We start from the raw sequence: 56,687 nt of genomic DNA, 5'->3' as shown, positions 1-56,687 counted from the left end.
GCACGATCGCGCCTTCGACGCCGATCCGGTTGAACAGGAACAGCCCGAGCGTGACGATCCCCATGTGCGCGACCGTCGAATACGCGAGCAGCTTGCCGAGATCGGTCTGCGCGAGCGCGATCAGGCTCGCATAGACGATCGCGAACAGCGACAGCGCGATCACGGCCGGCGCGAAGAAGTGGCTCGCATCGGGCGTGATCGGTAGCGCAAAGCGCAGGAACCCGTAACCGCCGAGCTTGAGCATCGCGAGCATCAGCGCGGCGCCGGTCGGGCCGTCCGTGTACACGTCGCTCAGCCACGTGTGGACCGGCCACATCGGCACCTTGACCGCGAATGCGGCGAAGAAGCCGAGGAACACCAGCAACTGCGGCGCGAAGCCGAGCTGCAGCGTGCGCCACACGGCCATGTCGAACGTATGCGACTGCGCGTACAGGTACAGCATCGCCATCAGCAGCAACAGCGAGCCGGTGAACGAGATGAAGAAGAACTTCACGGCCGCATAGACGCGGCGCTCGCGCCCCCACGTGCCGATCAGCAGGTACAGCGGAATCAGCGTCGCCTCGAAGAAGATGAAGAACAGCAGCCCGTCCTGCGCGGCGAACACGCCGACCATCAGCCCCGACAGGATCAGGAACGACGCGTAGTACTGCGCGACGCGCACCGTGACCGATTCCCACGACGCCACCACCACGACGAGCGTCGTGAATGCGGTCAGCACGACCAGCCACAGCGACGCGCCGTCGATGCCGACCCGCCATCCGGCGTTGAATGCCGCCAGCCAGTCGCGTCTTTCGACGAACTGCATCATCGCGGAATGCGCATCGAAGCCGGCAATCAGCGGGACGACGGCCGCCAGCCCGGCAATCGCGCCGACCAGCGCGATCAGTCGTATCCGGCGCGAATGCTGGTCGGAACCGGCGCGCAGCAGCACCGCGCCGAACAGGATCGGAACCCAGATGGCCAGGCTCAGGAAGGGAAAGTCGTGCATGTCAACAAGGCCTTGAGGAGGTCGCGCCTTGCATCGGGGAAAGGCGCAACGAAAGGAACGAAATCAAATCGACAGGTAGATTTCGTGAATCGCCAATGTTGGCAAAATGTAAAGCGGCGTCATCGGAAAACTTGACGCCGCTCAAACGCGATCGGGTTTACCAGCATAAGGCGATTGATTGTTTTCTGCAGCGCAGCAGAACGTTATTTTTCGGTGTCGGCGTAGTTCGCTGATTTTTATGAGTAATTTTTTGTAGTGCTCGATGCGCTGCGTTGCGCAAATCGACGCGGCGCCGCATTTTGATGGCAATCGGTCAGGTCGAAGGGTCGGAACAAGAGAGCTGACAGGCGGCGGTGCAGCGATTGTCTGGTCCTCGTTTCCTTACACAGATACTTTCATTTTTATTTCCGTTGATGTCGCGTGCCTTCGCACCGCCTCTTTCACTCGGCTAGCCGCAAACGCCGATAACCCAAGCGGTTCCCTACGGGTCTCGTCATCGCACGATAGTGATCGTGCCGTACGGGAGCCGTGGACCGTCGCATGCCGATACACGAGCAGGTGTGCGTAACGTGCGTGGCTGTCGACCAACCGGCCGATAGGTCGATGAGGCAGAATGACGGGAACGGAATGCGGGTTTGCCGAGCGCATTGCCTTGAGTCGCATCCGACGATCCGCGATATGTAGCGCATGACGCCGCTCAGGTCGAACTCATCGCTCGATTGAGCGTACCGACGATGCGCGCCCGAGGACGAGATCCGTCGAGCATCGATGCCCGACGCACGACGGGCCGAAAAAGAAAAAGCCCCGCAAGTCCGAGAACTTGCAGGGCTTTGTCACCGCTTTTGGCGGAGACGGAGGGATTCGAACCCTCGATCCAGGTTTTGGCCCAGATGCTCCCTTAGCAGGGGAGTGCCTTCGACCTCTCGGCCACGTCTCCCAAACCTTCGCTCGCACCAGGGAGGCAGTGCGACGAGAACAAGATCATATAGGGTTTGGAGCCGTTGGTCAATTTCCATGATGCATTTTCTTCAATGCATCACGAAAAAATTCACGATGCCTGGTCGAGTTCGAATACCTTGTGCAGCGCGCGGACAGCCAGCTCCATGTATTTCTCGTCGATCAGCACCGAAATCTTGATCTCGGACGTCGAGATCATCTGGATGTTGATGCCCTCTTCCGACAGCGTGCGGAACATCTTGCTCGCGACGCCCACGTGCGAACGCATGCCGACGCCGACGACCGACACCTTCGACACCTTCGGGTCGCCCTGCACGCGCTCCGCGCTCACATGGCCCTGCACCTGGTTGGTGAGGATGTCCATCGCCTTCTGGTAGTCGCCGCGGCCGACCGTGAACGTGAAGTCGGTCTTGCCTTCGACGCTCTGGTTCTGGATGATCATGTCGACGTCGACGTTCGCATCGGCTACCGGGCCGAGGATCTGATATGCGATGCCGGGCTTGTCGGGCACGCCCATCACCGCAATGCGTGCTTCGTCGCGCTGAAACGCGATGCCGGAAATGACTGCCTTTTCCATGGTCTCGTCTTCTTCAAAAGTAATCAGGGTGCCCGAGCGCATTTCTTCGTCGAGCGCAATCAGCGGATCGGTCAGGCTCGACAGCACACGCGTCTTCACCTGGTATTTGCCGGCGAATTCGACCGAGCGGATCTGCAGGACCTTCGAGCCGAGGCTGGCCATTTCCAGCATCTCCTCGAACGTCACGCGATCGAGGCGGCGCGCCTCTTCGACGACACGCGGATCGGTCGTGTAGACACCGTCGACGTCGGTATAGATCAGGCACTCTTCGGCACCCAGCGCAGCCGCCACCGCCACCGCCGACGTGTCCGAGCCGCCCCGGCCCAGCGTCGTGATGTGGCCGTCCGGATCGACGCCCTGGAAACCCGTGATGATCACGACCTTGCCTGCGTTCAGATCGGCCTTCACGCGCTCGTCGTCGATCGAGTGAATGCGCGCTTTCGTGTACGCGTTGTCGGTCTTGATCGGTACCTGCCAGCCTGCATAGCTCACGGCCTCGACGCCGATTTCCTGCAGCGCGATCGACAGCAGGCCGACGCTGACCTGCTCGCCGGTCGACGCGATCATGTCGAGCTCGCGCGGGCTCGGCTGGCTCGAAATCTCTTTCGCAAGACCGAGCAGACGGTTGGTTTCGCCGGACATCGCCGAGGGCACGACCACCATCTGGTGCCCGGCCTGATGCCATTTTGCGACGCGTTTCGCGACGTTCTTGATGCGCTCGACCGAGCCCATCGAAGTGCCGCCGTATTTATGTACGATGAGTGCCATTGTCGTTCTGAACTGGAGGAGAAACCGCACGGGCGCGCTGGGCAGGCCGCATGGCCGTTCGGTCACGCGGCTTGTGGCTGTGGACGGACGACGAGGGGGGCGGCTGGGATGCAACACGCAAGCGTGACGGATTTTGCCCGGAAGGCCGATCAGGCCGCGCAAACCGGGTACGTCACGCGGAAAACCTGCACAAAACGCTCAAAAATCGAGCCGAGCAAACGACCGAGCGTACCCGATAGAAGCCCACTTGACAAGCCGGGCGCCCTGTCGGCGGCCGTTCCGGCGCTGTTTACCAAATGGTGAAAAAGGGCACGCCATCGCGCCGTGGGCAACGCGCCGCCGCTAGGCGATCAGCAGGTCGGGACGCCATTCGATCTGGCGCCATGCGGCGGCGCCGGGCGCCGCGTCGTCAGGCACGTCGATGTCGCGATTGACGCCCAGCCGCGGCACGTAGATCAGCCGCTCGCCCGCGAACAGCAGCGGCACGTCGCGCTGCCAGGCGGGCACGCCGCGCTCCTGGAACAGGTTCTTCAGCGTCCGGCCCGGCCCGCCCGGCGACGTACGCATCCGTTCGCCGCCGGCCCGGGCGCGCGCCGCCAGTCGCGCGCCGCGCAGCAGCCCTTCCGGCACCGCATCGGCGCTGCCCGCGTCGGCCGGCGCGAACACGAACGTGCCGCGCCATCCCGGCAGGCGCCACACTTCCTGTCCGTCCCATGCGAGCGCCGCCTCCGGTCGCGGCGTCCCCGTGCCGTCGTCGGCCGGTTCGCTGCTGTCGCCCGCTTCCCAATAGACGACATCGCGATAGAGCCGCAGACACTGCCCCGCGTGATCGAGGCGCAGCGCATGCGCGTCGTGCGCCGCGCGCAGTTGCCGCATCATGTTGGCAAGCCGGGCAGCCGAGGCGCCCGGCAAACCGAGCCGACGCATCCAGAAGCGCAGCAGGTTCGCGCCTCGCGTGTCGTCGAACGCGACCAGCGCGTCGCGCGACAGCGCCTGACCGTCGTCGCGCACGGCGACGGCGAAATCCAGCTCCGCCAGATCGTCGAGCAGCCGCTGAGCGGCCGCCGCATGCTGGGCCGCGCGACCGAGCGCATCGCGAAAACCCGGGAAATGCACGGCCAGCGCCGGCAGCACGTCGATGCGCAGCGCATTGCGCGCATAGCGCGTATCGCCGTTGGATTCGTCGTCGATCCACGCGAGCGCGCGCTGCTTCGCATAGCGCTCAAGTTGTGCGCGCAACAATCGCAGCAATGGACGCACACGTTCGGTGCTCGTGCCGTCGGGGCGATAACGCGGCGCCATCGCGGCAAGCCCCGCGATCCCGGCACCGCGCAACAGTTGCAGCAGCACGGTCTCGGCCTGGTCGTCCGCATGCTGCGCGACCCACAGCGCCGCCACACCGTGGCGCTCGCCCATCTCGTCGAGCGCCGCGTAGCGACGCTCGCGCGCCGTCGCCTCGATTCCGAGCCCGCTGTCGCGCGGCACGTCGACGTGCATCGATTCGAATACGACACCGAGCCGTGCCGCTTCCGCTTCGGCATGCGCGACCCATGCGTCGGCGTTCGCGCTCAGGCCGTGATGCACGTGCAGCGCGACGCAGCGCGATGCACCCGCGACGCGCACGGCCGCATCGAGCAGCACCGTCGAATCGAGGCCGCCGCTGTAGGCGATTGCGATGCGCGCATCCGGCGGCAGGCCGGAAAGCGCAACGCCGACCGCGTCGAGTACGACGCGGTCGGCGGAGAATTCGGTGGGCGGGATCACGAGCGGGATGCGCGCACGGCGGCGCGCGAATTGAATACGCAGCCGGTCATGCGCCGGGCGTGGTTTCCTTGTACTTGCCGTAGGCCATCAGGCGCTCGAAGCGGCGCTCGCGCAGCGCATCGATGCTCATGCCCTGGAACTGGCGCAGCGAATCGGCCAGCGCACGGCGCAGCAGCGCGGCCATGCCCTTCGGATCGCGATGCGCGCCGCCGAGCGGCTCGTTGATGATCTTGTCGATCAGGCCGAGCGCCTTCAGGCGGTGCGCGGTCAGGCCCAGCGCTTCCGCGGCTTCCGGCGCCTTCGCGGCGCTCTTCCACAGGATCGACGCGCAGCCTTCCGGCGAGATCACCGAGTAAGTCGAGAACTGCAGCATCATCACGGTGTCGGCCACGGCGATCGCGAGCGCGCCGCCCGAACCGCCCTCGCCGATCACCGTCGTGATGATCGGCGTCTTCAGCTCGGCCATCACGTACAGGTTGCGGCCGATCGCCTCCGACTGGCCGCGCTCTTCCGCGCCGATGCCCGGGTACGCGCCCGGCGTGTCGACGAACGTGAAGATCGGCAGCCCGAACTTCTCGGCCAGACGCATCAGGCGTTCGGCCTTGCGATACCCTTCCGGACGCGGCATCCCGAAGTTGCGCGCGGCGCGTTCCTTCGTGTCGCGGCCCTTCTGGTGACCGATCACCATGCAAGGATGGCCGCCGAAGCGTGCGAGACCGCCGACGATCGACAGGTCGTCCGCGAACGCGCGGTCGCCATGCAGTTCGTGAAAATCGGTAAACAGTTCCGCAACGTAGTCGAGCGTGTACGGCCGCTGCGGGTGCCGCGCGATCTGCGAAACCTGCCACGGCGACAGGTTCGCGTAGAGGTCTTTCGTCAGTTGCTGGCTTTTCTTCGACAGCCGCTCGATTTCTTCCGAAATATCGACAGCCGAGTCGTCCTGCACGAATCGCAGCTCTTCGATCTTGGCCTCGAGTTCGGCGATCGGCTGTTCGAAATCCAGAAACGTGGTCTTCATGTGTTCGAATCCTTGGGTCTTACGGCAGCGCGTATTCTACCCGCGCGGGCGACACTCAAAACCGGCTCTCAACTATTGATGTTCAAAACCCGATAGCCGACACTCAGGCGTCGGTGTCGGGCGCATCGAGGCTGCGCCACATGTACCAGGTCGCGACGGTGCGCCACGGCTCCCAGTTGGCCGCGACCTCGCGCGCCTCGCTGCGCGTGACGGGTTCCCCGCTGAAGTAATTGACGCTGATCGCGCGGATGAGGCCCGGGTCGTCGAGCGGCAGCACGTCCGGCCGCGACAGGTTGAAGATCAGGAACATCTCGGCCGTCCAGCGGCTGATGCCGCGGATCTGCGTGAGTTCCGCGATCACGTCCTCGTCGTCCATCGACGTCCATTTGTCGACGTGCAGCGCCCCCGACACGAAATGCTGCGCGAGATCGAGAATGTATTCCGTCTTGCGCTTCGACAATCCGCACGCGATCAGCTTGTCCGCGCCGAGGCGGATCACCGGTTGCGGCGCGAGTTTCGGACAGGCGTCCTCGATGCGCGCCCACAGCGACTGGGCGGACGGCACCGAAATCTGCTGACCGACGACCGAGCGCGCGAGCGTGACGAACGGGTCGCCGCGCTTCACGAGATGCGCGGGGCCGAACTTCGGAATCAGTTTCTTCAGGATCCGGTCGCGCTTGACGAGGTCCGCGCACGCCTTGTCCCAATAGGCAGGACGCACGACGACCTCCTCGCCGTCCGCTTCGGACACACGTGTCTTGCGGGCCGCGTCGGCGGCCGGCAACGCGGCCGCGGGCGGCGCATGACCGTTGAGCGCGCCGTTCGGCGCGGCGCGCGTCGCGTCCGCCTTCGTCGCCGGTACGCGCTTGGCTGCCGGACGCGCGGCGACCGAGGTCGCGCGCCTGACCGGCGCTTTTCTGGCCGTTGCCATCTTGCCTCCTACCTGACGGATCGGTCAGTGGAATGCGCCGCGCTCATACGCGACGCCATTCGGTCGATCCGCCCGGTTTGTCTTCAAGTGCGATGCCGGCTTCGAGCAATTCCGCCCGGATCCGGTCCGCTTCGGCATAGTCCTTCGCTTGCTTCGCCGCGACGCGCGCGGCGATCTTCGCGTCGATCTCGTCGGCAGCGAGCCCGCCCGCCTGCGCGGCGCCCGACGCCTGCTGCAGGAACGCGCGCGGTTCGCGGCCCAGCAGGCCGAGCAGGCCCGCCAGTTGTTTCAGTTGCCGCGCGAGCGACGCATCGCGCGAGCGGTTGACTTCGCCCGCCAGTTCGAACAGCGTCGCCACCGCGACCGGCGTGTTGAAATCGTCGTTCATCGCGGCCGCGAAACGCTGCGCGTGCGGCTCGTTCCAGTCGAGCGCGAGCGTATCGGCGTCGACGTCCTTCAGCGCGGTGTACAGACGCGTGAGCGACGCGCGCGCATCGTCGAGATGCACGTCGCTGTAATTGAGCGGCGAACGGTAGTGCGTGCGCACGATGAAGAAGCGCATGACTTCCGCGTCGTAACGCTCGAGCACTTCGCGGATCGTGAAGAAGTTGCCGAGCGATTTCGACATCTTCTCGTTGTCGACCTGCACGAAGCCGTTGTGCATCCAGTAGTTGACGAACGTCTGGCCGGTCGCGCCTTCGCTCTGCGCGATCTCGTTCTCGTGGTGCGGGAATTGCAGATCCTGCCCGCCGCCGTGGATGTCGAAGTGATTACCGAGCAGCGTGCAGCCCATCGCCGAGCACTCGATGTGCCAGCCCGGGCGACCCATCCCGTACTTCGACGCCCACGACGCGCCTTCCGGATCTTCCGGCTTCGCGCGCTTCCACAGCACGAAGTCGAGCGGATCTTCCTTCGCGTCGTTCGCGGCGACGCGCTCGCCCGCGCGCAGATCGTCGAGCGACTTGCCCGACAGCTTCCCGTAGTTCGCGAACTTGCGCACCGAGTAATTGACGTCGCCGTCGCGCGCCTGGTACGCGTAGCCGTTCGTCTCGAGCGACTCGATCATGCCGAGCATCTGCGGGATGAACTGCGTCGCGCGCGGCTCGATGTCGGGCCGCTGGATGCCGAGCGCGGCTTCATCCTCGTGCATCGCGCCGATGAAGCGGTCGGTCAGCGACTTGATCGTCTCGCCGTTCTCGACCGCACGGCGGATGATCTTGTCCTCGATGTCGGTGATGTTGCGCACATACGTGACCCGATAGCCGATCGCACGCAGCCAGCGCTGGACGAGGTCGAACACGACCAGCATGCGCGCGTGGCCCACGTGACAATAGTCGTAGACGGTGATCCCGCATACGTACATCCGCACTTCGCCGGACTGGCGCGGCACGAAAACTTGCTTGTCACGCGCGAGCGTGTTGTAGATGCGCAGTGATTCCATAGAGATGAACCGTGAGCCGAAGGAAACCGCCCTGGCGAAGCTCGCCCAGCATGTGAAACGGACGGACCGTCTGCCGCGGCGCCAGGCCGCGCGTCCTCGATATCACATGGGGCGGTCAGGCTGCAAGCACAGCGGTGACGGCCACGAGAGGCTAAGAAAGACTGTCTGACGCTCGCCGGAACGCGCAGACGTTTTGTTAGAATGGGTCGGAGTATAACATTCCGATTTACGCCTATGAAACCTCATCACGGCCGCGCGCGAAGCGCTGCGACCCTCGTTGCGACTACCGTGATGGGCGTCGCGCTGACGCTCTTCGCGGCCCCCGCGGCGCATGCGCAGAAAGCCCCGGCCACCGCCGACGGCACCCCCGAAATCGACTCGTCCATCGCCGGCAAGCAGTGGAAGCAGGCGCTCGCGCAGCTCGACGCGCGCATCGCGTCGAATCCGCACGACGTGCAGGCGCAGTTCAAGCGCGGCACCGTGCTGGCCCGCCTGAACCGCGACGACGACGCGATCCAGCAGTTCGTCGCGATCACGCAGGCGTACCCCGAACTGCCCGAGCCGTACAACAATCTCGCGGCGCTCTACGCGAAGCACGGCCGCTATGACGAAGCGCGCACCGCGCTCGTCACCGCGACGCAATCGAATCCGGGCTACTCGCTCGCGTACGAGAACCTCGGCGATCTCTACCTGCGGCTCGCGGCCGAATCGTACAAGCGCGCGCAATCGCTCGGCCGCACGAGCGGCGCGACCGCGCAACGCCTCGCCGATCTCCAGAAGATCGTGTCGCCGTCGAAGGCCGCGCCGAATGCCCGCGCGGTCGCGCCGGCCACGCGCGACTACACCGACCGCGCAGCCGCGAACGTGAGCACCACCACGCTGCCGATGTCGCCGACGTTCCAGTTCAGCGGACCGTCGGGCGCACTGGCGGCGCCGTACGTCGCGCCGCCGTCGCAATAAGCGGCGCGGCCCCTTTTCCCTCCCAACCTGAGGATCGCAATGAAACGTCTGTTGCTGGCGCTTGGCGGCGCCGCCCTTCTCGCGACCGCGCCCGCGTTCGCGCAAACGGCCACCGCGCACCCCGTCGTGCAGCTGAAGACCTCGCAGGGCGACATCCGCGTCGAGCTCTATCCGGAGAAGGCGCCGAAGTCGGTTGCCAACTTCCTCGATTACGTGAAGTCCGGCCAGTACAACGGCACGATCTTCCATCGCGTGATCAAGGGCTTCATGATCCAGGGCGGCGGCTACAAGACCAACTTCGAGGAGAAGCCGACCCGCGCGCCGATCCCGCTGGAGAGCCGCAATGGTCTGAAGAACCTGACGGGCACGATCGCGATGGCGCGCACCAGCGACCCGAATTCGGCCACCGCTCAGTTCTTCATCAACACGGTCGACAACAGCGGCCTCGACTACCCGAACCCGGACGGCAACGGCTATGCGGTGTTCGGCAAGGTCGTGTCGGGTCTCGACGTCGTGAAGAAGATCGAAGGCGTGGCGACGACCTCGCGCGGTCCGATGCAGGACGTGCCGGCCCAGCCGGTCCTGATCGAATCGGCCAGCATCGTCTCGAAGTAAGAACCTGCCGGCACGTCCGGCGCCTCACGCGGCCGCGTCGCACGACCGGCCGCGTGCCATTTAAACCGCCTCATCGAAGGAATTCATCATGGTTGAACTGCATACGAACCACGGCGTGATCAAGCTCGAACTCGACGCCGAGAAGGCACCGAAGACGGTCGAGAACTTCCTGAACTACGTGAAGAAGGGCCATTACGACGGTACCGTGTTCCATCGCGTGATCAACGGCTTCATGATCCAGGGCGGCGGCTTCGAGCCGGGCCTGAAGCAGAAGCCGACCGACGCGCCGATCGACAACGAAGCGAACAACGGCCTGAAGAACGACAACTACACGGTCGCGATGGCGCGCACCAACGATCCGCACTCGGCGACCGCCCAGTTCTTCATCAACGTGAACGACAACGACTTCCTGAACCACTCGTCGCCGACGCCGCAGGGCTGGGGCTACGCGGTGTTCGGCAAGGTCGTCGAAGGCCAGGACGTGGTCGACAAGATCAAGGGCGTCAAGACGGGCAACGCCGGCTTCCATCAGGACGTGCCGGCCGACGACGTCGTGATCGAAAAGGCCGTGGTGGTCTGACCCACCCGCCGTTACGGAGGCACTTCGATGTTGCAGGAGAGTCCGCCGCGAAGCGTCTCCGCGGGCGTGCCGGGCGAGCGCGAGTACGCGCAAGCCGCACGCCCGTTCCTGTTTCTCTCCGATCTGCATCTGAGCGAAGCGATTCCCAAGACGGTCGCCGCGTTCGAGCATTTCGTGAAATACACCGCCGACAGCGCCGATTCGGTGTTCATCCTCGGCGACCTGTTCGAATACTGGATCGGCGACGACATCCTCGACGACGATCCGTTCGCCGCGCGCATGGCCGCGCTGATGCACACGTTCTCGGAACGCGGCATCGCGCTCTACGTGATGCACGGCAATCGCGATTTCCTGCTCGGCCGGCGCTTCATGAAGGCCGCCGGCGCGATGCTGCTGCCCGATCCTTCGCTGATCACGGCGTTCGGCCAACGCATCGTGCTCGCGCACGGCGACGCGCAATGCACAGCCGACCGCGGCTACCAGGTGTTCCGTCGCTTCGCGCGCAACCGCGTCGCGCAATGGCTGTTTCTCGCGTGGCCGCTCCGCTGGCGCCGCGCACTCGCGCAGCGCATGCGCTCGACCAGCGAAGCGGGCCGCATGCGCCCTGCTTCGGCCATCTACGACGTCACGCGCGAAGGCGTGGCCGCGCTGTTCCGGAAAAGCCGCGCGAGCGTGATCATTCACGGCCACACGCACCGCCCCGCGTGTCACGCGGAAGCGGGTGGGATCCGCTGGGTGCTGCCCGATTGGGATCTCGATCACGGCACGCCGCGCGGCGGCTACCTGCGCGTCGATGCGGAAGGCATCCATGCGATGCCGCTCGACTGACGCCGCCGCGCCGACCAGCAGCCGTCGGCGCCCTGCTCGTTCGTTACATCTGGCGTTCGACCGTCTTGCCTTCCAGCACCGCGGACAGCCTGCGCAGGTCGAGGCGCGCCGCGTCGGCGCCCTGCAGCGTTTCCAGATGCGTGCCGAGCCGCTCGAGCGCGGCGACAATTTCATCGACGCGGCGGCTTTCCTTCGCCGCGTGATCGATCAACCCGTGAATCGCGAGCGACATCGGATCGTCGGCATTCGGCGTGATCCCGTACGCGCAGAACGCCGCCCGCTCGGGCTGCGGCTTCGGCTGCGCCGGCATCACGATGCGCGCCGGATTGCCGACCGCCGTGCCGCCCGCCGGCACCGGCTTGACGACCACCGCGTTCGAGCCGATCTTCGCGCCCGCGCCGACCGTGAAACCGCCGAGCACCTTCGCGCCGGCGCCGACGATCACGCCGGCCTCGAGCGTCGGGTGGCGCTTCGCGCCGCGCGTGAGCGACGTGCCGCCCAGCGTCACGCCCTGGTAGATCGTGCAGTCGTCGCCGATGATCGCCGTCTCGCCGATCACGACACCCATGCCGTGATCGATGAACACGCGCCGGCCGATCGTCGCGCCGGGGTGGATCTCGATCCCGGTCAGGAATCGGCCGGCCTGCGACGCGAACCGCGCGAGCCAGTAGCGTTTCGCGCGCCAGCATGCGTGCGCGAAACGGTGCAGCACGAGCGCATGCAGCCCCGGATAACAGGTCAGCACTTCCCATGCACTGCGAGCGGCGGGATCCCGCTCGCGAATCGTTGCAACGTCTTCGCGCAGTCTCGTGAACATGATGTGATCTGGGAAAAGGCCGGCGCGCATCGCCGGCAATGCCGGCCGTTATCGCGCCGGGTCATTTGCTTATGACGTCCGGCGATTGTAGGGCCAGTCGCGCGCGGCCGCACGCGGTCGCATGTTCACCCCGCCGCCGGCGCGGGTATTCGCCGGGACGCATGCTGGGGCGGGGTTTCCGGGGGCGGTCAGACGATAGCCGGACGCGGCGCTTAGGGCTGGTCAACGCGTGACGAGCCGACCAAACGACGCATCCGTCGGGCCGGAGCGCCGACCCCTTACGCGTCGTCGCCCGGCTTGCCCGATTTCAGCAGGATGTGCTTCGCGACGCCGCGCAGGATGTTGACCTCCTCGCGCTCGAGGCCCGTGCGCGCGAACAGGCGCCGCAGCCGCGACATCAGCTTCTTCGGATTGCGTGGATCGAGGAAGTCGAGCGCGATCAGTGCGTTCTCGAGGTGCACGTACATCCCCTCGATCTCGTCGCTCCGCGCGAGCGTGCCGACTTCGGCCTGCGGCTGCGCCGACGGCTCGCTCGCCTGCTCGAGAAACGCGACGCGCAACTCGTACGCGAGCACCTGCACGGCCTGCGCGAGATTCAGCGAACTGTAGGCCGGATTGGCCGGAATGTGCGCGAGCGCGCTGCACTGCTCGACATGCTCGTTCGCGAGACCGGTGCGCTCGTTGCCGAACACGAGTGCGATGTCGCCCGTGCCGACCTGCGCGCTCGCCTGCGCGGCGGCCGCGCGCGGCGCGAGGCGCGGCGGCCCGTATTCGCGCGTGCGCGCGGTCAGCGCGATCGACCAGTGAACGCCGGACAGCGCTTCGCCGAGCGTCGGCACGACGTGCGCGGACGCGAGGACGTCGTCCGCGCCGCTGGCCATCGCGATCGCCTCCGGGTCGCTCTGCACGTGCGGCACGCGCGGCGCGACCAGCACGAGGCGCGAGAAGCCCATCGTCTTCAGCGCGCGGGCGGCCGCCCCGACGTTGCCGGGATGGCTCGGCTCGACGAGCACGAAGCGAGTGGACGTGAAGCCGCCGGACGGCGGCGAGGACGAGGCCGCGCCCGATTCGGACGGCGCGGCGGTGTTCTGCGAGGTTTCCACTACGATACGACTCGGTTCATCAGAATGGCCGTATGGTATCGCCATCGCCCCCGCAAACCCACTCGTCCGGACGGCCAGTGGGGGTTTCCCCGCATGCCGGTCGCCTGAAACCGGCGAAAATCGGGTAAAATCATGCCTTTACGCGTTGCGCACCGCGCAGCGCGGGTCGTACCCCGCTCTTTGTCAATTCGCGTCTCACCTCGCCCCGGCACGCTTGCGCCGTTCCGGGCGGTTGTCCCACTTCGTGGCGGCCCGTGCCGCCGGCTACAGGATCCAGGCTCATGCATCCCATGCTCAACATTGCTGTCAAGGCTGCGCGCCGCGCCGGACAGATCATCAATCGTGCGTCCCTCGATCTCGACCTGATCGAGATCCGCAAGAAGCAGCAGAACGACTTCGTCACCGAAGTGGACAAGGCCGCCGAAGACGCGATCATCGAGACGCTGAAGACCGCCTACCCCGACCACGCGATCCTCGCGGAGGAATCGGGCGCATCGGAGAACGAATCCGAATTCAAGTGGATCATCGATCCGCTCGACGGCACGACCAACTTCATCCACGGCTTCCCGTACTACTGCGTATCGATCGCGCTCGAGCACAAGGGCGTCGTCACGCAGGCCGTCGTCTACGATCCGAACAAGAACGACCTGTTCACGGCCACCCGCGGCCGCGGCGCGTACCTGAACGACCGCCGCATCCGCGTGGGCCGCCGCGACCGTCTGTCGGACGCGCTGGTCGGCACGGGCTTCCCGTTCCGCGAGAAGGACGGCCTCGACGCATACGCGCGCCTCTTCACCGAGATGACGCAGGCCTGCACGGGCCTGCGCCGCCCGGGCGCGGCGGCGCTCGATCTCGCGAACGTCGCGGCCGGCCGCCTCGACGCATTCTTCGAGCAAGGCATCAACGTGTGGGACATGGCGGCGGGCAGCCTGCTGATCACCGAGGCCGGCGGCCTCGTCGGCAACTACACGGGCGACGCCGATTTCCTGCATCGCCACGAGATCGTCGCCGCGAACCCGAAGATCTACGCGCAGATGATCCCGATCCTGAACCGCTACAGCCGCGTGCATCCGGCAGCGGAGTAAGCCCGGGCCGCGCCCGCGTGGCGCGGCTTTCGCGCAAACCGCTCGCGCGGCGTCGTCACGACGGCGCGACGATCGCCCGAAACGCGGGAAAATCTTCCGTGCACACGGGTCGCTTCGTGCGCCTATCCTGAAGTTGCTCGCGTTGCCCGTACGGATCGGCGTGCTGCCGCCCGCACCGCTGGTCCCGCAACGACAGCGCATGGTTTGCGTCCGGCATGCCCGCGCGGCGAACGACGCCGCCGGCATGCCGGCCCGCCTGTATCAACACCGCCACGGCGCCGTGGCAATCGCATCCGAGTCCCCATGTTACGGCTAAGCGAAATTAAACTCCCCCTCGATCACCCCGACAGCGCGCTCGAGGCCGCGATTCGCGCGCGCCTCGCGGAGCTCGGCGTGGCGGAAGACGGGCTGCTCCGTTACTCCGTGTTCCGCCGCGCGCACGACGCGCGCAAGCGCGCCGACATCAAGCTTACGTATATCGTCGACGTCGAAGTCGACGACGAAGCAGCCGCGCTCGAGCGCATCGCCGGCAAGCCGCATTGCGGCGTGACGCCCGACATGACGTACCACTTCGTCACCAAGGCGCCCGAACACGCCGATTTCCTGCGCCCGGTCGTCATCGGCATGGGGCCGTGCGGGCTGTTCGCAGGGCTGATCCTCGCGCAGATGGGGTTCCGTCCCATCATCCTCGAACGCGGCAAGGCCGTGCGCGAGCGCACCAAGGACACCTTCGGCCTGTGGCGCAAGAGCGTGCTCAATCCCGAATCCAACGTGCAGTTCGGCGAAGGCGGCGCGGGGACGTTTTCCGACGGCAAGCTGTACAGCCAGATCAAGGATCCCAACCACTATGGCCGCAAGGTGCTGGACGAATTCGTCAAGGCCGGCGCACCCGAGGACATCCTGTATCTGAGCCGGCCGCACATCGGCACGTTCCGACTCGTCAGCATGGTGGAAAAAATGCGCGCGTCGATCCACGAACTCGGCGGCGAAGTGCGTTTCGAAACCCGCGTCGACGACATCGAAATCGACCAGGGCAAGGTACGCGCGCTCAAGCTGTCGAACGGGGAAACGCTGCGGTGCGACCGCGTGGTACTGGCCGTGGGCCACAGCGCGCGCGACACGTTCCAGATGCTGCACGACCGCGGCGTCTACATCGAAGCCAAGCCGTTCTCGCTGGGTTTTCGCATCGAGCATCCGCAGGGGCTGATCGATCGCAGCCGCTTCGGCAAGTTCGCGGGCCACAAGCAGCTCGGCGCGGCCGACTACAAGGTGGTCCACCACGCAAGCAACGGGCGCGCCGTCTACAGCTTCTGCATGTGCCCGGGCGGCACGGTGGTCGCCGCGACCTCGGAGCCCGGCCGCGTGGTCACCAACGGGATGAGCCAGTATTCCCGCGCCGAGCGCAATGCGAATGCGGGCATCGTCGTCGGCATCACGCCGGACGACTATCCGGGCGGCCCGCTCGCCGGCATCGCGTTCCAGCGCAAATGGGAAGAACGCGCGTTCGAACTCGGCGGCGGCGATTACCGCGCGCCGGGCCAACTGGTCGGCGATTTCATCGCGGGCCGGCCGTCGACGTCGCTGGGCGCCGTGGAGCCGTCGTACAAACCCGGCGTGAATCCGACCGATCTCAGCACCGCGCTGCCGGACTACGTGATTGAAGCGATTCGCGAAGCCCTGCCCGAGATCGACAAGAAAATCGCCGGCTTCGCGATGCACGATGCCGTGCTCACCGGCGTGGAAACGCGCACGTCGTCGCCGATCCGGATTCGGCGCAAGGACGACTACCAGAGCATGAACGTCGAAGGCCTGTATCCGGCCGGCGAAGGCGCCGGGTATGCGGGCGGTATCTATTCGGCGGCGATCGACGGGATCGAGGTCGCGCAGGCGGTGGCGCTCAGTCTGACGTCGACGCACGCGTCCTGATCTGCGATACGGGGCCGGCGCGCGAAGGTCCGTGACCCGAGCGCGCCGGCTTTCGCGTGTCCGCCGCGCCCATGCGCGTCATCGACGCCCAGCCATTGCGCGCTTTCGGCGTTCCCGTCAAAACACGCCTGGAATCAACCGGTACCGGACCTTCGTCTTGTACGCACGATAATCCGCGTCTTCCGACAGCACCCGCTCTTCCATTCTGATTCGCCCGATCTGCAACAGCATCCAGACGCCGATCGTGAGAGCGTTTCGGGTACTGAAGTTCGAGAGCAGAAAACCGATTTCGGACAGCAGGTAACCGACATAGATCGGGTGACGCATGAACCGGTACGCACCCGTCGAGACGACTCCGCGATTGGCTGGCAGCAGGCCGAACGAGCGCCCCAGCGACAGCTTCGCGAATAGTTGCCACGCAATCCCGCAAATTTGCCAGGTGCCTCCGGCCCACTCCGGAATCAGTTGCGTACTGGCGGTCAGTTGGTAGGCGAGGCAATAGAACGACCCGCCAAGAGAAAAGCACACCGCGACGGGGTGCCAGTCGCGTCGCGTCGGCAATTTCGCAAAAGCCGACATGCCGACGGTCAGTACCGCGGAGACCAGCAGCAGGATCAGCGTGATCCGGCTCGGATCCGATCGCCACGACATATAAATCAGATAAGCAAACACGCCCAGCACGGTTACCGACAACACGCGTGCGCCAAGCTCGATCAGATCGATCCGCTCCGATTCATCTGCGCCCCCTCCAGCGGGCAGCGCCGCGGTACTTTGCGAGCATGCGCCCGCCGCTTCTCCTATGGCCTGCTTCATGTTCGTGCCCCGTTATTTATTGCGTTTTTATATATTGCCGTTTCAGGCTAGCACGCGCATTCCATTTAAACGTATTTAAGTTTCGGTTTTGCGGGGTTGATTGGTGTAAGTCCCGAGAGCATCGGCAAATGGTAGAGCCGACCCACGTTCGGACTCGCGACCGACGTGCCGCTCAATCAGTTTGATGGCGCCGGGCGCCCAACGCTGCGAGAGCAGTTCGGCAAAGTCGGGCCCTTTGCGGGTGGGCAATCGGGTGAGTACGTCCGTCAAATCTCGACTGTGCGCCATCGCCAACAACTGGCCGAATGGCGAACTTCGCGCGTACACGTCGAAGCCACTGGTAAACTCGGGCAACCCAAGCAACAACTTCATGCCTGACCTATGACCACGCTGTCGCCCGAGGCCTTTGCCGGCCATACCCCGATGATGCAGCAATACCTGCGCATCAAGGCCGATCATCCGGACACGCTCGTCTTCTACCGGATGGGCGACTTCTACGAGCTGTTCTTCGAGGATGCGGAAAAAGCGGCACGTCTGCTCGACCTGACCCTCACGCAGCGCGGCGCGTCGGCCGGCACGCCGATCAAGATGGCCGGCGTCCCGCATCACGCGGTCGAACAGTATCTGGCGAAGCTCGTGAAAATGGGCGAATCGGTCGCGATCTGCGAGCAGATCGGCGATCCGGCCACGTCGAAGGGCCCGGTCGAGCGCAAGGTCGTGCGCGTCGTCACGCCCGGCACGCTGACCGATGCCGCACTGCTGTCCGACAAGAACGACGTCTACCTGCTCGCGATGTGCACCGGCCACAACAAGCGCGGTGTCGCGGTCAATATCGGCCTCGCGTGGCTGAACCTCGCGAGCGGCGCGTTGCGGCTCGCCGAAATCGAGCCCGAGCAGCTTGCCGCCGCGCTCGAACGCATCCGGCCGGCCGAAATCCTGACGCCGGACGGCGCAACCGATGCCATTCCCGCCGGCGTGGGTGCGAGCAAGCGCGTGCCGGCCTGGCACTTCGACATCGCGTCGGGCACGCAGCGCCTGTGCGACCAGCTGGACGTCGCGAGCCTCGACGGTTTCGGCGCGCATTCGCTGACGAGCGCATGCGGCGCGGCCGGCGCGCTGCTGCTCTACGCGGCGGCCACGCAAGGCCAGCAACTGCGGCACGTGCGCAGCCTGAAGGTCGAGAACGAAACCGAATACATCGGCCTCGATCCGGCTACGCGCCGCAACCTCGAACTGACCGAGACGCTGCGCGGCACCGAGTCGCCCACGCTGTATTCGCTGCTCGACACCTGCTGCACGACGATGGGCAGCCGCCTGCTGCGCCACTGGCTGCATCACCCGCCGCGCGCCTCCGTTGCCGCGCAGTCGCGCCAACAGGCGATCGGCGCGCTGCTGGACGCACCGGCCAACGCGAGCCTCGATGCGTTGCGCAGCGCGCTGCGCCAGATCGCCGACGTCGAACGGATCACCGGACGTCTCGCACTGCTGTCCGCGCGCCCGCGCGACCTGTCGAGCCTGCGCGACACGTTCGCCGCGCTGCCGGCACTGCGCGAGCGCATCGGCGCGATCGTCGCGAACGCGGATGCCCTCGCGCGCGTCGATGCAGCGCTCGCGCCACCCGCCGAATGCCTCGACCTGCTGACGAACGCGATCGCGACCGAGCCGGCCGCGATGGTGCGCGACGGCGGCGTGATCGCGCGCGGCTACGATGCCGAGCTCGACGAGCTGCGCGACATTTCGGAGAACTGCGGGCAGTTCCTGATCGATCTCGAAGCGCGCGAGCGCGCGCGTACCGGCATCGCGAACCTGCGCGTCGAATACAACAAGGTGCACGGCTTCTACATCGAGGTCACGCGCGGCCAGACCGACAAGGTGCCCGACGATTACCGCCGCCGCCAGACGCTGAAGAACGCCGAACGCTACATCACGCCGGAACTGAAGACCTTCGAGGACAAGGCGCTGTCCGCACAGGAGCGCGCGTTGGCGCGCGAGCGCGCGCTGTACGACTCGGTGTTGCAGGCGCTGCTACCGTTCATCCCGGAGTGCCAGCGCGTCGCATCGGCCCTCGCCGAACTCGACCTGCTGGCCGCCTTCGCCGAACGCGCTCGCGCGCTCGACTGGGTCGCGCCGACCTTCACCGACGAGATCGGCATCGAAATCGAGCAGGGTCGTCATCCGGTCGTCGAAGCGCAGGTCGAGCAGTTCATCGCGAACGACTGCCGGTTCGGCACCGAGCGCAAACTGCTGCTGATCACCGGGCCGAACATGGGCGGTAAGTCCACGTTCATGCGGCAGACCGCGCTGATCGCGCTGATGGCGTACGTGGGCAGCTACGTGCCGGCGAAATCGGCGTGCTTCGGCCCGATCGACCGGATCTTCACGCGCATCGGCGCGGCCGACGATCTCGCGGGCGGCCGCTCGACCTTCATGGTCGAGATGACCGAAGCCGCGGCGATCCTCAACGACGCGACGCCGCAAAGCCTCGTGCTGATGGACGAGATCGGCCGCGGCACGTCGACCTTCGACGGCCTCGCGCTCGCCTGGGCCATCGCGCGCCACCTGCTGGCGCACAACGCGTGCTACACGCTGTTCGCGACGCACTACTTCGAGCTGACGCAACTGCCGGCCGAATTCCCGCAGGCGGCCAACGTCCACCTGTCGGCCGTCGAGCACGGCCACGGGATCGTGTTCCTGCACGCGGTCAACGAAGGCCCGGCGAACCAGAGCTATGGCCTTCAGGTCGCGCAGCTCGCAGGCGTCCCGGCGCCCGTGATCCGCGCCGCGCGCAAGCACCTCGCGTACCTCGAACAGCAGTCGGCATCCCAGCACACGCCGCAACTCGACCTCTTCAGCGCGCCGCCGGCGGCCATCGACGATCTCGAATGCGCGGACGCGCCGGCGCTGCCCGACGCGCCGCATCCGGCGCTCGAGAAACTACGCGACATCGATCCCGACGATCTCAAGCCGCGCGAGGCGCTCGACCTGCTGTACGAACTGCGCACGCTGGTCCGGTCGCACGATGCCGACGGGCACGCGTAAGCGCATTGCGCGGGGCCTGCCGGCCCGCGCCGCCGCCGCGCTCGCCGCGACACTGCTTGCGCTGGCGCAGGCCGGTGCGCTGGCCGCGCCGCCCAAGCGCAGTGCCGCGCCCTACTCGTTCGCGGTCGTGTCGGGCGTCATCAATGGGCCGTCTGACGAACCGGCCGCGCAGCGGCTGCTCGATGCGATCGCACGCGAGCGCAACCTCGCGTTCGTCGTCTACGCGGGCGACATCAAAGGTTCGAAGGAAGCATGCCGCGACACGCTGTATTCGCAGCGCGGCGCGATCCTGGATTCGGCGCGCGTGCCGCTCGTGTTCATTCCCGGGCACGACGACTGGATCGCGTGCAACACCGCGGCCGGCGGCGGGTACGATCCGGTCGAGCGGCTCGATTTCCTGCGACAGACACTGCTCGCCGACTCGGCGCTGCCCGACCCCGGTGCACTGCAGATTACGCGGGAGAGCGAAGTCGCACGGTTCCGGCCATATCGCGAGAACGCGCGCTGGATGCGCGACGACATCGTCTACGTCGCACTCAACGCGCCGGCGCCGAACAACCATTATTCGACGGCGGGCGGCCGCAACGGCGAATTCGAGGACCGCATCATCGCGAACGGCTTCTGGATCGACCATACGGCCGAATATGCGAAGCGGCGCGAAGCGCGCGCGATGGTCGTGATTTTCGAGGGCGATCCGCAGTTCGAACGCTACGAACGCTCGGAGCGCTTCGCGTGGCTGCGTTTCAACCGGCCGCGCGTACGCGACGGCTTCCGTGAACTGAAACGAACATTGGTGAAGGCGGCGGCGACGTTCCGCGGCCCGATACTGGTGATGCACGCGAGCGGCGAACCGCTGGCGAACGGCTTTCTGATCGACCGTCCGCTGCATGCCGACGACGGTGAGTTGGTAGGAAACGTGACGCGCGTTGCGATCGGACCGCGCAATCCGGCGAATCAGTGGGTCAAGGTGACCGTCTCGCCGGCGCGGCAGACGATCTTCAACGTGAGCCTGCAGGAGGTGCCGAAGAACCTGCCGGTACCGCCCACGCTGCCGCTCGTGCCGCGCGACGACGTGCCGCTGCCGCAGATGCCGGAAATCCCCGCGCTGCCGGCGCTGCCCGACTCGTCGTCGGTCGCGCCGCCGTTGCAGGGCGACGGCGCCGCACCAGGCGGCGCGTCGTGGCCGGCACCGCCCCCCGCATCAGGGCCGGCGCCGGGCCTGCCGGCAAGCTCAGTGCAGGGTACGCCCTGACGGCGCTTCGCCGTCCTCGTCGTCATCCTCGTCGACGATCTCCAGCCCTTCCGCGCCATGCGCGTGCTCGTGCTCGATTTCGTCTTCGGTGGCTTCGCGCACGTCCTTCACGGTCAGCGCGAAACGCAGCGCCATGCCCGCCAGCGGGTGATTGCCGTCGAGCACGACCTTGTCTTCGGCGATATCGGTGACCGTATAGATCAGCGAGTCGACTTCCTCGTCAGCGTCTTCCGGCGTGCCTTCGAACTGCATGCCCACTTCGAGCGGCTCGGGAAAACGATCGCGCGGCTCGATCTTCACGAGCTCGGGATCGTAGTCGCCGAACGCGTCCTCCGGCTCGAGCTGGATCTGCGCCTGGTAGCCCGCCTCGTGCCCGTCGAGCTGTTCCTCGATCTTGGGGAACGTGCCATCATAGCCGCCGTGCAGATAGACCATCGGCTCGTCGCTTTCCTCGATCAGATTGCCCTGTGTGTCCGACAGCTTGTAAGTGACCGATACGACGGTGTTTTTTGCGATCTTCATCCAATTCTCCCAATTACAAGTCTCATTATACGATGCCCAACCGGTCTCAAGCCGAACCGCGGGATACCGCTGCGGCCACGCTCGGCGCGCCGCCCCCCGATCTTCCCACGCCGCTGCTCGGCGGTCTCACGCCGGCGCAATTCATGCGCGGCTACTGGCAAAAGAAGCCGCTGCTGATCCGCCAGGCGATCCCCGGCGTCGCATCCCCGGTCACGCGCGAGGCATTGTTCGAGCTCGCCGCCGACTATGACGCGGAATCGCGATTGATCACCCATTTTCGTAACAAGTGGCAACTGGCGCAGGGTCCGTTCGAGCCGGACTCGCTGCCCGCGGTCACGCGCAAATCCTGGACCTTGCTCGTGCAGGGACTCGACCTGCACGTCGACGCGGCCCGCGCGCTGCTCGACCGCTTCCGCTTCATCCCCGACGCGCGGCTGGACGACCTGATGATCTCGTATGCGACGGACGGCGGCGGCGTCGGCCCGCACTTCGATTCATATGACGTATTCCTGCTGCAAGTCGAAGGCCGGCGCCGCTGGCGGGTCGGCGCGCAGAAAGATCTGTCGCTGCAGCCGGACGTACCGCTGAAGATCCTCGAAAACTTCGAGCCGAGCGACGAATGGGTGCTGGAGCCCGGTGACATGCTGTACCTGCCGCCGCACATCGCGCACGACGGCGTCGCCGAAGGCGAGTGCATGACCTGCTCGATCGGCTTCCGGGCCCCGTCCGCCGGCGAGCTGGGCGCCCAGTTCCTGTACTACCTCGCGGAGCGCGGCGGCCTGCGCGACGCGGGGGGCGACGATCTCTACCGCGATCCGAAGCAGCCGGCCGTCGACGCGCCCGCGCAACTGCCGCCGGCCATGGTCGAACGGGTCGCCGAGATCGTCGACGCGATCCGCTGGCGCAAGCGCGACGTCGCCGAATTTCTCGGCTGCTATCTGAGCGAGCCCAAATCGAACGTCGTTTTCGACGCGCCGGAGCGTCCGCTGTCCGAGGCCGCGTTCGTCACGCAAGCGTCCCGCCGTGGCGTGAGTCTCGACAGAAGGGCCGCATTGATGTATAACGCGCGCTCGTACTTCATTAATGGCGAGGAAGGACCGCTCGAGCAAGCCGATGAATGGCTGCCCGAACTGGCCAATCACCGCCAGATGGAGGCGAAACGGTTTGTAACACTATCCCGGGTTCCCTCGATGACAGCCTTGTTGCACGAGTGGTATCGTGCGGGCTGGATACGGGTCGGAAGCCGGAATTAGTGTGAGTCGCCCCGTATGCCCGTCCAGATCAAATTCTGTATGGGAAAGACAACGTATTGACCCCGCATTTGTCGACGGTCGATAGGAAAGTGCATATAATTTCCGCCCAAGCCGTAGGGAAGATTCACGCTCTAGAAGTGCGTCTCCACCAGCGGCCCAGGTCGGTGTTGGAGCACATTACCGGTATTGTTTCGCGCTGTTGCTTACCTTTAACCATAAAAGGACGTGATCATGAAGAAATCCCTCCTCGTAGCTTCCCTGTTGGCTGCTGTTGCACTGGCTGCTTGCAACAAGAGCGCTGATCAAGCTGCTTCGTCGGCTGCAAGCGACGCTTCGGCTGCTGCTTCGTCGGCTGCTTCGGCAGTTGCTGGTGCTGCGAGCGACGCTTCGGCTGCTGCTTCGTCGGCAACGGCTGCTGCGAGCGACGCTGCTGCTGCAGTGGCGTCGGCTGCTTCGGCAGCGACGGCTGCTCCGGCTTCGGGCGCAAGCCAGTAAGCCTTCAGCATTAGCTGAAAAAAAACCGGCCCGAGGGCCGGTTTTTTTACGTCTGTCGCTTTCGAATCGAGCGGCCGCCAGCCGCCTGGAGCCGCCGCAGCGGCCCTGCCCCGCTCATCCGAGCATCAGCCAGTCGAAGCCCGCGTCCTGCGAGGCCACGATCACGTCTTCCCCGTCCGTCCCGAGTACGCCGCCAAACGCCCGGCGAGCCAGTTCCGGCAGGTTGTTCTGCTGGCTCAGATGAGCCGCGACCAGATGCTGGAGACGGCTGCGTTCGAGCGACGCGAGGATGTCGGCCGCCGCGTCGTTGCTCAGGTGGCCATGGTTGCCGCCGATCCGCGCCTTCAGCGACTGCGGATAGCGGCTGGCGGCGAGCATCGCGGTATCGTGGTTGGATTCGAGCACGAGCGCGTCGCAGCCGCTCAGGACGGCCGTGATGTGCGGCGTGGCCATCCCGACGTCCGTCAGCACGCCGAGCCGGCGGCTTCCGTCCGTGAAGACGAACTGGAGCGGTTCCCGCGCATCGTGGGGGACCGTATAGGGCATCACGGCCAGATCGCGTATCGCGGCCGTCTCGTCGCCCCATAGCACGTGGAGATCGACATCGGCCTCGTCCGCGCCGACCGCGCGCGCGGTGCCCCAGCTCATGTAGAGCGGCAGCGAGGCACGGCGCGCGAGCGTCAGCGCACTGCCGACGTGGTCGCTGTGTTCATGGGTGATGAGAATCGCATCGAGATCGGCGATGCAGAGATTCAGTCGGCCGAGCCGGCGCTCGACCTCCTTGGCGGAAAAGCCGCAGTCGAGCAGCACGCGCGTGGTCGTCGTGCCGCTCGAGGCCTCGACGACGAGCGCGTTGCCTTCGCTGCCGCTTCCGAGGCTGGAGAATCGCACGCGCTCAGTTCAGCTGCGCGTGCAGCAGCGAAATGAGCCGCTGCGCGTCCGACGAGTTGTCGACCTGGCCGTTCGCGCCGACCACCGCGACCTGCGTACCGCCATTGCCCTGCGAACGCACGTTGATCAGATATTCCTTGCCGGGCTTGGCCGCCGACGGGCCGCCGTAGAACAGCTTGCCGAACAGGCCGTCACGCTTGAGCTCTTCCATCGAGTTCGCGTAACGCACGGTGTACACGCCCTTCTCGCGGTCGCGATTGTCGACCGTGAAGTTGGTCCGGTCGAGCGCCAGGCCCACGCGCAGCCACGCGCGGTCGAACGACTCGGCCAGTTGCAGCGTCGCTGCGCCGCCGCTCGTGTCGCCGACCTGCGCCGGCGCCGTCGCGGGGCGCGCATCGGTCAGCAACTGCTTCGCCTGTGCGTCGGTCAGGCCGAACTTCTGCATCAGCTTCGACAGGAACACGGCTTCGAGCACCGGGTTGCGCGGACGCTCTTCCCAGCGCGACGACGTGCCGCCCTGCGGGCCGACCATCATTTCTTCCATCGCGCTGTGCGTGATCGAGATGTCGGTATTGCCGTCCGACGTCCGGTTCACGAGCGTGCGGAAGCGGTCGCGCGTACCCGACGAATAGGCGAAATCGATGACCTTGCCGATCGTGCGGCGGAACCAGTCGTCCGGAATGTTCGCGCGGTTCTCGGCCCAGTCGGTGGCCATGATGCCCGTCGACGGCGCATCGGTCTTCAGCGAGAAGCCGTTCTCCTGCCAGAACTCCTTCAGGATCGGCCACAGCTGCTCGGGCGTTCGGCCGTCGACGACGAGCCAGCGGCGGTCACCGTCGCGCTCGATGTGCATGCCGAGCGGATCCTGCGCGCTCGGGATGCCGTCGGTCGCGTTGCCGGCCTGCGTCGTGGCCCGCGGCGGCAGCGTGCCGAGCCCGGCGTTGGTCGGCGGCGCGACGAACTGCTGCGTCGTCGGCACCGGCTTCAGGTCGCTCGGCACCGCGAGCGGCGGCGCCGAGCCGGTATTCTTGTAGTTGACCCGGTCAGGGGCCAGGTAGTCGTTCAGCGTATCGCAGCCAGCGAGCGCGCCCAGCGCCAGCGCCACCACCGACAACTGGATGGCGCGAGAGGAAATGGCGAAACGTTTCATGAAATCCTTCGTCTTGCTAGAACGCTCGTCAGGAGCGGCGCCGGACGGAGCCGGCCGGTGCGGGTTGATCAGGGGTCGAGCCGGCGGCCGCAGGACGCGGCCGCCTGGGCATCAGGCGAGAACGCCGGCCTCGACGAGGGCCGAACGCACGGCATCGTGACAGCGCTCGTCGAGCGCCGTGAGCGGCAGCCGGATGCCGCCCTGCATCTTGCCCATCGCCTGCAGCGCCCATTTCACCGGGATCGGGTTCGCTTCGATGAACAGGTTCTTGTGCAGCGACAGCAGCTTCATGTGCAGCGTGCGGGCCGTCTGCACGTCGCCGGCCAGCGCCGCGCGGCACAGCTCGCTCATCGCGCGCGGCGCGACGTTCGCGGTCACCGAGATGTTGCCGTGGCCGCCGAGCAGCATCAGCGCGATCGCGGTCGGATCGTCGCCGCTGTAGATCGCGAAATGCTTCGGCGCGGCCTTGATCAGGTGCGCGGCGCGATCGATGTTGCCGGTCGCTTCCTTCACGCCGATGATGCCCGGTACCTGCGCGAGGCGCAGCGTCGTCTCGTGCGCCATGTCCGCGACCGTACGGCCCGGCACGTTGTACAGGATCACCGGCAGGTCGACCGCTTCGGCGATCGTGCGGAAGTGGCGGTACATGCCCTCCTGCGTCGGCTTGTTGTAGTACGGCACGACCTGCAGCGTCGCGTCCGCGCCGACCGCCTTCGCGTGCTTCGTCAGCTCGATCGCCTCGGCGGTCGAGTTGCCGCCCGCGCCCGCGATGATCGGGATGCGTTTGCCCGCATGCTCGACCGCCGTGCGGATCATCAGGATGTGCTCTTCGACGCTGAGCGTTGCCGACTCGCCGCTCGTACCGACGACGACGAGCGCATCGGTGCCTTCCGCGATGTGCCAGTCGATCAGTTTGCGAAACGCCGGCAGATCGAGACTGCCGTCTTCGAGCATCGGGGTGACGATCGCGGGGATGCTGCCGCGGATTTGAATGCCGTCTTGGGTGCCGTTAGCCATGAAACGCGATTGAATGTGTACCGGTAAACATTGAGATTGTAGCGGATTAGCCGGGCAGTTCGTAACGTGGAATTCCCGCCCCCGCCTTCGGGGTCGCGCCCTCGCGCACCGCGCAGAGACGCTGGACGAACGCCTCGCGCGGCGCGACGACGAAACCGTCCTCGTACGCGACCACCCGCAGGTGGCCGCGCACGGCGTCCAGCAACTCGCCGGGGGCGAGCAGGAACGCGGGGTTGGACGGTTTTCCGACCGTTTCGTTTCCTTGCGCGAAGGTTTCGTAGATCAGCACGCCGCCCGGCGCCACGGCATCGAGCAGATAGGGCCAGAGCGGGCGATGCAGATAGTTGGTGACGATCACGGCCGCGAACCGCTCGCCGGCCGGCAGCGGCCACGGCGCGCCTTCGAGATCGGCCGCGCGGGCGGCGACGCCGGGAATCGCGCGCAACGCGGCCAGCGCGGCCGGATCGCGGTCGAGCGCGACGACCGGATGCCCGCGCGAAGCGAACCAGCGCGCATGGCGGCCGCCGCCCGCGGCGACGTCGAGCATCGCACCGCCGGCCGGCACGAGCCGCGCCCATTGCGCAACCCAGCGCGACGGCTCGGCCTGGCCGACGTGGCCGCCCGCGGCGGCGATGACGGACTCGCTCATGCGCCGGATCAGTTGTACGACAGGCCCATCGCGTCGCGCACGTCGCGCATCGTTTCCGTCGCGTACTTGCGCGCCTTGTCGCAACCGTCCGCGACGATCGCGCGCAGCAGCGACGGATCGTCCATGTATTTCTGCGCACGCTCGAGCATCGGCTGCTGTTCGCGCAGGATGCCTTCGACGACCGGCTGCTTGCAGTCGAGGCAGCCGATGCCCGCCGAGCGGCAGCCCTTCTGCACCCATTCGTGCGTCGCTTCGTCCGTATAGACCTGGTGAAGCTGCCACACCGGGCACTTGTCGGGATCGCCCGGATCGGTGCGGCGCACGCGTGCGGGGTCGGTCGGCATCGTGCGGACCTTCTTCGTGATCGTCTCGGCGTCTTCACGCAGGCCGATCGTGTTGCCGTACGACTTGGACATCTTCTGCCCGTCGAGGCCCGGCATCCGCGACGCCTCGGTCAGCAGCGCCTGCGGCTCGACCAGGATGATCTTGCGCGCGCCTTCGAGATAGCCGAACAGGCGCTCGCGGTCGCTCATCGACAGGCTTTGCGATTCCTGCAGCATCGCGCGCGCCTGTTCGAGCGCCTCGTCGTCGCCTTCCTGCTGATACGCGTTGCGCAGCTCGTGATAGAGCTTCGCGCGCTTGCCGCCGAGCTTCTTCGCGGCTTCGAGCGCCTTCTCCTCGAAACCGGGCTCGCGGCCGTACAGATAGTTGAAGCGGCGCGCGATCTCGCGCGTCATCTCGACGTGCGGCACCTGGTCCTCGCCGACCGGCACGAGCGAGCCGCGATACAGCAGGATGTCGGCGGCCATCAGCACGGGGTAGCCGAGGAAGCCGTAGGTGGACAGATCCTTGTCCTTCAGCTTCTCCATCTGCTCCTTGTAGGTCGGCACGCGTTCGAGCCAGCCGAGCGGCGTGCTCATGCCGAGCAGCAGCGCGAGTTCCGCATGTTCGGGTACCTTGCTCTGGATGAACAGCGTCGCCTGCCCCGGATCGATGCCGGACGCGAGCCAGTCGATCAGCACGTCCCACACGTTCTTCTCGATGACCTCGGGCGTCTCGTAGTGCGTCGTCAGCGCGTGCCAGTCGACGACGCAGAAGAAGCACGGGTACTCGGACTGCAGCTTCACCCAGTTTTTCAGCACGCCGTGGTAATGACCGAGGTGCAGCGACCCGGTGGGTCGCATGCCGGAGAAAATACGTTCTGGGAACATGATTGTCGTTAGAAAAGCGAGGCGAAGGGAGACAGGATGGCGTTCAGGACGGCATAGCCGACGTTGACGAGCGGACGCAGCCAGAAGTTCGTCAGCACGCCCGTCGTGACGAGCACGAGGACGATGATGAAACCGTACGGCTCGATGCGCGACAACGCGATCGATTGCCTGGTCGGCAGCAACGCCGCCAGGATGCGGCCGCCGTCGAGCGGCGGCAGCGGAAACAGGTTCAGCACGCCGAGCACGAGGTTCGCGCTGACGCCGGCGAACGCCATCCGCGTGAAGAACGGCTCGTCGATGCCGACGGCCGGCAGCACGAGGGTCAGCAGGCCCCAGACCAGTGCCTGCACGAAGTTGCAGGCCGGGCCCGCGAGCGCGACCCACAGGCTGCCCCAGCGCGGATTGCGCAGGTTGCCGAACGACACCGGCACCGGCTTCGCATAGCCGAACAGGAACGCGCCGCCGGTCAGGAAGTACATCGCGAGCGGAATCGCGATCGTGCCGAGCGGGTCGATGTGGCGCATCGGATTGAACGACACGCGCCCCATCGCGTAGGCGGTGTTGTCGCCGAGCAGGCGCGCGGCGTAACCATGCGCGGCCTCGTGCAGCGTGATCGCGAAGATCACGGGCAGCGCGTAGACGGCGATGGTCTGTATCAGGGAAGCATCCATATCGCGTTATTGTAACAAGCGCACTCGCGCAAAAACGGCACGGCGCGTCATGCGGCCGAGAGTCCGAACGGTTCGAGCGCGCCGCGGCCCGCGCGGACGAGTTCGGGCGCATCGCCGGTCAGGTCGATCACCGTCGACGGTTCGCGCGGACACGCGCCGCCGTCGATCACGAGATCGACCTGTTTCTCCAGCCGCGTGCGGATTTCTTCGGGATCGTTCAGCGGTTCGTCGTCCGGCGGCAGGATCAGCGTCGTGCCGAGCAACGGCTGGCCAAGCGACTCCAGCAGCGCGAGCGTGATCGCGTGATCGGGCACGCGCAGCCCGATCGTCTTGCGCGACGGGTGCGACAACCGGCGCGGCACTTCCTTCGTCGCCTGCAGGATGAACACGTACGGGCCCGGCGTCACCGACTTGATCTGCCGGTACTGGCGGTTGTCGACCATCGCGAAGTTGGCGAGCTCGGACAGGTCGCGCACGAGCAGCGACAGGTGCTGCTTCTCGTCGAGGCCGCGAATCCGGCGCACGCGCTCGACCGCATCCTTGTCGTCGAGATGGCACGCGAGCGCATAGCTCGAATCGGTCGGCATCGCGATCACGCCGCCCTTGCTGACGATCTCCGCCGCCTGCTTGATCAGGCGCGGCTGCGGATTATCCGGATGAATCCTGAAGAACTGGGACATGGGGACACGTAAAGAGGGAGAAGTCGGATGCGCGCCTCGGCGGCAACGCGGGCGGCCCGAAGCCGCCGGGCGTCAGAGCCAGCGCTCCCAGACCGGCGTCAGGTCGGGCGGCAACGGCGGCAGGCCGCCGAGCTCGATGCGGCCCTCGCCCGGCGCGTGGAAATCCGAGCCGCGCGACACTTCGAAGCCGAAGCGGCGCGCAACGTCCGCGTATTCGCGGTACTGGTCGGGCGTGTGACTGCCCGTGATGACCTCGATCGCGCGGCCGCCGAGATCGATGAACTCGCCGAAGAACGCGTCGAATTCGACCGGCGTATAGCGATAGCGGCCCGGATGCGCGACCACCGCTTCGCCGCCTGCCGCGCGGATCCAGCCGACCGCGTCGGACAGGGACGCCCAGCGATGCGGGACGAAGCCGGGCTTGCCGTCGCCGAGCAGGCGGTCGAACACGTCGGACGTCGATTCGGCGTGGCCGTTCTCGACGAGAAAGCGCGCGAAGTGCGTGCGCGAGATCAGATCGGGATTCGATACGTATTTCAGCGCGCCTTCGTACGCGTCGGGAATACCGAGCGTCGCGAGCTGCTCCGCGATCGCCAGCGCGCGCGCCGCGCGGCCGTGGCGCGTGCGGTACAGGCCGTCGACCAGCACCGGATTGGCGGGATCGATGTGCAGACCGACGATGTGCACGGTGCGCGAGGCCCACGTGACGGAAATCTCGACGCCGCTCAGGTAGCGCATGCCGAGCGCTTCCGCCTCGCTGCGCGCCGCCGCCTGGCCGCCGATCTCGTCGTGGTCGGTCAGCGCCCACAGGGTCACGCCGCCCGCATGCGCACGGCGCGCGACGTCGGCGGGCGACAGCAACCCGTCGGAAACATTGGAATGGCAGTGGAGATCGGCGTTCATCGTAGGCATGGCAGGTAAGGCCTCATTCTACTGCAACGCGGCAATTGCGCCGCCCGCCTGCCGCGCCGACGGCGCCACGCGCCTACGCGCAGAACGCCTCGATCAGCGACGCGATCTGCTCGGGCTGGTCGTGATGCACCATGTGGCCGGCATCCTCGACGAGTTTCTCGCGCCAGTCGGGGAATGCGTTGAAGCGCGCCTTGAATTCAGGCAGCGGGATGTCGCCGGCGAGATGCGCGAGCGTCGGCGAATTGACGGCCTCGACGTGCAGCACCTTCGCGCGCACCTGCTTCCAGATGGCCATCACTTCGTCGAGCCGGTACAGCAGCGGGCCCGGCATCTTGTGCGCCGGGTCGGCGAGCAGGTGGTAGAGGCCGTCGTCGCCGCGTTTCGACCAGTGCGCGGCGAGAAACGCGGCGCGGCGCGGGTCGAGCCGCGGATTGGTCTTGATCAGGCGCGCCGCCACGTCGTCGAGGGATGCGTACGGCCGCAGCGCGGGTGGCTCGCGCAGCTCGTCGAGCCAGCCGCGCAGCCGGCGCGGCGCCTGTTCGGCGCGGGCCGGCGCGAGCCCGAACCCTTCGAGGTCGACCACGCGCCGCACCCGTTCCGGCCGTGCGCCGGCATACAGGCACACGACGTTCGCGCCCATGCTGTGCCCGACCAGATTGACCTCGCCGGTCGGCGCATAGCGCTCGACGAGCGCATCGAGATCGCCCAGGTACTCGTGGAACCAGTAGTGGCCGCCGCCCTGCCGCGCGACCGGCCAGTCGGACAGCCCGAAGCCGCGCGCGTCCGGCGCGATCACCTGCCAGTCGCCCGCCAGCGCATCGACGACGAACTGGAACGACGCCGCGACGTCCATCCAGCCGTGCAGCATGAACAGCGTCGGCGCGTCGGGCCGGCCCCAGCGCCGCACATGCAGCCGGACGCCGCGCACCGTGACGAAATCGGAAACAGAACTCGTGGCACTCATTGCAGCCGCCAAAAAAAGAATGATCGTTCGATTATAGCGGCGACGCCTTGGTTCCGGCGATCGGCAATCGAGCTACCGCTCTAGCGGCAAGGTCGTTCCAGGGCCGGCCGGCAGGACACCATCGATCGGGCGCGCGAGTCGGCCGGCGGTCGCCCGGGACGCAGCCGAACGTGATCCGGCTAATGCGCGGGGCGTTCGTCCGCCGCGTCCTGCGCGGCCAGTTCGTCGAGTTCGGCCTGCTCGAAGCCGGCATCGCGCCGCGCATCGAAATTGAACGGGCCGCGCAGCCGCGGCGCGTGGTATCGCTCGGCGAGCTGCCGATAAGTCGGCACGGGATCGCGGCCGGCTGCATCGCACAAATGGCGGAACCAGCGGTTGCCGACCGCGACATGGCCGATTTCGTCGCGCAGGATCACGTCGAGGATCGCGGCCGACGCATCGTCGCCCGCCTGCACGAGCCGCGCGCGGATCGGCGGCGACGCGTCGAGCCCGCGGGCCTCGAGCGTCCGCGGCACGAGCGCCATGCGCGCCAGCACGTCGTCCTTGGTCCGCTCGCACATCTCCCACAGCCCGTTGTGCGCGGGAAAATCGCCGTAGGCGTGCCCGAATGCCGCGAGCCGGTCGGACAGCAGCGTGAAGTGATAGGCCTCCTCGGCCGCGACCTTCAGCCAGTCGGCATAGAACGCGTCCGGCAGGCCCGCGAAGCGCCAGACCGCGTCGAGCGCCAGATTGATCGCATTGAATTCGATATGGGCGAGCGCGTGCAGCAGCACGGCGCGCCCTTGCGGCGAGCGCATGCTGCGCCGCTCGAGCTGACGCGGCTCGACGAGCGGCGGCCGCGCCGGGCGCCCAGGCAGATCGGCCGGTTCGCGCAGTTGAAGCGACGGCGCGATCGCGGCCTGCCCGGCCCGCAGCGCATCGTGCAGCGCGCGTACCTGCGCGGCCTTGGCCGCCGGCTCGGTCACGCGCAGCGCATCGAGCGCCACGCTGCGCACACAGGCCAGCGTCTGGCCGAAAGAAGAAGACGCGATGCTCATAAACGGGGACACCTTGCGTACGCATCGCGGGAGCACAGGCACGCGACGGTTTACAATATGCGTTTGTTCCGCGGCGCCACGCGCCGGGCAAACCGGACGCGCCATTCTACCGGCGCCCATCATCGAAGAGACAAGGAGACTCCGTGACGATCTACAAGCTGGGCGAGACGGCCCCGACGATCCACGAAAGCGTATTCGTCGCCGATACGGCAGCCATCATCGGCAAGGTCGTGCTCGCGGAAAACGCGAGCGTGTGGTTCGGCGCGACGATTCGCGGCGACAACGAGACGATTACGGTGGGCGCCGGCAGCAACGTCCAGGAAGGCGCGGTTCTGCATACCGACCCGGGGTTTCCGCTGACGATTGCCGAAAACGTGACGATCGGGCACCAGGCCATGCTGCACGGCTGCACGATCGGCGAAGGTTCGCTGATCGGGATTCAGGCGGTGGTCTTGAATGGAGCGGTCATCGGCCGCAACTGTCTGGTTGGTGCCGGCGCGGTCGTGACGGAAGGCAAGACGTTCCCGGACAACTCGCTGATTCTCGGCGCACCGGCGAAAGTCGTGCGCGAGCTGTCGGCCGAAGACGTCGCGCGGCTGCGCGCGAACGCGAAGACGTATGTCGAGCGACGCGCGCATTTCAAGGAGCAACTCGTGCGGATCGGGTGATTCGCACGGATTTCAAGGAAGAAGAGTGAGCGACCAGTTACAGAAATTCATGTTCAATGCGGCGCCCGTGCGCGGCGAGATCGTTTCGCTGCGCAACACGTGGCAGGAAGTGCTCGCCCGCCGCGACTACCCTGCCCCCGTGCGCACGGTGCTCGGCGAGATGATGGCCGCGTGCGCGCTGCTGTCCGCGAACCTGAAATTTCACGGCACCCTGATCATGCAGATCTTCGGCGACGGGCCGGTCCAGATGCTGGTCGTCCAGTGCGGGTCCGATCTGTCGATGCGGGCCACCGCGAAGTTCTCGGGCGACGCCGCGCAGACGATCGGCGACGACACGAGTTTCGCGACGCTCGTCAACGCGAGCGGCCACGGCCGCTGCGTGATCACGCTCGACCCGGCCGACAAATTGCCGGGCCAGCAGCCGTACCAGGGCATCGTGCCGCTGAACGGCGTCGACGGCCCGCTCGAATCGGTGTCGCAGGTACTCGAGCACTACATGCATCACTCGGAGCAGCTCGACACGCGGCTGTGGCTCGCGGCCGATCGCGACCGCGCGGTCGGCATGCTGCTGCAGAAGCTGCCGGGCGACGGCGGGATCGTGCCGCGCAACGCCGAAACCGATATCGACACGTGGGAGCGCGTGTGCACGCTCGGCGGCACGCTGTCCGCGAAGGAACTGCTCGAGGTCGAACCGGAAGTCGTGTTCCGCCGGCTGTTCTGGCAGGAAAACGTGCAGCACTTCGAACCGGCCGGCACGCGCTTCCAGTGTTCGTGCTCGCGCGAGAAGGTCGGTGCGATGCTGCGCATGCTCGGTCGCGAAGAAGTCGACAGCGTGATCGTCGAGCGCGGCCACGTCGAGATCCACTGCGAGTTCTGTAACCAGCGCTACGAGTTCGATCCGGTCGACGTCGCGCAACTGTTCGCGGCGCCCGGTGTCGAAACCGGCATCGCACCCGCGACCGGCCAGCGTCACTGAGCCGTGCGCTCGTGCCCGCCACCGGCGCGGCACGGGCGCATAATGACGCACGAGCGCCGCATGCGCGGCTCAGGCGCCGGAGGCCCTGCCTCCCATGCCAGTCGCTTTCCACGGTCGGCGCGCCGCAGGAGAAACACATGAATCGCCGCCCCTTCGGGACCATCCGCACCATCGCCCTGACGAGCATGACCGCCGGCACGCTCGCGCTTGCCGGCTGCGCGATGCCGCCGCCGACCTCCACGATCCTGAGCCGCCTGCCCGAACCGGGCGCGTCGGGCGGCCAGCCGCCCGTGCTGTCGAGCGCCGAACGCAAGCGCTACGACGAGATCGACCAGCAGGTCCTGCGCGAGCAGAACAGCGCGATGGCGGCCGAAGCAGCCGCGCGCGCGTGGGCCTATTACTCGCCGCCGCCCGTGACGGTCTATGGCGGGTACTACAGCGGAGGATGGGGCAATCGCTGGGGCACGGGCGTCGGTTACGGCTATCCGGGCTGGTGGTGGTGAGCAGGGATCGCCCGACCGATTGACGACTGGCAGGAAATAAAAAAGCGCGGCATTTCCCGCGCTTTTTCAATGGATTCGACGTATCGCGCTCAGTGATGCGCCGCCTTGCCCTTGTCGCCGCCATGATGGCGCGACGGCTTCGCGATCGACTGCGGATTCGGCACGACCCGCACGGGCGCCGCGGAGACGGTGCCGCGCGTCGACGTATTCGACGGCGTGTTGTTCAGCGGCCCCGCAGGCGCGTTCGGCGACACGAACTGCACGAATACCTCGCCGTCCTTCACCATGCCCATCTCGTAGCGCGCACGCTCCTCGATCGCCGCGGTGCCGCTCTGCAGATCCTGCACTTCGCCGGCGGTGCGCTCGTTACGCAGCTTCTCGTCCGCGTTCTTCTGAAGCTGGTCGTCGAGCTGCTGACGCAATTCGTGCACCCGCAGCCAGCCGCCGTGTCCCCACCATAGGGGGTACTGAATGAGCGCCAGCAAGGCAATCAGGACGACAGTGACAAGCCGCATGTAAGAGACGCAGATATAAGAAGCGCCGCTCCGCGCACAGGCACAGAGCGGCGTCGAGATGACGAACCCGATAGTAGCGCGTTAGCGCAGGTTATAGAAAGCCGATTTACCCGGGTAGCTCGCGATGTCGCCGAGATCTTCCTCGATACGCAGCAGCTGGTTGTACTTCGAGATGCGGTCGCTGCGCGACAGCGAACCCGTCTTGATCTGACCGGCGTTCAGGCCGACCGCGATGTCCGCGATCGTCGAATCTTCCGTTTCGCCCGAGCGATGCGAAATCACGGCCGTGTAGCCCGCGCGCTTCGCCATTTCGATCGCCGCGAACGTTTCGGTCAGCGTACCAATCTGGTTGATCTTGATGAGGATCGAGTTCGCGATGCCCTTCTCGATGCCTTCCTTCAGGATGCGCGTGTTCGTGACGAACAGATCGTCGCCGACGAGCTGCACCTTCTTGCCGAGGCGCTCGGTCAGCAGCTTCCAGCCGTCCCAGTCGCTTTCGTGCATGCCGTCCTCGATCGACACGATCGGGAACTTGTCGGCGAGCGTCGCGAGGTAGTCGGTGAATTCGGCCGACGACAGTTGCAGGCCTTCGCCCGCGAGCTGGTACTTGCCGTCGTGGTAGAACTCGGATGCCGCACAGTCGAGCGCGAGCAGCACGTCTTCGCCCGCACGGTAGCCTGCCTTCTCGATCGCCTGCAGGATCGTCGACAGGCACTCGTCGTTGCTGCCGAAGTTCGGTGCGAAACCGCCTTCGTCGCCGACGGCCGTGCTCATGCCGCGGTCGCTCAGGATCTTCTTCAGCGCGTGGAACACTTCCGCGCCGCAACGCAGCGCTTCACGGAACGTCGGCTGGCTGACCGGGACGATCATGAATTCCTGGATGTCCAGGCTGTTGTTCGCGTGCGCGCCGCCGTTGACGATGTTCATCATCGGCACCGGCAGTTGCATCGCGCCCGAACCGCCGAAGTAACGGTACAGCGGCAGGCCGGCTTCTTCAGCGGCGGCCTTCGCGACGGCCATCGACACGGCCAGCATCGCGTTCGCGCCGAGGCGCGACTTGTTGTCGGTGCCGTCCAGCTCGAGCAGGGTCTTGTCGAGGAACGCCTGTTCCGACGCGTCGAGGCCCATGATGGCTTCGGAGATTTCGGTGTTGATGTGCTCGACCGCCTTCAGCACGCCCTTGCCGTTGTAGCGGCCGGCTTCGCCGTCGCGCAGTTCGATCGCCTCACGCGAGCCGGTGGACGCGCCCGACGGCACCGCCGCGCGGCCCATCGTGCCCGATTCGAGCAGCACGTCGCATTCGACGGTGGGGTTGCCGCGCGAATCCAGGATCTCGCGGCCGATGATATCTACGATTGCACTCATGGGTTTCCTCTGAGAATGACGATGGATTCTTTCAAACTGCGACGGCGTGCGCGCCGGAACCGCTTTCGCTACAGACGCGCGAAGCCGTCGCAAGGTTCATTCGATCTTTAATTGAAATCGTTTTCCAGGAACGGGTTGCGCTTCACCGCCTGGTCGAGCGTGACGAGCGTCTCCAGCAACGCGCTCATCCGGTTCAGCGGCACCGCGTTCGGGCCGTCCGATTTCGCCTCGGCCGGATTCGGATGCGTTTCCATGAACAGACCCGCGACGCCCGTCGCGACCGCCGCACGTGCGAGCACCGGCACGAATTCGCGCTGGCCGCCCGAGCTCGTGCCCTGTCCACCCGGCAACTGCACCGAGTGGGTCGCGTCGAATACGACCGGCGCGTTCGTCTCGCGCATGATCGCGAGCGAACGCATGTCCGACACGAGATTGTTGTAGCCGAACGAGACGCCGCGCTCGCACGCCATGAAGCGGTCTTCCGACAGCCCCGCGTCGCGTGCGGCGTCGCGCGCCTTGTCGATCACGTTCTTCATGTCGTGCGGCGCGAGGAACTGGCCCTTCTTGATGTTGACGGGCTTGCCCGAGCGCGCGCACGCATGGATGAAATCGGTCTGACGGCACAGGAACGCCGGCGTCTGCAGCACGTCGACGACCGATGCGACCTGCTCGATCTCGTCGATCGAATGCACGTCGGTCAGCACCGGCAGGCCGAGCTGGCGCTTCACCTCGGACAGGATCCGCAGGCCCTCGTCCATTCCGAGGCCGCGAAACGATTTGCCCGAGCTGCGGTTTGCCTTGTCGTAGGACGACTTGTAGATGAACGGAACGTTCAGCTTCTCGCAGATCTCCTTCAGGCGGCCGGCCGTGTCGATCGTCATTTGCTCCGATTCGACGACGCAGGTACCCGCGATCAGGAAGAAAGGCTTGTCGAGACCGACCTCGAAATCGCACAGCTTCATGCTTGCACTCCGCGCGCTTGCTTGTTGGCGAGCGCGGCTTCGACGAACGACTTGAACAGCGGATGACCGTCACGCGGCGTGGACGTGAATTCCGGGTGGAACTGGACGCCGACGAACCACGGGTGCATCGAACGCGGCAGCTCCATCATTTCCGGCAGATCCTCGCTCGGGGTACGGGCGCTGATGATAAGGCCGCCGGCTTCGAGCTGGGGCACGAAGCGGTTATTGACTTCATAACGGTGGCGATGGCGCTCGTTCACGTCCTTGCCGTAGATTTCTTCCGCCATCGTGCCCGGCTTGATCGGGCAGCGCTGCGAACCCAGGCGCATCGTGCCGCCGAGGTCGGATTCCTCGGTACGCGTCTCGACCTTGCCTTCGCGGTCGTACCATTCGGTGATCAGCGCGACCACGCGCTCCGGCGTGTCCGGATCGAATTCCGTGCTGTTCGCCTGCTTCAGGCCGCCGACGTCGCGCGCGAATTCGATCACCGCGAGCTGCATGCCGAGGCAGATGCCGAGATACGGCACCTTCGACTCGCGCGCATAGCGGATCGCCGCGATCTTGCCTTCCGTGCCGCGACGGCCGAAACCGCCCGGCACCAGCACGGCGTCGAGATGCTTCAGGCTGTCGACACCGTTCGCCTCGAGCTCTTCCGAATCGATGTACTCGATGTTGACCTTGGTCGACGTGTGGATCGACGCATGGCGCAGCGCCTCGATCAGCGACTTGTACGACTCGGTCAGGTCGACGTACTTGCCGACCATGCCGATCGTCACTTCGTGCTTCGGATGCTCGAGCTTTTCGACGAGCGCCGACCACATGCTCAGGTCGGCGTCCTTCGGCGACAGCTTCAGCTCCTCGCAGATGATCCGGTCGAGGCCCTGGTCGTGCAGCATCTGCGGAATCTTGTAGATGCTGTCGGCGTCCCACACCGAGATCACGGCGTCTTCGGGCACGTTCGAGAACATCGAGATTTTCTTCGATTCGTCGTCGGGGATGCGGCGATCCGCACGGCACAGCAGCACGTGCGGCAGGATGCCGATCTCGCGCAGCTTCTGCACGCTGTGCTGGGTCGGCTTCGTCTTCAGTTCGCCGGCCGTCGCGACGTACGGCACGAGCGTCAGGTGCACGAAGCACGCGCTGTTGCGACCGAGGCGCAGGCTCATCTGGCGCGCGGCCTCGAGGAATGGCAGCGACTCGATGTCGCCGACCGTGCCGCCGATCTCGACGATCGCGACGTCCGGCTCGCCGCAGGTGGCCGATGCCGCCCCGCGCTCGATGAATGCCTGGATTTCGTTCGTGATGTGCGGAATCACCTGCACGGTCTTGCCGAGATAGTCGCCGCGGCGTTCCTTGCGGATCACCGATTCGTAGATCTGGCCGGTCGTGAAGTTGTTGGCCTTGCGCATCTTCGTGCTGATGAAGCGCTCATAGTGGCCGAGGTCGAGGTCGGTCTCCGCTCCGTCTTCCGTCACGAACACTTCGCCGTGCTGGAACGGGCTCATCGTGCCGGGGTCGACGTTGATGTAGGGATCGAGTTTGAGGAGGGTGACTTTCAGACCGCGCGATTCGAGGATCGCGGCGAGAGAGGCGGCGGCAATACCCTTGCCGAGGGAAGAAACTACGCCGCCGGTGACGAAAACATATTTGGTCATCGCTGGATGCTCGCGGGAAAAACGGATTATACCGTAAAGCCCGCCCTTTTCTCAGCAATTGACGCGATGAGACGTGATGATCGCGCCCTTTCGTGCCGCCCCGCGCCAACCGTGCGCGGCGGTGCGAACCGACCGTCCGGTCGGCGCCGCGCGCGTGCGCCGGCGGGCGTTCCGGCCGCCGGACGAGGCGTCAGGCGCGCCTCGCCATCGGCGCGCCGGCCTGCGAGGCGCCACCCTCTTCCGCCTTCAGCGAATTCAGCATCCGCTGCAATGCGCGGGCGGTCTCGATCGGCCGCTCCATCGGGAACAGGTGGCTCCCCTCGAGCCATTCGATGCGTCCGCGCGTCGCGCGGCGCGTCGCTTCGAGTCCGACCTGCCGGACCTCGCGCGAGCGCGTGCCGGCGAGAAAGCCGAGCGGCACCGGCGCGCCGTGCGCGAGCCGCGGGCCGAGCGTGTGCGGCAGCGTCCGGTAGATCAGGTATTCGACCTGACGGTCGAACGCCAGCGCGCGCTCGCCGTCGGCGCCGGCCTGCGGGATCCCGTGGTCGATATAGTCGGCGAGCATCCGCTCGTCCCAGCGCGCGAACGCGGGCTTCTCGCGGAAGTGCCGCCAGACCTCCTCGCGGCTCATCCAGCGCGTGCGCCGGTTGCGCGTCGCCGCGGCCGGCGACAGCCGCTCGTCGAGCCCCGCCCACTGGCTCGCGCGCAGCGCGCCGGCACGCCAGCCCGCGATGATCGGCGAATCGATCATCACGACGCCGCGCACCCATTGCGGCTTCTTCAGCGCGGCCATCAACGACAGGTAGCCGCCGAGCGAATGGCCGACGAGCCAGACCGGGCGCTCGTAGCGGCTGCCGATGTCGTCGAGCAGTTGCTCGACGAGATGCGGCCAGTCGCGCGTCACCGGGTAGCGGCGGTCGTGGCCGATCCGTTCGATGTAGCGCAGCTCGTAGTCGTCGGCCAGTTCGGCGAAGATCGTCCGGTAGGTCGACGCCGGGAAGCCGTTCGCATGCGAGAAGTGGAGGATGTCCTTCAAACGCCGATGTCTCCTTGGTCGACGGGAGCGGTGCTTCGGCACTTGCTCCCGTCCCGTGCTTCGTATTCTGTCGGAACCGTGCTTCGGCACGCTACGCCGGCCCCGGGCTTTCCCCTGACAAGCCGGCCTTCGCCGCGCTTACCGGTCCATCCAGTACCGGCGCCGTTCGTCGCGATAGCGCGCGAATGCAAACCCGCCGCCGGCCGGCGCGACGTCGAATCGCACGGCGCCGTCGCGATCGGTGCGCGGCAACGGAATCCCGCGCGCCTCGTAGCGGGCGAGCACGGTCCGGTGCGGATGCCCGAAACGATTGCGATAGCCTACAGGAAATACCGCGACGCGCGGTCCGACCGAATCGAGGAAAGGCTCGATCGACGACGTGCGGCTGCCGTGGTGAGGAACGACCAGGATCTGCGCGGCCAGCGCGTCGCGCGCATCGGCCACCAGCCGGCGCTCGGCGGCGGCCTCGATGTCGCCCGTCAGCAGCGCCGACGTGCCGCCCGCATCGATGCGCAGCACACACGATTGGCCGTTCGACGAACCCGTGCCCACCCCGCCCGGCGGCCACAGCATCGTGAACACGACGCCGTCCCACGTCCACCGCTGCCCGGTCGCGCACGGCAGCCGATCGGTCACGCCGGCCGCCTGCGCATCGCGCCACAGCCGATGCCGCGGCGCAATGCCGGCCAGCAGCTGGCGCACGTCGGTGGCCGCATAAACGGCCGGTGCGCCGCCCGCATGATCGGCATCCGCATGACTGAGCACGAGCGAATCGATCGTCGCGATGCCGCGCGCCCGCAACGCCGGCGCGACGATCCGCGTACCGGCGTGGGACGACTCCACGCCCGGCCCCGCATCGAACAGCAAGGTCCGCCGCGCGGTTTCGACCAGCACCGCCGCGCCCTGCCCGACGTCGAGCACGGTCAGCCGGAAGCCGCCCGGCGGCGGCGCATCCGGCGCCGGCGCGACGAGCGGCAGCCACGTCAGCGGCGCCGCCCAGCGCAACGGCCAGCCGCGCGGCATCAGCGCCCACGCGACACCCATGCATGCCAGCGCCAGCACCGGCCAGTCGGGCATGCGCAGCCAGAACACGCCGGCCGGCCAATCGGCCAGGTGCCCGAGCAGCGTCATCATCGGTGCGAGCGCCGCATGCGCAAGCCGAAAGGCCGCCGCATCGAGCGGCGGCGGCAGCGCGATGCCGGCCAGCACGACCGGCGTCACGACCGAGCTGACCCACGGAATCGCGAACGCATTGCCGAACGGCCCCGACAGGGAAACCTGCGCGAACCATGCGGCGGTGAGCGGTGCAAGCCCGATCGTCACCGCGTACTGCACGCGCGTCGCCTCGGCGAAGCGGCGCCGGCAGCGCGTCGCCCACGCACGCAACCGGCTCCGCAAGCCGGCCATGCGGCTTTCCGCGCCCGCTTCGTCGATCCCGTCGGCCTCGCGCACCGCGCGCCAGCCGGCAACGGCCAGCAGGATCACCGCGACCGCACCGAACGACAGCCAGAACCCGGCCGACAGCACGGCCCACGGATCGGCGAGCAGCACGCCGCCGAGCGCCACGCACAGCACCGCCGACGTCGGTACGCTGCGGCCGGCCAGATACGCGATGCCGCCGGCCGCGATCATCCACCACGCGCGCTGCGCCGGCACGTTGAAGCCGGCGAGCGCGGCATAGCCCGCCGCGGCGGCCAGCGCGGCAAGCGCGGCCGCGTAAGGCGCCGGCAGCACGAGCGTCGCGGCTCGCCCGCGCCAGCGCACGCGGCGCCAGACCATCGAGACGAGCCAGCCGGCGATCGCGCCGACCAACCCGACGTGGAGACCGGAAATCGCGACCAGATGGCTCGTGCCCGTGTTGCGCAGTACGCGCCAATCGTCGTCGCCGATGCCCGACTGGTCGCCGATCGCCAGCGCGGCGACGATGCCGCGATGCGCCGCATCGGTACCGAGCACCTCGTCGATGCGTGCCCGCAGGACGTCGCGCACCCGATCGATCGCTGCACGCCATCCCGATGCGCGCCCATCGAGCAGGACCGCCCGACGCGGCGCACTGACATAGCCGATCGCCCGGATGCCCGCGGCGAGCCACGCCGCCTCGCTGTCGCGCACGCCGGGATTGGCCTCGGCATGCGGACGCTTGAGACGCACGACGAAATGCCAGCGCTGGGCCGCACGCAAATCGGGAAGCGCATCGCGTGTCGCGGATGCGCCATACGCGCGCCACGACAACCGGATCAATGGCGGAAAACGGGTGAGCCCCGCATCGTTCGATTCGACCGCGAACAGCAGCCGCGCACTTGTCTCGTCGACGACGGGCAGCCCGCGGATCACGCCCGTGACGACGATGTCGCGCCCTTCCCACTCGACGGGCAGACTGTCGCGCAGCCGCCATTCGGCTCGCGCGGCCGCATAGCCGAACCCCGCGACGCCGGCCGCGACCGCGCACAGCATCCATCCGCATGCAACGACCGCACGCGTGCGCCGACGACGCACGCACCACGCGCCCAGCGCCGCGCAGCCCGCGAGCACGGCTGCTCCGATCGTCCATGCGATCGCCCCCGGCAACGCCGCCTGCCGCTGCAGCACGACGACGCCGAGCGCGAACGCGATCCACCACACGCGCATTCCGCCTCCTCGTCGACCCGGCGCCACCCCTGCGAATGCGGTGCCTTCCGGCAACGATTATGCGGACGAAAGTGCGAGTCGCGGCAGCGCGGCGAGCGCGTTAGCCGAAGTGCATAGGGACAATTCGCCGGCATCGAGCCCGCGCAATTCGGCGAGCACGCCGCCGATGCGCGGCACCTGGTCGGGCGTATTGCGGGATTTGTATGCCCATTCGGGCGCGATGTCGGGCGCGTCAGTCTCGACGACGAGCGCGTCGAGCGGCAATTCGGCGGCGAGCCGGCGGATCTGCCGCGCGCGCGTGAAGGTCACGTTGCCGCCGAAGCCGAGATGCAGCCCCTGCGCAAGATACGCTTCGGCCTGCTGGAAACTGCCGTTGAACGCATGCGCGATGCCGCGCCGCACACCGAAACGGCGCAGCCCGGCCAGCACGCGGTCCTGCGACTTGCGCACGTGGCACAGCACCGGCAAATCGAATTCCCGCGCCAGCCTGAGCTGGCCCTGGTAGAAGAACTGCTGCCGGTCTTCGTCGAGGCCCGGCACGAAATAGTCGAGCCCGATCTCGCCGATCGCGACGAAACGCGGATCGTCGAGGCTCGCCTCGATCTCCATGCGCAGCCGGTCGAGATCCGCGTCGCGCGCCTGCGGCGTGTACATCGGATGGATGCCGAGCGCGTACACCGCGCCCGGCGTGCGCTGCGCGAGTTCGCGCACCGTCGTGAAGTTGTCGCGCCCGATGCTCGGAATCACGATGCGCGACACGCCGGCCGCGCGCGCAGCCTGCGCGACCGCGTCGCGGTCGGCGTCGAATTCGGCGGCATCGAGATGGCAGTGCGTGTCGATCCACATGGCAGCGGTCCTGCGCCGTTGCGCCGTGCCGGATGAGCCGGCGGCCGGCCAAGGGCGCGTTCCTTCTTACACCGGCAGCGCCGGCTCCTCGTGCAGCACCCCGTCGCGCAGCCGCATGATGCGGTCGCAGCGCGCGGCGAGATCGGGATCGTGCGTGACGATCACGAAGCTCGTTTCGAGCGTCTCGGACAGTTCGAGCATCAGGTTGAACACCGTGTCGGCCGTCGTGCCGTCGAGGTTGCCGGTCGGCTCGTCGGCGAGCACGCAGGCCGGCTTCGTGACCAGCGCGCGCGCGATCGCGACACGCTGCCGCTCGCCGCCCGACAGCTCGCCCGGCCGGTGCTTCGCACGCGGACCGAGACCGACGCGTTCGAGCATCGTCTGTGCCTGCTCGCGCGCGTCCTCGGTCGTCATCCGGCGGATGCGCAGCGGCATCGCGACGTTGTCGAGCGCCGTGAACTCGGGCAGCAGGTGGTGGAACTGGTAGACGAAGCCGAGCGCGCGGTTGCGCAGTTCGTTGCGCTCGCGCTCGGCGAGTTGCGTAAACGGCTTGCCGAGCAGCGACACTTCGCCGGCGCTCGGCTCGTCGAGCCCGCCCAGCACGTGCAGCAGCGTGCTCTTGCCGGAGCCCGACGCGCCGACGACCGCGAGCTTCTCGCCACGCCGCACCGTCAGCTCGGTGTTGTTGAGCACCTGCACGTTGAAGCCGCCCTGCACGAACGCCTTCGTGATCCCGCGCGCCTGAAGCACGTATTCCTGCATACCTGCCGAATCCTGTTTGTTGTGTTGTCGTGAATCCGCGAATGCGGTCGCGCGGTCATTCATAGCGGAGCGCCTCCGCCGGTTTCACCTTCGCGCCGCGCCAGCTCGGATAGAGTGTGGCGACGGCCGACAGCGCGAACGCGATCAGCCCGATCCGGATCACGTCGCTCGCGACGAGTTCGGATGGCAGCTCGCTGATGAAATACACCGACGGCGGCAGGAACTGCACGCCGAACAGGTGCTCGATCATCGGAATCAGCCACGGGATGCTCCACGCGATCAGGCAGCCGAGCGCGACGCCGGACGCGGTGCCGACGAAGCCGATCGTCACGCCCTGCACGACGAAGATCTTCATGATCGACCCCGGCTGCGCGCCGAGCGTGCGCAGGATCGCGATATCGGCCTGCTTGTTGGTCACCGTCATCACGAGCGACGACACGAGGTTGAACGCGGCCACCGCGATGATCAGCGTGAGGATGATGAACATCATCCGCTTCTCGATCTGCACGGCCGAGAACCACGTCTTGTTCTGCTGGGTCCAGTCGCGGATGTACAGGCTGCCCGACAGCGTATGCGACAGCTCGACCGCGACCTGCGGCGCCTTCTGCATGTCGGTGAGCCGCAGCCGCACGCCGGTCGGCGCGCTCATCCGGAACAGCGCCTCGGCGTCGCGGATGTTGATCATCGCGAGCGTGCTGTCGTATTCGTAGTGGCCCGATTCGAACACGCCGACGACCGTGAACTGCTTCAGGCGCGGCATCATGCCGGCCGGCGTGATCGAGCCTTCGGGCGCGACGAGCGTGACCTTGTCGCCGACCGTCACGCCGAGGTTGCCGGCGAGCGCGTCGCCGAGCACGATGCCGAACTGGCCCGGCACGAGCGCGCCGAGCTGGCCGCCCTTCATGTCCTTGCCGATGTCGGACACCTGCGGTTCGAGCGTCGGCTCGACGCCGCGCAGCATCACGCCGCTCACCGCGTCCTGGCGCGTGAGCAGCGCCTGCGCGTCGACGTACGGCGCCGCGCCGATCACCGACGGATTGCGGCGCGCTTCCTGCGCGGTCAGTTGCCAGTCGGGCATCGAACCCGTCGGCGAGAACACCTCGACGTGCGCGAGCACCGACAGCATGCGGTCGCGCACTTCCTTCTGGAAGCCGTTCATCACCGACAGCACGACGATCAGCGCCGCGACGCCGAGCGCGATCCCGAGCATCGAGACGAGCGCGATGAAGGAAATGAAGCCGTTGCCGGTCGTGCGTTTGCCGGCGCGCGTGTAGCGCCAGCCGATCTGCCATTCGTACGGAAGTTTCAAGCGAATCCTTTCTGCTGGTTACGGCGGGATGGCGGCCCGCGGCCGGACCGCCATCCGGCGGCGGCCGCCCGGGCGCGATCGAAAAAACGGTCGCGGGACGCGAACGGGCGGTCAGCCGGCCCGATCACGCGCGCAGTTTGCCATACAATGCGCACCATCATGCACGACCGACGCCTCCATTTTCTCGTTCCGTTCGCGCTGCCGTCCGCGGCCGATGCGGCCTCGTCCCTGCACACGCTCGACAGCCCCGCGCTCCAGAAGTTGCTCGCCCGCGCGAGCCTCGTCGAGCGCGTGGCCGGCGAGGACTTCCAGCGCACGCTGCCGCACGAGCGCTGGCTGGCCAGCCGGTTCGGCGCCACGCACGGCAACGCCGCGGACGAGGCGCCGCTCGCGCCCTACATGCTGCTGGCCGACGGCGGCGATCCCGGCGCGCACGCATGGGCGTGCGTCGAGCCCGTGCACGTCGAAATCGCGCACGATCACCTGGTGCTCGTCGACCCGGCCGCCCTCGCGCTCGACGACGGCGACGCGGCCGCGCTGCTCGCGGTCGCGCGGCCGCTGATCGAGGAGCTGGGCGTGCGGCTGGAAGCGCCGAACCCGGCGCGCTGGTATCTGTCGAGCGATCAGCTCGCGCGCCTCGCCGGCGCTGCGCCGCTGCGCGCCAGCGGCCGCAACATCGAGATCTGGCTGCCGCACGAGGCGCATACGGGCGAGCGCTCGCGGATGTGGATGAAACTGCAGAACGAAGTGCAGATGGCGTGGTTCCAGCATCCGGTGAACGAAGCCCGCGAGGCCCGTGGGCTGCCGGCCGTCAATTCGATCTGGTTCCATGCACAGGGCACGCTGAAGCCGGTCGGCAAGCCGTTCGCGCGCGTGCTGTCCGCGTCGCCCGCCGCGCTCGGCCTCGCGCGCGCCGCGCAAACCGAAGCCGGCAGCCCGCCCGCGACGTTCGGCGCGCTGCCGGCCGCCGACGGCGCGACGCTCATCGAGCTGCCGGCGCTGACCACCCCGTTCATCGAGCAGGACTGGGCGCGCTGGCACGACGGACTCGCCACGCTCGAGCGCGACTGGTTCGCGCCGGCGCTCGCCGCGCTGCAGACCGGCGAGCTGGCGGCCGTCGATTTCACGCTGTGCGGCGACACGAGCTCCGTGACGCTGCACGCGACGCGCGGCGACCTGCGCAAGTTCTGGCGCCGCCGCACGCTCGCCTCCCTGTTCGAATAACCAAGCCAACCCGAATGACCCGGATCGTTACCCGCCCCGTCGCGCCCGCCGACGCCGAAGTGCTCGCGCGCCACGGCCTGCACCCCGTTCTCGCGCGCCTGTACGCTTCGCGCGGCGTGCAGTCGCCCGTCGACATCGAGACCGCGCTCGCACGCCTCGTGCCGCCCACCGAGCTGAAAGGCTGCGCCGATGCGGCGGTGCTGCTCGCCGACGCGCTCGCCGACAAGCGGCGCCTGCTGGTCGTCGCCGACTACGACTGCGACGGCGCGACCGCCTGCGCGGTCGCGGTGCGCGGCCTGCGGATGTTCGGGGCGCAGATCGACTACCTGGTGCCGAACCGCTTCGAATACGGTTACGGCCTCACGCCCGAGATCGTCGAGCTCGCGGCCGCGCGCAAGCCCGACCTGCTGATCACCGTCGACAACGGGATCGCGAGCGTCGCCGGCGTCGAAGCCGCGAACGCGCGCGGCATCGACGTGCTCGTGACCGACCACCACCTGCCCGGCGACGCGCTGCCCGCCGCACGCGCGATCGTCAACCCGAACCAGCCCGGCTGCGCGTTCCCGAGCAAGCACCTCGCCGGCGTCGGCGTGATGTTCTACGTGCTGCTCGCGCTGCGCGCCGAGCTGCGCCGCCGCGGCGCGTTCGCGAGCAAGGAAGCCGAGCCGCGCCTCGACGGCCTGCTCGACCTCGTCGCGCTCGGCACCGTCGCCGACGTCGTGCGGCTCGACGGCAACAACCGCGTGCTCGTCGCGCAGGGGCTGCAGCGCATCCGCAACGGCCGCATGCAGCCGGGCATCGCCGCGCTGTTCCGTGCCGCCGCGCGCGAAGCGCGCACCGCGTCGGGCTTCGATCTCGGCTTCGGCCTCGGCCCGCGCCTGAACGCCGCCGGACGGCTGTCCGACATGTCGCTCGGCATCGAATGCCTGATCACCGACGACATCGGCCGCGCGTGGGATCTCGCGCAGCAGCTCGACGTGATGAACCGCGAGCGCCGCGAAATCGAGGCCGGCATGCAGCAGCAGGCGCTCGCCGATCTCGCCGACGTCGATCCGGCCGACGCATGCACGATCACGCTGTTCAATCCCGAGTGGCACCAGGGCGTGATCGGCATCGTCGCCGGCCGTCTCAAGGAAAAATTCCACCGCCCGTCGTTCACGTTCGCGCACGCCGACGACGACGGCAAGCGGGTCAAGGGGTCCGGCCGGTCGATCGCGGGCTTCCACCTGCGCGACGCGCTTGACCTCGTGTCGAAGCGCGAACCGGACCTGATCGTCGCGTTCGGCGGCCACGCGATGGCGGCCGGCCTCACGCTCGACACCGAAAACGTGCCGCGCTTCGCGGCCGCGTTCGAGGCCGTCGCGCGCGAATGGCTGTCCGACGACGCGCTCGCCCGCGTGATCGAAACCGACGGCGAGCTCGAGGACGCGTACTTCACGCCGCAGTTCGTCGGCCTGCTCGACGAGGCCGTCTGGGGGCAAGGGTTTCCGGCCCCGCTTTTCTCGGGCGAATTCGACATCGTGTCGCAGTCGCTCGTGAAGGAAAAGCACCTGAAGCTGCAGCTTGCGCGCGGCCGCCAGCGCTTCAACGCGATCTGGTTCAACCATACCGAGCCGCTGCCGGCGAGCGCGCTGGTCGCGTACCGGCTCGTCGCCGATACGTGGAACGGCGTCACGCGCGTCCAGTTGATCGTCGAACACGCGGCCGGCTGAGCCCGCCACCCGGCCGCGACGCGCCGCCGCACGCGTGCGCGCCGCGCCGGACGGGGCCGTCGACACGCGTGCAGGCACCGTTTGCGTCACCGGGCAACCCTGCCGATCGGCTATAATTCCGCTTTTTTACGAAGCCGGAACAGCGAACGATCATGGAAGCGGAACGTCTCAACGCGATCGAAAGCTCCCTGCTCGACCTGCGCAATCGCGCGGGCGAGCTTCGGGGGTATCTTTGACTACGACGCCAAAGCTGCGCGTCTGACCGAAGTCAACAAGGAACTCGAAGACCCGAACGTCTGGAACGATTCGAAGAACGCCCAGGCGCTCGGCCGCGAGAAGAAGCTGCTCGAAGGCGTCGTCACGACGCTCACGGCGCTCGATAGCGACCTGCGCGATGCACTCGAGCTGTTCGAGATGGCCCGCGAGGAAGGCGACGAGGATACGCTTCTCGCCTCGGAGGACGACGCCGCGAAGCTCGAAGCGCGCGTCGGCGACATCGAGTTCCGCCGGATGTTCTCGAACCCGGCCGATCCGAACAACTGCTTCATCGACATCCAGGCCGGCGCCGGCGGCACCGAGGCATGCGACTGGGCGTCGATGCTGTTGCGCCAGTACCTGCGCTACTGCGAACGCAAGGGCTTCAAGGCCGAAGTGCTCGAGGAGTCCGACGGCGACGTCGCCGGCATCAAGAACGCGACGGTCAAGGTCACGGGCGAATACGCATACGGCTTCCTGCGTACCGAAACGGGCATCCACCGCCTCGTGCGCAAGTCGCCGTTCGACTCGTCGGGCGGCCGCCACACGTCGTTCTCGTCGGTATTCGTCTATCCGGAAATCGACGACTCGATCGAAGTCGAGATCAACCCGGCCGACCTGCGCATCGACACGTACCGCGCATCGGGCGCCGGTGGCCAGCACATCAACAAGACCGACTCCGCGGTGCGGATCACGCACATGCCGACGGGGATCGTCGTGCAGTGCCAGAACGACCGCTCGCAGCACCGCAACCGCGCCGAAGCGATGGCGATGCTGAAGTCGCGCCTGTACGAAGTCGAAATGCGCAAGCGCCAGGCCGAGCAGGACAAGCTCGAATCGAGCAAGACCGATGTGGGCTGGGGCCACCAGATCCGCTCGTACGTGCTCGACCAGAGCCGCGTGAAGGACCTGCGCACGAACGTCGAAATGAGCAACACGCGGGCGGTGCTCGACGGCGACCTCGACGACTTCATCAGCGCGAGCCTCAAACAGGGCGTGTAAGCGCCGCGGCGCGGCCTGCCCGCGCCGCCCTTTCCGTTTGCGTTGCCGCACCCCACTCCGAATTCCGACCATCATGACCGAACCGACCCAAACGCAGCCCGCCGTCACGGCGGACGACAACCAGATCATCGCCGAGCGCCGCGAGAAGCTGCGCGCGTTGCGCGAGCAAGGCGTCGCCTATCCGAACGACTTCCGGCCCGAGCACCACGCAGCCGACCTGCAGGCCAAATTCGCCGATTCGGACAAGGCCGCGCTCGAAGCGAACCCGGTCGAGGTGTCGGTGGCCGGCCGCATGATGCTCAAGCGCGTGATGGGCAAGGCGAGCTTCGCGACGGTGCAGGACGGGTCGGGCCAGATCCAGTTCTTCGTGACGCCGAACGACGTCGGCGCCGACACCTACGACGCGTTCAAGAAGTGGGACCTCGGCGACATCGTCGCCGCGCGCGGCGTGCTGTTCCGCACCAACAAGGGCGAGCTGTCGGTCCAGTGCAAGGAGCTGCGCCTGCTGTCGAAGGCGCTGCGACCGCTGCCGGACAAGTTCCACGGCCTGTCCGACCAGGAAATGCGCTACCGCCAGCGCTACGTCGACCTGATCGTCACGCCGGAAACGCGCGACACGTTCCGCGCCCGCACGAAGACGATCGCGTCGATCCGCAAGTTCATGGACAACGCCGAATTCATGGAAGTCGAGACGCCGATGCTGCACCCGATCCCGGGCGGCGCGGCCGCGAAGCCGTTCGTCACGCATCACAATGCGCTCGACATGCAGATGTTCCTGCGCATCGCGCCGGAGCTGTACCTGAAGCGCCTGATCGTCGGCGGCTTCGAGCGCGTGTTCGAGATCAACCGCAATTTCCGGAATGAAGGCGTGTCGCCGCGTCATAACCCGGAATTCACGATGATGGAGTTCTACGCCGCGTACACCGACTACCGCTGGCTGATGGACTTCACCGAACAACTGATCCGCCAGGCGGCGATCGATGCGCTCGGCACCGCGACGATCCAGTACCAGGGCCGCGAGCTCGACCTCGCGAAGCCGTTCCATCGCCTGACGATCACCCAGGCCATCCAGAAGTACGCACCCGACTACACCGACGGCCAGCTGTCGGACGACGCGTTCCTGCGCACCGAACTGAAGCGCTTCGGCGTCGACGTGTCCCAGCCGGCGTTCCTGAACGCAGGTATCGGCGCGCTGCAACTCGCGCTGTTCGAGGAAACGGCCGAGGCGCAGCTGTGGGAACCGACGTTCATCATCGACTACCCGATCGAGGTGTCGCCGCTCGCGCGCGCATCGGATACGGTGCCGGGCATCACCGAGCGTTTCGAGCTGTTCATGACCGGCCGCGAGATCGCGAACGGCTTCTCGGAGCTGAACGATCCGGAAGACCAGGCCGCGCGCTTCAAGAAGCAGGTCGAGCAAAAGGATGCGGGTGACGAGGAAGCGATGTTCTTCGACGCCGACTACATCCGTGCGCTCGAATACGGGATGCCTCCGACGGGCGGCTGCGGGATCGGCATCGACCGTCTCGTGATGCTGCTGACCGACAGCCCGACGATCCGCGACGTGCTGCTGTTCCCCCATCTGCGCCGCGAAGACTGACGGCCGCCCCCGCGTGTGCGCCGCGCCCCGTGGCGCGCACGCGTCAGCTTTGTAACGACGCGTAAATCCCGTCAGGCGGCGTCTGCCGGCCTTCGATCCCTCCCCGTTTTATTCCCCCGTCGCGACGCCTTTCTCCGGGTTTTCCCGGAAACGGCCGCCGGCGCCCGGCTGCAATTCGTTACACCTTGATACGGCGCGCCGCTTGGCCGTGGACGACACTCCTGTTGCGTCACCACGCATGACCACGGGACCAGAACGAGGCGCCGGAACGCCGAGTCTGCTCGCTCCCGAGCGTGGGATCCTGTTCCGGCGCAGTGCGCCGATCCGGATCGACCTTGGAGAAAAAAATGGACAACCAGACTCAGACCACGCCGCAAAAGCAACGCCTCCACCCGCTCATCGCCACCGCGGCCGGTGCCGTCATCATCGCCAGCCTCGCGGCGACGGCAGCGATCACGGGCGTATTCCCGAAGGCCAGCAGCAGCAATGAACAGAACGGCCAGACCCAGGCCGCGCTGATCGCGTCGCAACCGGCCGTCGATACGGCCGCGGCCGCCAGCGCCGCGCTGGCCGCGCAAGCGCAGCGGCAGGCAGCGGAACAGGCCGCCGCGCAGCAGAAGGCCGCCGTCGCGCAGGCCGAGCCGAAGCCGGCGCCGCACCCGGCTGCGCCGCACCGCCGTCATGCGACCGCCCCGCAGCCGCCGCAATACGCGCAGCAGCCGTCGGCGCCCGCGCAAGCCTACTGCCAGAGCTGCGGCACGGTCGTCGCGATCACGCAGACGCGCACGCCGGGCCAGAGCTCGGGGATCGGCGCCGTGGGCGGCGCAGCAGCCGGCGGCCTGCTCGGCAACCAGTTCGGCAACGGCAACGGCCGCACCGCGATGACGATCATCGGCGCGCTGGGCGGCGGTCTCGCCGGTAACCAGGTCGAGAAGCAGGTCCGCGCGGAAACCGACTATCAGGTGCAAGTGCAGATGGAAAGCGGCGCGACGCGCACGTTCACGTACCACAACCCGCCGCCGGTCGGCCAGGGCCAGCGCGTGCGGATCGAGAACGGCACGCTGGTCGGCGCGTAAGCACCTGATCGCGTAAGCGCCGGCGCCCTTGCCCGCATGTCGTGCGCGGGCATCCCGCCAAAAACGAAAAACGGCTCGCGAGCAAACGCTCGCGAGCCGTTTTTCATGGGCGCGGCGTGCGCCGTGGCGGCGCATGCCCTGACCGGTCGGTCAGTCTTCGTCGTCGAAATCCGCTTCGTCGATCCAGTGTGCCTGGATCGCCTCGAGGATCTTCTCGCCCGAGTGCGTCGGGTCGTCGGCGAAGCCGTCGAGTTCGAGTACCCACTGGCGCAGGTCGACGAAGTTGACCCGCTGCGGGTCGATGTCCGGGTACTTGTCCGCCAGCGCAATGGCTATTTCACGCGAATCGGTCCATTTCATCGCCTGCCTCCGGTTCCTGTCAGTGATTTTCCTTCGCGTGGTTGATCGAGTACTTCGGAATCTCGACCACCAGGTCCGAATCTTCCTTCACGATCGCCTGGCACGACAGGCGCGACGTCGGCTCGAGGCCCCACGCCTTGTCCAGCAGATCGTCCTCGTCCTCCTCGGACGGCGTCAGATCGTTGAAGCCTTCGCGGATCACCACGTGGCACGTCGTGCATGCGCACGACTTCTCGCATGCATGCTCGATCTCGATCCCGTGATCGAGCAGGTTGTCGCAGATACTCTTGCCGGGCGTCGCGTCGATCACCGCGCCATCCGGGCACAGTTCGACGTGAGGCAGCACCACCAGTTGAGGCATGTCCGTTCCGTCAGTCAGGGTGCGGCGCCACGCGCCGCATGGTTCATCGTCGCGCGGGCCGTTGCCGGCCGATGCGCGGTTCGTGGGTTCAGATCTCGTCGAGCCGGCGGCCCGACAGCGCGCGCTTGATGCTCTTGTCCATCCGGCGCGCCGCGAATTCGTCGGTACCGTCGGCCAGCGCCTTGGTCGCCGCTTCGATCGCATTCGTATCGTCGCCCTGCGCGACCGCGCGCAACGCCACGGCCAGCGCGTCGATCTGCTCGCGCTCGGCGGCATCGAGCAGCTCACCGTCGGCCGCCAGCGCGGCCTGCGTCGCCTCGAGCATCCGCTCGGCCTCGACCTGCGCTTCGCGCAGCGCGCGGGCGCGCATGTCGATTTCGGCGGTCTTGAAGCTATCCTCCAGCATTTTCGCGATGTCGTCGTCGGCGAGGCCGTACGACGGCTTCACGACGACCGATGCCTCGACGCCGGACAACTGCTCGCGTGCAAACACCGACAGCAAGCCGTCCGCGTCGACCTGATAGGTCACGCGAATGCGTGCGGCGCCCGCCGTCATCGGCGGAATGCCGCGCAGCTCGAAGCGCGCGAGCGACCGGCAGTCGGCGACGAGCTCGCGCTCGCCCTGCACGACGTGGATCGCCATCGCGGTCTGGCCGTCCTTGAAGGTCGTGAATTCCTGCGCACGCGCGATCGGAATCGTCGAGTTGCGCGGAATGATCTTCTCGACGAGCCCGCCCATCGTCTCGACACCGAGCGACAGCGGGATCACGTCGAGCAACAGCCAGTCGTCGCCGGTGCCGCGATTGCCCGCGAGCAGGTCGGCCTGGATCGCCGCGCCGAGCGCGACGACCTGATCCGGATCGAGGTTCACGAGCGGCGGCTGGCCGAAATACCTGGCGACCGCGTCGCGGATCACCGGCATGCGCGTCGCGCCGCCCACGAGCACGACACCCTTGATGTCGGCCGGCGTGACCTGCGCATCGCGCAGCGCCTTGCGGGTCGGCGTGAGCGTGCGCTGCACGAGCGGCTCGACGAGCGACGCGAACGTGTCGTGCGAAATCGTCTGCACGAGCCGCGCACCACTCGACAGCGTCACGTCGAGCGCCGCCTGCGGCGCGGACGACAGCGCTTCCTTCAGCACCCGCACACGATCGAGCAGCAGGCGCACGTCCTCGGGCGCGAGCGTCTTCGCGTCGATACCGGCCTGCGCGAGCACGTGAGCGAACAGCGCATGGTCGAAATCGTCGCCGCCGAGCGCCGAATCGCCGCCCGCGGCCAGCACTTCGAACACACCCTTCGTCAGCTTCAGGATCGACAGGTCGAACGTGCCGCCGCCGAGGTCGTACACCGCGTAAAGGCCTTCGGCCGCGTTGTCGAGACCATAGGCGATCGCGGCGGCGGTCGGTTCGTTCAGCAGGCGCAGCACGTTGAGGCCCGCGAGACGCGCGGCATCCTTGGTTGCCTGGCGCTGCGCGTCGTCGAAGTACGCGGGCACCGTGATCACCGCGCCGACCAGATCGTCGCCGAGCGAATCCTCGGCGCGATGACGCAGCGTCGCGAGAATTTCGGCCGAGACTTCGACCGGGCTCTTCACGCCGTCGATCGTGCGGATCTGCACCATGCCCGGCGCATCGACGAATTCGTACGGCGCGTTCGCCGCGCCTTCGACTTCGGCCTTGCCGCGGCCCATGAAGCGCTTGACCGACACGATCGTGTTGCGCGGATCGGTCGCGGCCTGCTCCTTCGCTTCGTGGCCGATACGGCGGCCGCCCTTCTCGAGGTAACGGACCACCGACGGCAGCAGCACGCGGCCCGCTTCGTCCGGCAGGACTTCAGGCACGCTGTTGCGCACGGCGGCGACGAGCGAGTTCGTCGTGCCGAGGTCGATCCCGACGGCGAGTCGCCGCTGGTGCGGCGCCGGCGCCATGCCCGGTTCGGAAATTTGCAGTAAAGCCATCTTGGTTCGTTCGGGCGCTCGGCCCGTTTGCTGCGCGTGCCGCAAGGCACGCGGTTAAGTTTCGAGACGCTCGATCTGCGCGCCCACTTCCGACGCGACCCGTTCGATGAACATCAGCTGACGCACGGCTTCCGCAGCGGCCTGATCGGCACCGCTGTCGAGCAGCGTGCCGAGGCGCTCGACGCGCACGCGCTTCTCGTCGCGCAACTCGGTGAGCAATGCATCGAGCGCGTCGACGTTGCGGGCGGCCGCGGCATCCTCGATGCCCTCGCGCCACTCCATCTGCTGCATCAGGAATGCAGGTTCCATCGCGGTGTTGTTTTCCGCGCCGATGTCCACGCCGCGCAGCGACAGCAGGTAGGACGCGCGCTTCAGCGGGTCGCGCAGCGTGCGGTATGCCTCGTTCGCGCGGGTGGCCCATTGCATCGCGATGCGCTTTTGCGCATCGCCGGCCGCCGCGAAGCGGTCCGGGTGCACCTGCGTCTGCACCGTCCGGTAGGCGGCGTCGAGCGCCGTCTCGTCGAGCGCGAATTGCGCCGGCAGGTGAAACAGGTCGAAATGGCTGTCTTTGAGCGAAACCATTGTCGCGTTCAATTCCGGTTCGTCGCGCGGCAAACGCCGCACATTAAAAAGGCGGCCCGTGCCGCCTCTTGCCCGCATCGCGCGGAGGGAGCCGCGTCACACGCGGAACGATTCCCCGCACCCGCACTCGTCCTTCACGTTCGGGTTGTTGAACTTGAACCCTTCGTTCAGGCCTTCGCGGGCGAAGTCGAGCTCGGTGCCGTCGATATAGGCGAGGCTCTTCGGATCGACGATCACCTTCACGCCGTGGCTCTCGAACACCTGATCCTCGGGAGCCAGCTCGTCGACATACTCGAGCTTGTACGCGAGCCCCGAGCACCCGGTCGTGCGAACGCCAAGCCGCAGGCCCACCCCCTTGCCGCGACGGACGAGGTATTTCTGGACGTGCTGTGCTGCTTTTTCGGTCAGTGTAATTGCCA

54 protein-coding genes and 1 tRNA gene (2 of these 55 cut by a window edge) are annotated in these 56,687 nt (G+C 67.1%); 18 read left to right on the top strand and 37 right to left on the bottom strand.

Translation table 11 applies throughout. The features are described from left to right. The 7 genes from C4B30_RS10975 to cysS form a co-directional block, all read right to left on the bottom strand. On the bottom strand, positions 1-988 hold the 5' portion of the coding sequence (locus C4B30_RS10975) for a complex I subunit 4 family protein (RefSeq protein WP_027784814.1). It extends 542 nt beyond the left edge of the window; the window shows 988 of its 1,530 coding nt (coding positions 1-988); the start codon lies at positions 986-988; its stop codon lies beyond the left edge, outside the window. Between the two features lie 843 nt (positions 989-1,831). Then, positions 1,832-1,925: transfer RNA gene (locus C4B30_RS10970), tRNA-Ser, on the bottom strand. 111 nt (positions 1,926-2,036) lie between these two features. Further along, entirely contained in the window at positions 2,037-3,290 is a 1,254-nt protein-coding gene (locus C4B30_RS10965) for an aspartate kinase (RefSeq protein WP_027784815.1), read from the bottom strand. Between the two features lie 342 nt (positions 3,291-3,632). Next, on the bottom strand, positions 3,633-5,054 hold the full coding sequence (gene tilS / locus C4B30_RS10960) for a tRNA lysidine(34) synthetase TilS (RefSeq protein ID WP_027784816.1): 1,422 nt from the start codon (positions 5,052-5,054) through the stop codon (positions 3,633-3,635). A 46-nt stretch (positions 5,055-5,100) separates the two neighbouring features. Then, the gene (locus C4B30_RS10955; protein ID WP_027784817.1) at positions 5,101-6,072 is read right to left on the bottom strand and encodes an acetyl-CoA carboxylase carboxyltransferase subunit alpha; all 972 of its coding nucleotides are present in this window, start codon (positions 6,070-6,072) and stop codon (positions 5,101-5,103) included. Positions 6,073-6,175: 103 nt separating this feature from the next. After that, positions 6,176-7,003, bottom strand: coding sequence for a DNA-3-methyladenine glycosylase family protein (locus tag C4B30_RS10950; RefSeq protein WP_027784818.1), 828 nt, complete (start codon positions 7,001-7,003; stop codon positions 6,176-6,178). A gap of 43 nt (positions 7,004-7,046) precedes the next feature. Next, entirely contained in the window at positions 7,047-8,444 is a 1,398-nt protein-coding gene (gene cysS, locus C4B30_RS10945) for a cysteine--tRNA ligase (protein WP_027784819.1), read from the bottom strand. 234 nt (positions 8,445-8,678) lie between these two features. On the opposite strand from cysS, the gene C4B30_RS10940 reads away from it, so the two are divergent. From C4B30_RS10940 to C4B30_RS10925, 4 genes are all read left to right on the top strand, one after another. Beyond that, entirely contained in the window at positions 8,679-9,404 is a 726-nt protein-coding gene (locus C4B30_RS10940) for a tetratricopeptide repeat protein (RefSeq protein ID WP_027784820.1), read from the top strand. Positions 9,405-9,443: 39 nt separating this feature from the next. Beyond that, positions 9,444-10,019 carry a peptidylprolyl isomerase gene (locus C4B30_RS10935; protein ID WP_027784821.1) on the top strand — a complete coding sequence of 192 codons (576 nt, stop codon included), beginning with the start codon at positions 9,444-9,446 and terminating at the stop codon, positions 10,017-10,019. Between the two features lie 88 nt (positions 10,020-10,107). Next, positions 10,108-10,599 (top strand): peptidylprolyl isomerase, encoded by a 492-nt coding sequence (locus C4B30_RS10930; RefSeq protein ID WP_027784822.1) that lies wholly within the window; start codon positions 10,108-10,110, stop codon positions 10,597-10,599. 27 nt (positions 10,600-10,626) lie between these two features. Then, positions 10,627-11,427 carry a UDP-2,3-diacylglucosamine diphosphatase gene (locus tag C4B30_RS10925; RefSeq protein ID WP_027784823.1) on the top strand — a complete coding sequence of 267 codons (801 nt, stop codon included), beginning with the start codon at positions 10,627-10,629 and terminating at the stop codon, positions 11,425-11,427. Between the two features lie 43 nt (positions 11,428-11,470). Here C4B30_RS10925 and cysE read toward each other — a convergent pair whose 3' ends face one another. Together cysE and C4B30_RS10915 are read right to left on the bottom strand one after the other, a co-directional pair. After that, a complete protein-coding gene (cysE, locus tag C4B30_RS10920) occupies positions 11,471-12,244 on the bottom strand; it encodes a serine O-acetyltransferase (protein ID WP_027784824.1) in 774 nt (257 codons plus the stop codon). 278 nt (positions 12,245-12,522) lie between these two features. Beyond that, positions 12,523-13,347: an RNA methyltransferase gene (locus C4B30_RS10915; protein ID WP_027784825.1), complete on the bottom strand. Its 825-nt coding sequence runs from the start codon at positions 13,345-13,347 to the stop codon at positions 12,523-12,525. A 281-nt stretch (positions 13,348-13,628) separates the two neighbouring features. On the opposite strand from C4B30_RS10915, the gene C4B30_RS10910 reads away from it, so the two are divergent. Then, entirely contained in the window at positions 13,629-14,432 is an 804-nt protein-coding gene (locus tag C4B30_RS10910; protein ID WP_027784826.1) for an inositol monophosphatase family protein, read from the top strand. A 303-nt stretch (positions 14,433-14,735) separates the two neighbouring features. Then, positions 14,736-16,358: an NAD(P)/FAD-dependent oxidoreductase gene (locus C4B30_RS10900; protein WP_027784828.1), complete on the top strand. Its 1,623-nt coding sequence runs from the start codon at positions 14,736-14,738 to the stop codon at positions 16,356-16,358. Between the two features lie 117 nt (positions 16,359-16,475). Here the strand turns inward: C4B30_RS10900 and C4B30_RS10895 are convergent, their stop codons facing one another. Together C4B30_RS10895 and C4B30_RS35275 are read right to left on the bottom strand one after the other, a co-directional pair. Then, complete coding sequence (locus tag C4B30_RS10895; protein WP_034185426.1) at positions 16,476-17,171, bottom strand: methyltransferase family protein; 696 nt, start codon at positions 17,169-17,171, stop codon at positions 16,476-16,478. Between the two features lie 75 nt (positions 17,172-17,246). Continuing rightward, entirely contained in the window at positions 17,247-17,543 is a 297-nt protein-coding gene (locus C4B30_RS35275; protein ID WP_143751619.1) for a hypothetical protein, read from the bottom strand. A gap of 9 nt (positions 17,544-17,552) precedes the next feature. Here C4B30_RS35275 and mutS point away from each other — a divergent pair, with 9 nt between their 5' ends. Further along, on the top strand, positions 17,553-20,210 hold the full coding sequence (gene mutS, locus C4B30_RS10890; RefSeq protein ID WP_027784830.1) for a DNA mismatch repair protein MutS: 2,658 nt from the start codon (positions 17,553-17,555) through the stop codon (positions 20,208-20,210). Continuing rightward, positions 20,191-21,462, top strand: a complete 1,272-nt coding sequence (locus C4B30_RS10885) for a hypothetical protein (RefSeq protein WP_152777306.1) — start codon at positions 20,191-20,193, stop codon at positions 21,460-21,462. The genes mutS and C4B30_RS10885 overlap by 20 nt, the downstream gene beginning before the upstream one ends. Here the strand turns inward: C4B30_RS10885 and C4B30_RS10880 are convergent. Beyond that, entirely contained in the window at positions 21,442-21,984 is a 543-nt protein-coding gene (locus C4B30_RS10880; RefSeq protein WP_027784832.1) for an FKBP-type peptidyl-prolyl cis-trans isomerase, read from the bottom strand. The two genes, C4B30_RS10885 and C4B30_RS10880, sit on opposite strands and share 21 nt — an antisense overlap. A gap of 32 nt (positions 21,985-22,016) precedes the next feature. Between C4B30_RS10880 and C4B30_RS10875 the strand changes: the two genes are divergently transcribed. Beyond that, entirely contained in the window at positions 22,017-23,237 is a 1,221-nt protein-coding gene (locus C4B30_RS10875) for a cupin domain-containing protein (protein ID WP_105132572.1), read from the top strand. Between the two features lie 56 nt (positions 23,238-23,293). Then, entirely contained in the window at positions 23,294-23,539 is a 246-nt protein-coding gene (locus C4B30_RS36290; RefSeq protein WP_011657350.1) for a hypothetical protein, read from the top strand. Here the strand turns inward: C4B30_RS36290 and C4B30_RS35635 are convergent, their stop codons facing one another. The 11 genes from C4B30_RS35635 to C4B30_RS10815 all read right to left on the bottom strand — a co-directional run bounded on the left by C4B30_RS35635 (position 23,540) and on the right by C4B30_RS10815 (position 32,914). Continuing rightward, positions 23,540-23,743 (bottom strand): hypothetical protein, encoded by a 204-nt coding sequence (locus C4B30_RS35635; RefSeq protein ID WP_175888588.1) that lies wholly within the window; start codon positions 23,741-23,743, stop codon positions 23,540-23,542. 103 nt (positions 23,744-23,846) lie between these two features. After that, entirely contained in the window at positions 23,847-24,623 is a 777-nt protein-coding gene (locus C4B30_RS10860; protein ID WP_027784834.1) for an MBL fold metallo-hydrolase, read from the bottom strand. Positions 24,624-24,627: 4 nt separating this feature from the next. After that, entirely contained in the window at positions 24,628-25,773 is a 1,146-nt protein-coding gene (gene bamC, locus C4B30_RS10855; protein ID WP_027784835.1) for an outer membrane protein assembly factor BamC, read from the bottom strand. Between the two features lie 111 nt (positions 25,774-25,884). Then, positions 25,885-26,790, bottom strand: a complete 906-nt coding sequence (gene dapA / locus C4B30_RS10850; RefSeq protein ID WP_027784836.1) for a 4-hydroxy-tetrahydrodipicolinate synthase — start codon at positions 26,788-26,790, stop codon at positions 25,885-25,887. 46 nt (positions 26,791-26,836) lie between these two features. Next, a complete protein-coding gene (locus C4B30_RS10845) occupies positions 26,837-27,439 on the bottom strand; it encodes a class I SAM-dependent methyltransferase (protein ID WP_027784837.1) in 603 nt (200 codons plus the stop codon). Between the two features lie 8 nt (positions 27,440-27,447). Further along, positions 27,448-28,650 carry a tryptophan--tRNA ligase gene (locus C4B30_RS10840; RefSeq protein WP_027784838.1) on the bottom strand — a complete coding sequence of 401 codons (1,203 nt, stop codon included), beginning with the start codon at positions 28,648-28,650 and terminating at the stop codon, positions 27,448-27,450. A gap of 8 nt (positions 28,651-28,658) precedes the next feature. Continuing rightward, complete coding sequence (locus C4B30_RS10835) at positions 28,659-29,321, bottom strand: site-2 protease family protein (RefSeq protein ID WP_027784839.1); 663 nt, start codon at positions 29,319-29,321, stop codon at positions 28,659-28,661. Between the two features lie 47 nt (positions 29,322-29,368). After that, positions 29,369-30,001: an L-threonylcarbamoyladenylate synthase gene (locus tag C4B30_RS10830; protein ID WP_027784840.1), complete on the bottom strand. Its 633-nt coding sequence runs from the start codon at positions 29,999-30,001 to the stop codon at positions 29,369-29,371. Between the two features lie 72 nt (positions 30,002-30,073). Then, positions 30,074-30,904: a 3',5'-nucleoside bisphosphate phosphatase gene (locus C4B30_RS10825; protein ID WP_027784841.1), complete on the bottom strand. Its 831-nt coding sequence runs from the start codon at positions 30,902-30,904 to the stop codon at positions 30,074-30,076. An 82-nt stretch (positions 30,905-30,986) separates the two neighbouring features. Next, positions 30,987-31,877, bottom strand: a complete 891-nt coding sequence (locus tag C4B30_RS10820; RefSeq protein ID WP_027784842.1) for an alpha/beta fold hydrolase — start codon at positions 31,875-31,877, stop codon at positions 30,987-30,989. Between the two features lie 179 nt (positions 31,878-32,056). Then, a complete protein-coding gene (locus C4B30_RS10815) occupies positions 32,057-32,914 on the bottom strand; it encodes a ferritin-like domain-containing protein (protein ID WP_034185427.1) in 858 nt (285 codons plus the stop codon). 143 nt (positions 32,915-33,057) lie between these two features. Here C4B30_RS10815 and C4B30_RS10810 point away from each other — a divergent pair, with 143 nt between their 5' ends. The 3 genes from C4B30_RS10810 to C4B30_RS10800 all read left to right on the top strand — a co-directional run bounded on the left by C4B30_RS10810 (position 33,058) and on the right by C4B30_RS10800 (position 35,061). Beyond that, complete coding sequence (locus tag C4B30_RS10810; protein ID WP_027784844.1) at positions 33,058-33,582, top strand: gamma carbonic anhydrase family protein; 525 nt, start codon at positions 33,058-33,060, stop codon at positions 33,580-33,582. Positions 33,583-33,607: 25 nt separating this feature from the next. Next, positions 33,608-34,558, top strand: a complete 951-nt coding sequence (gene hslO, locus C4B30_RS10805) for an Hsp33 family molecular chaperone HslO (RefSeq protein ID WP_027784845.1) — start codon at positions 33,608-33,610, stop codon at positions 34,556-34,558. Positions 34,559-34,695: 137 nt separating this feature from the next. Continuing rightward, positions 34,696-35,061: a hypothetical protein gene (locus tag C4B30_RS10800; protein WP_027784846.1), complete on the top strand. Its 366-nt coding sequence runs from the start codon at positions 34,696-34,698 to the stop codon at positions 35,059-35,061. Between the two features lie 89 nt (positions 35,062-35,150). Here the strand turns inward: C4B30_RS10800 and ftsB are convergent, their stop codons facing one another. The 9 genes from ftsB to C4B30_RS10755 form a co-directional block, all read right to left on the bottom strand. Further along, on the bottom strand, positions 35,151-35,576 hold the full coding sequence (ftsB, locus tag C4B30_RS10795) for a cell division protein FtsB (protein ID WP_027784847.1): 426 nt from the start codon (positions 35,574-35,576) through the stop codon (positions 35,151-35,153). A gap of 81 nt (positions 35,577-35,657) precedes the next feature. Next, positions 35,658-36,941, bottom strand: a complete 1,284-nt coding sequence (eno, locus tag C4B30_RS10790; RefSeq protein ID WP_027784848.1) for a phosphopyruvate hydratase — start codon at positions 36,939-36,941, stop codon at positions 35,658-35,660. 107 nt (positions 36,942-37,048) lie between these two features. Beyond that, entirely contained in the window at positions 37,049-37,903 is an 855-nt protein-coding gene (kdsA, locus tag C4B30_RS10785; protein ID WP_027784849.1) for a 3-deoxy-8-phosphooctulonate synthase, read from the bottom strand. After that, positions 37,900-39,558: a CTP synthase gene (locus C4B30_RS10780; RefSeq protein ID WP_027784850.1), complete on the bottom strand. Its 1,659-nt coding sequence runs from the start codon at positions 39,556-39,558 to the stop codon at positions 37,900-37,902. The genes kdsA and C4B30_RS10780 overlap by 4 nt, the downstream gene beginning before the upstream one ends. Before the next feature lie 190 nt (positions 39,559-39,748). After that, positions 39,749-40,594 (bottom strand): alpha/beta fold hydrolase, encoded by an 846-nt coding sequence (locus C4B30_RS10775; RefSeq protein WP_027784851.1) that lies wholly within the window; start codon positions 40,592-40,594, stop codon positions 39,749-39,751. 138 nt (positions 40,595-40,732) lie between these two features. Next, complete coding sequence (locus C4B30_RS10770; RefSeq protein ID WP_027784852.1) at positions 40,733-43,222, bottom strand: DNA internalization-related competence protein ComEC/Rec2; 2,490 nt, start codon at positions 43,220-43,222, stop codon at positions 40,733-40,735. A 57-nt stretch (positions 43,223-43,279) separates the two neighbouring features. Beyond that, a complete protein-coding gene (locus C4B30_RS10765) occupies positions 43,280-44,068 on the bottom strand; it encodes a TatD family hydrolase (RefSeq protein ID WP_027784853.1) in 789 nt (262 codons plus the stop codon). A gap of 66 nt (positions 44,069-44,134) precedes the next feature. Then, on the bottom strand, positions 44,135-44,893 hold the full coding sequence (gene lolD / locus C4B30_RS10760) for a lipoprotein-releasing ABC transporter ATP-binding protein LolD (RefSeq protein ID WP_027784854.1): 759 nt from the start codon (positions 44,891-44,893) through the stop codon (positions 44,135-44,137). Next, the gene (locus C4B30_RS10755; protein WP_027784855.1) at positions 44,886-46,139 is read right to left on the bottom strand and encodes a lipoprotein-releasing ABC transporter permease subunit; all 1,254 of its coding nucleotides are present in this window, start codon (positions 46,137-46,139) and stop codon (positions 44,886-44,888) included. The genes lolD and C4B30_RS10755 overlap by 8 nt, the downstream gene beginning before the upstream one ends. Before the next feature lie 147 nt (positions 46,140-46,286). On the opposite strand from C4B30_RS10755, the gene C4B30_RS10750 reads away from it, so the two are divergent. From C4B30_RS10750 to C4B30_RS10730, 5 genes are all read left to right on the top strand, one after another. Beyond that, on the top strand, positions 46,287-47,363 hold the full coding sequence (locus C4B30_RS10750) for a hypothetical protein (protein WP_034185429.1): 1,077 nt from the start codon (positions 46,287-46,289) through the stop codon (positions 47,361-47,363). A 14-nt stretch (positions 47,364-47,377) separates the two neighbouring features. Next, complete coding sequence (recJ, locus tag C4B30_RS10745; protein ID WP_027784857.1) at positions 47,378-49,075, top strand: single-stranded-DNA-specific exonuclease RecJ; 1,698 nt, start codon at positions 47,378-47,380, stop codon at positions 49,073-49,075. 152 nt (positions 49,076-49,227) lie between these two features. Beyond that, positions 49,228-50,332 (top strand): peptide chain release factor 2 gene (gene prfB, locus C4B30_RS10740; protein ID WP_105132571.1). Its coding sequence is split into 2 segments (ribosomal slippage): positions 49,228-49,308 and positions 49,310-50,332, totalling 1,104 coding nucleotides; the frame shifts between segments, so codons are not numbered across the junction. A 73-nt stretch (positions 50,333-50,405) separates the two neighbouring features. After that, positions 50,406-51,932, top strand: a complete 1,527-nt coding sequence (gene lysS, locus C4B30_RS10735; RefSeq protein ID WP_027784858.1) for a lysine--tRNA ligase — start codon at positions 50,406-50,408, stop codon at positions 51,930-51,932. Between the two features lie 347 nt (positions 51,933-52,279). Beyond that, positions 52,280-53,008: a glycine zipper 2TM domain-containing protein gene (locus tag C4B30_RS10730; RefSeq protein ID WP_027784859.1), complete on the top strand. Its 729-nt coding sequence runs from the start codon at positions 52,280-52,282 to the stop codon at positions 53,006-53,008. Between the two features lie 150 nt (positions 53,009-53,158). Here C4B30_RS10730 and iscX read toward each other — a convergent pair whose 3' ends face one another. From iscX to iscA, 5 genes are all read right to left on the bottom strand, one after another. After that, positions 53,159-53,368, bottom strand: coding sequence for a Fe-S cluster assembly protein IscX (iscX, locus tag C4B30_RS10725; protein ID WP_027784860.1), 210 nt, complete (start codon positions 53,366-53,368; stop codon positions 53,159-53,161). A gap of 19 nt (positions 53,369-53,387) precedes the next feature. Beyond that, a complete protein-coding gene (fdx, locus tag C4B30_RS10720; protein WP_006478392.1) occupies positions 53,388-53,729 on the bottom strand; it encodes an ISC system 2Fe-2S type ferredoxin in 342 nt (113 codons plus the stop codon). Positions 53,730-53,817: 88 nt separating this feature from the next. Then, complete coding sequence (gene hscA, locus C4B30_RS10715) at positions 53,818-55,686, bottom strand: Fe-S protein assembly chaperone HscA (protein WP_027784861.1); 1,869 nt, start codon at positions 55,684-55,686, stop codon at positions 53,818-53,820. A 54-nt stretch (positions 55,687-55,740) separates the two neighbouring features. Beyond that, entirely contained in the window at positions 55,741-56,268 is a 528-nt protein-coding gene (gene hscB / locus C4B30_RS10710; RefSeq protein ID WP_027784862.1) for a Fe-S protein assembly co-chaperone HscB, read from the bottom strand. 96 nt (positions 56,269-56,364) lie between these two features. Further along, a protein-coding gene (iscA, locus tag C4B30_RS10705) for an iron-sulfur cluster assembly protein IscA (RefSeq protein ID WP_014896627.1) crosses the window boundary here: on the bottom strand, positions 56,365-56,687 show its 3' portion. 1 nt of this gene lie beyond the right edge of the window; only the last 323 of its 324 coding nucleotides appear in the window; its start codon straddles the right edge of the window (only 2 of its three bases are visible, at positions 56,686-56,687); its stop codon occupies positions 56,365-56,367.

The organism is Burkholderia sp. BE12 (assembly GCF_002959955.1).
In the GTDB taxonomy this organism is placed as follows: domain Bacteria; phylum Pseudomonadota; class Gammaproteobacteria; order Burkholderiales; family Burkholderiaceae; genus Burkholderia.
Note: the sequence above shows the minus strand (reverse complement) of the source record. Positions and strands in the feature narration are given on the sequence as shown.

Bases quoted from the DNA above. Each gene is read 5' to 3' on its own strand.
- kdsA (WP_027784849.1), bottom strand. From the start codon at position 37,903: ATGAAGCTGTGCGATTTCGAGGTCGGTCTCGACAAGCCTTTCTTCCTG.
- hscB (WP_027784862.1), bottom strand. From the start codon at position 56,268: ATGGTTTCGCTCAAAGACAGCCATTTCGACCTGTTTCACCTGCCGGCG.
- C4B30_RS10925 (WP_027784823.1), top strand. From the start codon at position 10,627: ATGTTGCAGGAGAGTCCGCCGCGAAGCGTCTCCGCGGGCGTGCCGGGC.
- cysS (WP_027784819.1), bottom strand. From the start codon at position 8,444: ATGGAATCACTGCGCATCTACAACACGCTCGCGCGTGACAAGCAAGTT.
- C4B30_RS10885 (WP_152777306.1), top strand. From the start codon at position 20,191: ATGCCGACGGGCACGCGTAAGCGCATTGCGCGGGGCCTGCCGGCCCGC.
- recJ (WP_027784857.1), top strand. From the start codon at position 47,378: ATGACCCGGATCGTTACCCGCCCCGTCGCGCCCGCCGACGCCGAAGTG.
- lysS (WP_027784858.1), top strand. From the start codon at position 50,406: ATGACCGAACCGACCCAAACGCAGCCCGCCGTCACGGCGGACGACAAC.
- C4B30_RS10955 (WP_027784817.1), bottom strand. From the start codon at position 6,072: ATGAAGACCACGTTTCTGGATTTCGAACAGCCGATCGCCGAACTCGAG.
- bamC (WP_027784835.1), bottom strand. From the start codon at position 25,773: ATGAAACGTTTCGCCATTTCCTCTCGCGCCATCCAGTTGTCGGTGGTG.
- C4B30_RS10880 (WP_027784832.1), bottom strand. From the start codon at position 21,984: ATGAAGATCGCAAAAAACACCGTCGTATCGGTCACTTACAAGCTGTCG.
- hscA (WP_027784861.1), bottom strand. From the start codon at position 55,686: ATGGCTTTACTGCAAATTTCCGAACCGGGCATGGCGCCGGCGCCGCAC.
- C4B30_RS35275 (WP_143751619.1), bottom strand. From the start codon at position 17,543: ATGAAGTTGTTGCTTGGGTTGCCCGAGTTTACCAGTGGCTTCGACGTG.
- C4B30_RS10875 (WP_105132572.1), top strand. From the start codon at position 22,017: ATGCCCAACCGGTCTCAAGCCGAACCGCGGGATACCGCTGCGGCCACG.
- C4B30_RS10830 (WP_027784840.1), bottom strand. From the start codon at position 30,001: ATGTCCCAGTTCTTCAGGATTCATCCGGATAATCCGCAGCCGCGCCTG.
- C4B30_RS10765 (WP_027784853.1), bottom strand. From the start codon at position 44,068: ATGTGGATCGACACGCACTGCCATCTCGATGCCGCCGAATTCGACGCC.
- fdx (WP_006478392.1), bottom strand. From the start codon at position 53,729: ATGCCTCAACTGGTGGTGCTGCCTCACGTCGAACTGTGCCCGGATGGC.
- C4B30_RS10800 (WP_027784846.1), top strand. From the start codon at position 34,696: ATGAATCGCCGCCCCTTCGGGACCATCCGCACCATCGCCCTGACGAGC.
- C4B30_RS35635 (WP_175888588.1), bottom strand. From the start codon at position 23,743: ATGCTGAAGGCTTACTGGCTTGCGCCCGAAGCCGGAGCAGCCGTCGCT.
- C4B30_RS10815 (WP_034185427.1), bottom strand. From the start codon at position 32,914: ATGAGCATCGCGTCTTCTTCTTTCGGCCAGACGCTGGCCTGTGTGCGC.
- C4B30_RS10845 (WP_027784837.1), bottom strand. From the start codon at position 27,439: ATGAGCGAGTCCGTCATCGCCGCCGCGGGCGGCCACGTCGGCCAGGCC.
- C4B30_RS10840 (WP_027784838.1), bottom strand. From the start codon at position 28,650: ATGTTCCCAGAACGTATTTTCTCCGGCATGCGACCCACCGGGTCGCTG.
- C4B30_RS10730 (WP_027784859.1), top strand. From the start codon at position 52,280: ATGGACAACCAGACTCAGACCACGCCGCAAAAGCAACGCCTCCACCCG.
- iscX (WP_027784860.1), bottom strand. From the start codon at position 53,368: ATGAAATGGACCGATTCGCGTGAAATAGCCATTGCGCTGGCGGACAAG.
- C4B30_RS10895 (WP_034185426.1), bottom strand. From the start codon at position 17,171: ATGAAGCAGGCCATAGGAGAAGCGGCGGGCGCATGCTCGCAAAGTACC.
- eno (WP_027784848.1), bottom strand. From the start codon at position 36,941: ATGAGTGCAATCGTAGATATCATCGGCCGCGAGATCCTGGATTCGCGC.
- C4B30_RS10930 (WP_027784822.1), top strand. From the start codon at position 10,108: ATGGTTGAACTGCATACGAACCACGGCGTGATCAAGCTCGAACTCGAC.
- C4B30_RS10825 (WP_027784841.1), bottom strand. From the start codon at position 30,904: ATGAACGCCGATCTCCACTGCCATTCCAATGTTTCCGACGGGTTGCTG.
- C4B30_RS10900 (WP_027784828.1), top strand. From the start codon at position 14,736: ATGTTACGGCTAAGCGAAATTAAACTCCCCCTCGATCACCCCGACAGC.
- mutS (WP_027784830.1), top strand. From the start codon at position 17,553: ATGACCACGCTGTCGCCCGAGGCCTTTGCCGGCCATACCCCGATGATG.
- C4B30_RS10820 (WP_027784842.1), bottom strand. From the start codon at position 31,877: ATGAGTGCCACGAGTTCTGTTTCCGATTTCGTCACGGTGCGCGGCGTC.
- C4B30_RS10780 (WP_027784850.1), bottom strand. From the start codon at position 39,558: ATGACCAAATATGTTTTCGTCACCGGCGGCGTAGTTTCTTCCCTCGGC.
- ftsB (WP_027784847.1), bottom strand. From the start codon at position 35,576: ATGCGGCTTGTCACTGTCGTCCTGATTGCCTTGCTGGCGCTCATTCAG.
- C4B30_RS10770 (WP_027784852.1), bottom strand. From the start codon at position 43,222: ATGCGCGTGTGGTGGATCGCGTTCGCGCTCGGCGTCGTCGTGCTGCAG.
- C4B30_RS10910 (WP_027784826.1), top strand. From the start codon at position 13,629: ATGCATCCCATGCTCAACATTGCTGTCAAGGCTGCGCGCCGCGCCGGA.
- dapA (WP_027784836.1), bottom strand. From the start codon at position 26,790: ATGGCTAACGGCACCCAAGACGGCATTCAAATCCGCGGCAGCATCCCC.
- C4B30_RS10950 (WP_027784818.1), bottom strand. From the start codon at position 7,003: ATGGCAACGGCCAGAAAAGCGCCGGTCAGGCGCGCGACCTCGGTCGCC.
- lolD (WP_027784854.1), bottom strand. From the start codon at position 44,893: ATGAATGACCGCGCGACCGCATTCGCGGATTCACGACAACACAACAAA.
- C4B30_RS10935 (WP_027784821.1), top strand. From the start codon at position 9,444: ATGAAACGTCTGTTGCTGGCGCTTGGCGGCGCCGCCCTTCTCGCGACC.
- C4B30_RS10750 (WP_034185429.1), top strand. From the start codon at position 46,287: ATGCGCACCATCATGCACGACCGACGCCTCCATTTTCTCGTTCCGTTC.
- cysE (WP_027784824.1), bottom strand. From the start codon at position 12,244: ATGTTCACGAGACTGCGCGAAGACGTTGCAACGATTCGCGAGCGGGAT.
- C4B30_RS10835 (WP_027784839.1), bottom strand. From the start codon at position 29,321: ATGGATGCTTCCCTGATACAGACCATCGCCGTCTACGCGCTGCCCGTG.
- C4B30_RS10965 (WP_027784815.1), bottom strand. From the start codon at position 3,290: ATGGCACTCATCGTACATAAATACGGCGGCACTTCGATGGGCTCGGTC.
- C4B30_RS10940 (WP_027784820.1), top strand. From the start codon at position 8,679: ATGAAACCTCATCACGGCCGCGCGCGAAGCGCTGCGACCCTCGTTGCG.